Origin of the sequence: uncultured Mailhella sp. (assembly GCF_944324615.1) — a bacterium.
In the GTDB taxonomy this organism is placed as follows: domain Bacteria; phylum Desulfobacterota; class Desulfovibrionia; order Desulfovibrionales; family Desulfovibrionaceae; genus Mailhella.
On sequence record NZ_CALUWY010000008.1, the window covers coordinates 1 to 54865 of the forward strand.

The 54865-nt window shown below is 61.5% G+C and carries 57 protein-coding genes and 1 other RNA gene; 32 read left to right on the forward strand and 26 right to left on the reverse strand.

Annotated elements, in window-relative coordinates; genetic code table 11:
* Positions 1-77: 77 nt before the first annotated feature.
* From ggt to Q0K07_RS03310, 3 genes are all read right to left on the reverse strand, one after another.
* Positions 78-1817, reverse strand: coding sequence for a gamma-glutamyltransferase (gene ggt / locus Q0K07_RS03300; protein ID WP_294556379.1), 1740 nt, complete (start codon positions 1815-1817; stop codon positions 78-80).
* A 319-nt stretch (positions 1818-2136) separates the two neighbouring features.
* Positions 2137-4449, reverse strand: coding sequence for a type I DNA topoisomerase (topA, locus tag Q0K07_RS03305; protein WP_294556381.1), 2313 nt, complete (start codon positions 4447-4449; stop codon positions 2137-2139).
* Positions 4450-4667: 218 nt separating this feature from the next.
* On the reverse strand, positions 4668-5738 hold the full coding sequence (locus Q0K07_RS03310; RefSeq protein ID WP_294556384.1) for a radical SAM protein: 1071 nt from the start codon (positions 5736-5738) through the stop codon (positions 4668-4670).
* 108 nt (positions 5739-5846) lie between these two features.
* Between Q0K07_RS03310 and Q0K07_RS03315 the strand changes: the two genes are divergently transcribed.
* From Q0K07_RS03315 to Q0K07_RS03330, 4 genes are all read left to right on the forward strand, one after another.
* Positions 5847-6269, forward strand: coding sequence for an HIT family protein (locus Q0K07_RS03315; protein ID WP_294556388.1), 423 nt, complete (start codon positions 5847-5849; stop codon positions 6267-6269).
* A 33-nt stretch (positions 6270-6302) separates the two neighbouring features.
* Complete coding sequence (locus tag Q0K07_RS03320; RefSeq protein WP_294556392.1) at positions 6303-6608, forward strand: integration host factor subunit alpha; 306 nt, start codon at positions 6303-6305, stop codon at positions 6606-6608.
* Positions 6609-6772: 164 nt separating this feature from the next.
* Positions 6773-7723: an aminotransferase class IV gene (locus tag Q0K07_RS03325; RefSeq protein ID WP_294556395.1), complete on the forward strand. Its 951-nt coding sequence runs from the start codon at positions 6773-6775 to the stop codon at positions 7721-7723.
* An 18-nt stretch (positions 7724-7741) separates the two neighbouring features.
* Positions 7742-8164: a hypothetical protein gene (locus Q0K07_RS03330; protein ID WP_294556398.1), complete on the forward strand. Its 423-nt coding sequence runs from the start codon at positions 7742-7744 to the stop codon at positions 8162-8164.
* A gap of 99 nt (positions 8165-8263) precedes the next feature.
* Here Q0K07_RS03330 and priA read toward each other — a convergent pair whose 3' ends face one another.
* From priA to Q0K07_RS03390, 12 genes are all read right to left on the reverse strand, one after another.
* Entirely contained in the window at positions 8264-10711 is a 2448-nt protein-coding gene (priA, locus tag Q0K07_RS03335; RefSeq protein WP_294556401.1) for a primosomal protein N', read from the reverse strand.
* A gap of 78 nt (positions 10712-10789) precedes the next feature.
* A complete protein-coding gene (locus Q0K07_RS03340; RefSeq protein WP_294556404.1) occupies positions 10790-11140 on the reverse strand; it encodes a DMT family protein in 351 nt (116 codons plus the stop codon).
* Positions 11141-11338: 198 nt separating this feature from the next.
* Positions 11339-12544, reverse strand: a complete 1206-nt coding sequence (locus Q0K07_RS03345; protein WP_294556407.1) for an aspartate kinase — start codon at positions 12542-12544, stop codon at positions 11339-11341.
* 32 nt (positions 12545-12576) lie between these two features.
* On the reverse strand, positions 12577-13122 hold the full coding sequence (gene tsaE / locus Q0K07_RS03350; protein WP_294556410.1) for a tRNA (adenosine(37)-N6)-threonylcarbamoyltransferase complex ATPase subunit type 1 TsaE: 546 nt from the start codon (positions 13120-13122) through the stop codon (positions 12577-12579).
* Positions 13107-14765, reverse strand: coding sequence for an NAD(P)H-hydrate dehydratase (locus Q0K07_RS03355; RefSeq protein WP_294556412.1), 1659 nt, complete (start codon positions 14763-14765; stop codon positions 13107-13109). Before Q0K07_RS03355 ends, tsaE begins: the two co-directional genes overlap by 16 nt.
* 127 nt (positions 14766-14892) lie before the next feature.
* Complete coding sequence (locus Q0K07_RS03360) at positions 14893-15273, reverse strand: holo-[acyl-carrier-protein] synthase (RefSeq protein WP_294556414.1); 381 nt, start codon at positions 15271-15273, stop codon at positions 14893-14895.
* A 7-nt stretch (positions 15274-15280) separates the two neighbouring features.
* Positions 15281-16081, reverse strand: a complete 801-nt coding sequence (locus tag Q0K07_RS03365) for a sulfite exporter TauE/SafE family protein (protein WP_294556416.1) — start codon at positions 16079-16081, stop codon at positions 15281-15283.
* 85 nt (positions 16082-16166) lie between these two features.
* Positions 16167-17198: an alpha-hydroxy-acid oxidizing protein gene (locus Q0K07_RS03370; RefSeq protein ID WP_294556418.1), complete on the reverse strand. Its 1032-nt coding sequence runs from the start codon at positions 17196-17198 to the stop codon at positions 16167-16169.
* Positions 17199-17260: 62 nt separating this feature from the next.
* Positions 17261-17755: a 5-(carboxyamino)imidazole ribonucleotide mutase gene (purE, locus tag Q0K07_RS03375; protein WP_294556420.1), complete on the reverse strand. Its 495-nt coding sequence runs from the start codon at positions 17753-17755 to the stop codon at positions 17261-17263.
* A gap of 70 nt (positions 17756-17825) precedes the next feature.
* A complete protein-coding gene (gene purD, locus Q0K07_RS03380) occupies positions 17826-19109 on the reverse strand; it encodes a phosphoribosylamine--glycine ligase (RefSeq protein WP_294556423.1) in 1284 nt (427 codons plus the stop codon).
* 11 nt (positions 19110-19120) lie between these two features.
* Positions 19121-21340 (reverse strand): glutamine synthetase III, encoded by a 2220-nt coding sequence (locus tag Q0K07_RS03385; protein ID WP_294556426.1) that lies wholly within the window; start codon positions 21338-21340, stop codon positions 19121-19123.
* An 81-nt stretch (positions 21341-21421) separates the two neighbouring features.
* On the reverse strand, positions 21422-21844 hold the full coding sequence (locus tag Q0K07_RS03390; protein ID WP_294556429.1) for a peptidylprolyl isomerase: 423 nt from the start codon (positions 21842-21844) through the stop codon (positions 21422-21424).
* Positions 21845-22016: 172 nt separating this feature from the next.
* Here Q0K07_RS03390 and Q0K07_RS03395 point away from each other — a divergent pair, with 172 nt between their 5' ends.
* From Q0K07_RS03395 to hisG, 11 genes are all read left to right on the forward strand, one after another.
* Positions 22017-22550: an AtpZ/AtpI family protein gene (locus tag Q0K07_RS03395; RefSeq protein WP_294556432.1), complete on the forward strand. Its 534-nt coding sequence runs from the start codon at positions 22017-22019 to the stop codon at positions 22548-22550.
* Complete coding sequence (locus tag Q0K07_RS03400; RefSeq protein ID WP_294556435.1) at positions 22537-22971, forward strand: hypothetical protein; 435 nt, start codon at positions 22537-22539, stop codon at positions 22969-22971. Before Q0K07_RS03395 ends, Q0K07_RS03400 begins: the two co-directional genes overlap by 14 nt.
* A 28-nt stretch (positions 22972-22999) precedes the next feature.
* Complete coding sequence (gene atpB, locus Q0K07_RS03405) at positions 23000-23725, forward strand: F0F1 ATP synthase subunit A (RefSeq protein WP_294556437.1); 726 nt, start codon at positions 23000-23002, stop codon at positions 23723-23725.
* Positions 23726-23790: 65 nt separating this feature from the next.
* Positions 23791-24108: an ATP synthase F0 subunit C gene (gene atpE, locus Q0K07_RS03410; protein WP_294556439.1), complete on the forward strand. Its 318-nt coding sequence runs from the start codon at positions 23791-23793 to the stop codon at positions 24106-24108.
* A 65-nt stretch (positions 24109-24173) separates the two neighbouring features.
* Entirely contained in the window at positions 24174-24818 is a 645-nt protein-coding gene (locus tag Q0K07_RS03415) for a redox-sensing transcriptional repressor Rex (RefSeq protein WP_077074016.1), read from the forward strand.
* Between the two features lie 797 nt (positions 24819-25615).
* Positions 25616-25879, forward strand: a complete 264-nt coding sequence (locus Q0K07_RS03420) for a hypothetical protein (protein WP_077074015.1) — start codon at positions 25616-25618, stop codon at positions 25877-25879.
* A gap of 15 nt (positions 25880-25894) precedes the next feature.
* A complete protein-coding gene (locus Q0K07_RS03425; RefSeq protein WP_294556442.1) occupies positions 25895-26215 on the forward strand; it encodes a cell division protein ZapA in 321 nt (106 codons plus the stop codon).
* A gap of 4 nt (positions 26216-26219) precedes the next feature.
* Positions 26220-26401, forward strand: a non-coding RNA gene (gene ssrS / locus Q0K07_RS03430) — 6S RNA.
* A 147-nt stretch (positions 26402-26548) separates the two neighbouring features.
* Positions 26549-28111, forward strand: coding sequence for a ribonuclease Y (gene rny, locus Q0K07_RS03435; protein ID WP_294556444.1), 1563 nt, complete (start codon positions 26549-26551; stop codon positions 28109-28111).
* 65 nt (positions 28112-28176) lie between these two features.
* Positions 28177-28578, forward strand: coding sequence for a phosphoribosyl-AMP cyclohydrolase (gene hisI / locus Q0K07_RS03440; protein WP_294556446.1), 402 nt, complete (start codon positions 28177-28179; stop codon positions 28576-28578).
* An 11-nt stretch (positions 28579-28589) separates the two neighbouring features.
* Positions 28590-29495 (forward strand): ATP phosphoribosyltransferase, encoded by a 906-nt coding sequence (hisG, locus tag Q0K07_RS03445; RefSeq protein WP_294556448.1) that lies wholly within the window; start codon positions 28590-28592, stop codon positions 29493-29495.
* A gap of 200 nt (positions 29496-29695) precedes the next feature.
* Here the strand turns inward: hisG and Q0K07_RS03450 are convergent, their stop codons facing one another.
* Complete coding sequence (locus tag Q0K07_RS03450; protein ID WP_294556450.1) at positions 29696-30736, reverse strand: aspartate-semialdehyde dehydrogenase; 1041 nt, start codon at positions 30734-30736, stop codon at positions 29696-29698.
* 238 nt (positions 30737-30974) lie between these two features.
* Here Q0K07_RS03450 and Q0K07_RS03455 point away from each other — a divergent pair, with 238 nt between their 5' ends.
* From Q0K07_RS03455 to panF, 16 genes are all read left to right on the forward strand, one after another.
* Positions 30975-31154 (forward strand): hypothetical protein, encoded by a 180-nt coding sequence (locus Q0K07_RS03455; RefSeq protein ID WP_294556453.1) that lies wholly within the window; start codon positions 30975-30977, stop codon positions 31152-31154.
* A 32-nt stretch (positions 31155-31186) separates the two neighbouring features.
* On the forward strand, positions 31187-31822 hold the full coding sequence (hisH, locus tag Q0K07_RS03460; protein WP_294556456.1) for an imidazole glycerol phosphate synthase subunit HisH: 636 nt from the start codon (positions 31187-31189) through the stop codon (positions 31820-31822).
* Complete coding sequence (gene hisF / locus Q0K07_RS03465) at positions 31815-32606, forward strand: imidazole glycerol phosphate synthase subunit HisF (RefSeq protein ID WP_294556458.1); 792 nt, start codon at positions 31815-31817, stop codon at positions 32604-32606. The genes hisH and hisF overlap by 8 nt, the downstream gene beginning before the upstream one ends.
* Before the next feature lie 94 nt (positions 32607-32700).
* A complete protein-coding gene (gene thrC / locus Q0K07_RS03470; RefSeq protein WP_294556463.1) occupies positions 32701-34140 on the forward strand; it encodes a threonine synthase in 1440 nt (479 codons plus the stop codon).
* A 171-nt stretch (positions 34141-34311) separates the two neighbouring features.
* Entirely contained in the window at positions 34312-34500 is a 189-nt protein-coding gene (locus tag Q0K07_RS03475; RefSeq protein WP_294556466.1) for a 4Fe-4S binding protein, read from the forward strand.
* A 191-nt stretch (positions 34501-34691) separates the two neighbouring features.
* Positions 34692-35357: a YkgJ family cysteine cluster protein gene (locus Q0K07_RS03480; RefSeq protein ID WP_294556578.1), complete on the forward strand. Its 666-nt coding sequence runs from the start codon at positions 34692-34694 to the stop codon at positions 35355-35357.
* 3 nt (positions 35358-35360) lie between these two features.
* Complete coding sequence (locus tag Q0K07_RS03485) at positions 35361-35759, forward strand: hypothetical protein (protein ID WP_294556469.1); 399 nt, start codon at positions 35361-35363, stop codon at positions 35757-35759.
* Positions 35759-36391 (forward strand): tetratricopeptide repeat protein, encoded by a 633-nt coding sequence (locus Q0K07_RS03490; protein WP_294556472.1) that lies wholly within the window; start codon positions 35759-35761, stop codon positions 36389-36391. The genes Q0K07_RS03485 and Q0K07_RS03490 overlap by 1 nt, the downstream gene beginning before the upstream one ends.
* Positions 36392-36661: 270 nt before the next feature.
* On the forward strand, positions 36662-38368 hold the full coding sequence (locus Q0K07_RS03495) for a putative sulfate exporter family transporter (protein ID WP_294556475.1): 1707 nt from the start codon (positions 36662-36664) through the stop codon (positions 38366-38368).
* Between the two features lie 62 nt (positions 38369-38430).
* Positions 38431-38697: a hypothetical protein gene (locus tag Q0K07_RS03500; protein WP_294556478.1), complete on the forward strand. Its 267-nt coding sequence runs from the start codon at positions 38431-38433 to the stop codon at positions 38695-38697.
* A 170-nt stretch (positions 38698-38867) separates the two neighbouring features.
* On the forward strand, positions 38868-39740 hold the full coding sequence (locus Q0K07_RS03505; protein WP_294556481.1) for a hypothetical protein: 873 nt from the start codon (positions 38868-38870) through the stop codon (positions 39738-39740).
* A gap of 1 nt (position 39741) precedes the next feature.
* Positions 39742-40272, forward strand: coding sequence for an anaerobic ribonucleoside-triphosphate reductase activating protein (gene nrdG / locus Q0K07_RS03510; RefSeq protein WP_294556485.1), 531 nt, complete (start codon positions 39742-39744; stop codon positions 40270-40272).
* A gap of 339 nt (positions 40273-40611) precedes the next feature.
* Positions 40612-41457, forward strand: a complete 846-nt coding sequence (panC, locus tag Q0K07_RS03515) for a pantoate--beta-alanine ligase (protein ID WP_294556488.1) — start codon at positions 40612-40614, stop codon at positions 41455-41457.
* Between the two features lie 4 nt (positions 41458-41461).
* Complete coding sequence (gene panD / locus Q0K07_RS03520) at positions 41462-41869, forward strand: aspartate 1-decarboxylase (protein WP_294556491.1); 408 nt, start codon at positions 41462-41464, stop codon at positions 41867-41869.
* Positions 41870-42463: 594 nt separating this feature from the next.
* Positions 42464-42739, forward strand: coding sequence for a YhdT family protein (locus Q0K07_RS03525; RefSeq protein WP_294556494.1), 276 nt, complete (start codon positions 42464-42466; stop codon positions 42737-42739).
* The gene (gene panF, locus Q0K07_RS03530) at positions 42736-44217 is read left to right on the forward strand and encodes a sodium/pantothenate symporter (protein ID WP_294556497.1); all 1482 of its coding nucleotides are present in this window, start codon (positions 42736-42738) and stop codon (positions 44215-44217) included. Before Q0K07_RS03525 ends, panF begins: the two co-directional genes overlap by 4 nt.
* A gap of 64 nt (positions 44218-44281) precedes the next feature.
* On the opposite strand, the gene Q0K07_RS03535 is transcribed toward panF, so the two are convergent.
* The 4 genes from Q0K07_RS03535 to Q0K07_RS03550 all read right to left on the reverse strand — a co-directional run bounded on the left by Q0K07_RS03535 (position 44282) and on the right by Q0K07_RS03550 (position 47777).
* The gene (locus Q0K07_RS03535) at positions 44282-45610 is read right to left on the reverse strand and encodes an SLC13 family permease (protein ID WP_294556500.1); all 1329 of its coding nucleotides are present in this window, start codon (positions 45608-45610) and stop codon (positions 44282-44284) included.
* The gene (locus Q0K07_RS03540) at positions 45611-45766 is read right to left on the reverse strand and encodes a hypothetical protein (protein WP_294556504.1); all 156 of its coding nucleotides are present in this window, start codon (positions 45764-45766) and stop codon (positions 45611-45613) included.
* A gap of 74 nt (positions 45767-45840) precedes the next feature.
* Entirely contained in the window at positions 45841-47532 is a 1692-nt protein-coding gene (locus Q0K07_RS03545; protein ID WP_294556507.1) for an FAD-binding protein, read from the reverse strand.
* Positions 47529-47777 carry a ferredoxin family protein gene (locus Q0K07_RS03550; protein ID WP_294556510.1) on the reverse strand — a complete coding sequence of 83 codons (249 nt, stop codon included), beginning with the start codon at positions 47775-47777 and terminating at the stop codon, positions 47529-47531. Before Q0K07_RS03550 ends, Q0K07_RS03545 begins: the two co-directional genes overlap by 4 nt.
* Positions 47778-47973: 196 nt before the next feature.
* Here Q0K07_RS03550 and Q0K07_RS03555 point away from each other — a divergent pair, with 196 nt between their 5' ends.
* On the forward strand, positions 47974-49518 hold the full coding sequence (locus Q0K07_RS03555; protein ID WP_294556513.1) for a sigma-54-dependent Fis family transcriptional regulator: 1545 nt from the start codon (positions 47974-47976) through the stop codon (positions 49516-49518).
* A gap of 77 nt (positions 49519-49595) precedes the next feature.
* Here Q0K07_RS03555 and Q0K07_RS03560 read toward each other — a convergent pair whose 3' ends face one another.
* The 6 genes from Q0K07_RS03560 to Q0K07_RS03585 form a co-directional block, all read right to left on the reverse strand.
* Positions 49596-50630, reverse strand: coding sequence for a low specificity L-threonine aldolase (locus tag Q0K07_RS03560; RefSeq protein ID WP_294556516.1), 1035 nt, complete (start codon positions 50628-50630; stop codon positions 49596-49598).
* A 3-nt stretch (positions 50631-50633) separates the two neighbouring features.
* A complete protein-coding gene (locus Q0K07_RS03565) occupies positions 50634-51395 on the reverse strand; it encodes an ABC transporter permease (protein WP_367178864.1) in 762 nt (253 codons plus the stop codon).
* Positions 51392-52153, reverse strand: coding sequence for an ABC transporter ATP-binding protein (locus tag Q0K07_RS03570; protein WP_294556519.1), 762 nt, complete (start codon positions 52151-52153; stop codon positions 51392-51394). Before Q0K07_RS03570 ends, Q0K07_RS03565 begins: the two co-directional genes overlap by 4 nt.
* Complete coding sequence (locus Q0K07_RS03575; protein ID WP_294556523.1) at positions 52150-53100, reverse strand: ABC transporter substrate-binding protein; 951 nt, start codon at positions 53098-53100, stop codon at positions 52150-52152. Before Q0K07_RS03575 ends, Q0K07_RS03570 begins: the two co-directional genes overlap by 4 nt.
* 32 nt (positions 53101-53132) lie before the next feature.
* Entirely contained in the window at positions 53133-53558 is a 426-nt protein-coding gene (locus Q0K07_RS03580; protein WP_294556525.1) for a C-GCAxxG-C-C family protein, read from the reverse strand.
* A gap of 100 nt (positions 53559-53658) precedes the next feature.
* On the reverse strand, positions 53659-54744 hold the full coding sequence (locus Q0K07_RS03585; protein WP_294556528.1) for a LacI family DNA-binding transcriptional regulator: 1086 nt from the start codon (positions 54742-54744) through the stop codon (positions 53659-53661).
* Between the last annotated feature and the right edge of the window lie 121 nt (positions 54745-54865).

Below are 54865 nucleotides of genomic sequence, written 5' to 3' on the forward strand. Positions count from 1 at the left end.
AAAAGTTCCTTCATGGCATCCTCCCTATGCCGACAATAAGAACTTTTTACCCTTTTGGCAATTAATGAGTCCTGAGCTTAATACCCTGCGGCGAATCCGTCGCTTCTGGGATCGGTGGCTCCCTGGAGCACCCCTGTATTCTCGTCGATGAGAATGGCCCCGGCATGCCCCATGGTGTCGGTGAAATCCTCCACCACGCTGACGGGGTGGCCGCGCCGCGCCAGTTCCTCCACAACGCCGGACGGAATGCGGCCTTCCAGCTTCACGTCGTTGGAAGCCGCGCCCCAGGTGCGGCCGTAGAGCCAGCGCGGAGCCGTGACGGCTTCCTGCGGCGTCATGCCGAAATCCACCACCCGCGTCACAATGGCGGCCTGTGTCTGGGGCTGTCCTTCGCCGCCCATGGTGCCGTACACAAGGAAGGGGCGTCCGTCCTTGAGCAGCATGGCGGGGTTCAGGGTGTGCATGGTGCGCTTTTGGGGCATGAGGCAGTTGACGTGGGCGGGATCGAGGGAGAAGAAGCTTCCCCTGTTCTGGAGCAGCACGCCGGTGCCTTCGGCCACGATGCCGGAACCGAAATCGTGATAGATGCTCTGGATGAGGGAGACGGCGTTGCCGTCCTTGTCCACCACGCCCAGCCAGACGGTGTCGCCCTTGGGGTCGAGGGGCGCCTGCGGCCCTGCGGCCCTGTCCATGCGTATGCGCGCGGCCTGTTTTTGGCCGTGTGCTCCGGAAAGCAGCTCATCCACCGGGATGGAGACGAAATCGGGGTCGGAGAGGTAAAGGTCGCGGTCGAGGAAGGCCTCCTTGGTGGCCTCGATGAGCACATGGTAGTAGTCCGCGCTGCCTTCTCCCATGCCTTTGATATCGAAGTTGTTGAGGATATTAAGAATTTCCAGCGATGCCATGCCCTGCGTGTTGGGTGGCAGGTTGCAGGCGGTGAGGCCGCGGTAATCGACGCGGAGAGGCGTCACCCAGTCTGCCCTGTGCGCGGCGAAATCCTCCATGCCGAGCAGTCCGCCGTGCTTTTCCAGGTCGGCCGTGATTTTTCTGGCGATATCGCCCTCGTAGAACTCCTTCGCCCCTTTTTCGGCAATGGCTTCAAGGGTTTTTGCAAGGTCGGGCTGCCGCAGGATGTCGCCCACGGCAAGGGGTGCGCCGTCATGCAGGAACACGCGGGAAAATTCCGGGAAGCGCTGAAGGTTGCGGAAGGTGGTATCTTTCGTGTCGGCGTTGACGGCGCTCCAGCGGGCAAGGGAGGTCGAGACGGGAAAGCCGTCCCTTGCATAGTCGATGGCAGAGGCGAAAAGCTCCTTCCATGCCATGGGCGTGTGCAGGGCACGGCGGCTGAAGCGGTAGGCCTCATCCCAGCCGGATACCGCGCCGGGCACGGTATTCACCGCAAGGTACCCCCGGGAGGGAATGCTTTTGAGTCCTCTGGAGGCATAGAAGTCGATGGTGGCCTTTTTTCCCGCGCGGCCGCTGGCATTCAGGCCCAGAAGTTCGCCCGTCTTTGCGTTGTAGATGAGCCAGAAGTTGTCGCCGCCGGGCGTGCACATCTGCGGGTAGACCACGGCCAGGGTGACGGCGGTTGCAATGGCTGCATCCACGGCGTTGCCGCCGCGGCGGAGGATGTCCAGCCCGGCCTGTGTGGCCAGGTGGTTGGGAGATGTCACCATGCCGCGGGTGGACAGCGGATTGGTGCTCTGGGAAACGGTGGCGCAGTAGGAAGGGGACACGGCAAAGGCTCCTTCGGCGGGGAGAATGAGCGCGGCGCCGAGCGCCGCCTGCAGAAAGGCCCGCTTGAAAAATGGTGGCATGACAGCTCCTTCAAGGTAAGGGTTTATGGAACTTTGTCCATGGATGTTTTTTCTTCTGCAAGGAGCGTGCCGAAAAATTTTTTATGATATACCCATAAGATACATTTTTCCGGAACAGAGGCGCGGCACGTTTTTGCCCCGCGCGGCGCAGGAAAAGGCGCGTGTGATGACTCCGGGCCTCTGCGGCGCGGGTCTTTTGCCGTGCAGGCGGCCCGGTTCAGAAAAGAACTTCCGGTACGCGGATGTGCCCGCCCGGAAGTTCTTTCGCGGTAAAAAAAAGGATGCCCGGAGGCATCCTGAAAAAAAGAAGGGAAGGCGGTCAGGCCTGATCTTCGCTGAGGTCCCGCGTGTAGCGGCACTTGGGGTTGGGGCAGGCTATGTGTCTGCCGCGTGCCCGGGTGGTTTTGATGACGAGAACGGGCGAACCGCATTCGGGGCAGGTTTCGGCCACGGGCCAGTCCCACACGGCGTAGTCGCACTGGGGGTACTGGTCGCAGGAATAGAAGAGCTTGCCCTTGCGGGAGCTTTTTTCCACCAGCATGCCCTTGCCGCACTTGGGGCAGGCCACACCCGTGGAGAAGGGCGCGGCATAGTCGCACCTGGGATAGTTGGCGCAGCTTAAAAAGCGGCTGCCCGTGCGCGCCTGCTTGAGGATGACGTCGCCCCCGCACTTGGGGCAGGTGCCCACCTTCTGGTGTTCTTCCTTCTGCCGTTCCTGGGGAATGATGTGCCCCTTTTCGTCACGGGTGAAGTTGGTGGTGTAGCGGCATTCCGGGTAGCCGGTGCAGGCCAGGAATTCTCCGCTTTTTCCGAATTTCACCACCAGGGGCTTGCCGCATTCCGGGCAGGGCACGTCGGTGGTGAGTCCGCCCTTGACGGGAGCCATGTTTTTGGCCGCCGCTTCCAGGGTGGGATTGAACTCCTTGGAGAAGCCCTTCATGAGCTCCACCCAGCCGAGCTCGCCGTCGGCCACCTTGTCGAGATTGTTTTCCATTTCCGCGGTGAAGCCCACGTCCATGAGCCGCTTGAAATGGTCGCGCAGCTGGGAGCAGACCACCTTGCCGAGATCCGTGGGGATGAAGTGCTTGTCCTCCAGGCGCACATATTCGCGCTCCTGAATGGTGGAAATGATGGTGGCGTAGGTGGAGGGGCGGCCTATGCCCTTTTCTTCCAGTTCGCGCACCAGAGAAGCTTCGGTGTAGCGCGGTGCGGGCTGGGTGAACTTCTGTTCCTTTTCCAGCTTCTGCAGCGTGACGACTTCGCCTTCGCGCAGGGGCGGAAGGGCGCTTTCCTCTTCTTCACTGGTGCGGGGCATGACGGCGAGAAAGCCCGGGAAGAGCAGCCTTTCCCCTTTGGCCTTCCACTGGCCGGGGCCGCAGGTCAGGGTGACGGAGGTGTCGTGATAGGTGGCGGCAGCCATCTGCGAAGCGACGAAGCGGCACCAGATGAGGTTGTAGAGGCGGTACTGATCGGAAGAGAGAAATTCCTTCACGTCCTGGGGGGTAAGGGTGACATCCACGGGGCGGATGGCTTCATGGGCATCCTGCGCGGTGGTCTTGCCCTTGAAGGAGCGGCCCTTGCCGCCGGGAGCCATGTAATCCTTGCCGAAGCGCGCTTCCACATATTCCGCCGCGCTTTTCTTCGCTTCGTCGGCAATGCGCACGGAGTCGGTACGCATGTAGGTGATGAGCGCGGTGGTGCCCCTTTCGCCGAGTTCTATGCCTTCATAAAGGCGCTGGGCCGTGGTCATGGTGCGCTTGGAGGTGAAGCCGATGCGCTGGTTGGCCGTCTGCTGAAGGGTCGAGGTGGTGAAGGGCGGCAGGGGCGTGCGCGAACGCTCCTTTTCCTCCACCTGGGAAACCACGAAGGGCTGACCGGCCATGGCCTGTTCCATGGCGTCGGCTGCGGCCTTGCTGGCGATGAGAATCTTGCGCGCGCTTCTGGCTTCGGCATCTTCGCCGGAAAGCTGCTTCAGCGTTTTTGCAAAGCCGGTTTCCACCTTGACCAGTTCCGCCTTGAAGGGCGGGGGCGTCGCTCCGGCGAGAAGGGCGCGGAAGGTCCAGAATTCTTCGGGCACGAAGGCGAGGCGCTCTTCCTCTCTTTCCACGATGAGGCGCAGCGCCACCGACTGCACGCGGCCTGCGGAAATGCCCCGCTTCACGGTTTTCCACAGCAGGGGAGAGATCTTGTAGCCCACGAGCCTGTCGAGCACACGGCGGGCCTGCTGGGCGTTGAACAGGTCGGGATTGATGTCGTGCGGGTTCTCAAGCGCGTTCTTCACGGCGCGGGCCGTGATTTCGTTGAACTGTATGCGTTTGATGTTCTTCGCCTTGTTTCTGATGACTTCGGCGATGTGCCAGGCAATGGCCTCTCCCTCGCGGTCGGGGTCGGGGGCGAGGTAGACGGTGTCGGCCTTGGCGGCGGCTTCCTGCAGGTCGCGCACGACCTTTTCCTTGCCCTTGATGATCTCATAACGGGGGGCGAAGTCGTGGGATTCATCCACGCCTATTTCCTTGGTGGGCAGGTCGCGGATATGGCCCACGCTGGCCTGCACCATGTATTTGCCGCCCAGAAATTTTTTGATGGTCTTCACCTTTGCCGGTGATTCCACAATAATGAGATCTTTGCCCATAAAACGCTCGCAGATAGGAATTTGATGGGAAGCTTTTCCCGCCTCAAGGAACATACGACAAAAGGGGGGGGCGTCAAGCCCCGGAGGGGAAAAAGGACCCGCTTTGCCCGATTCTCCCGCGGAAACGGATACAAAGCATGCCCTGCGGCCGAAGAAGCCTCCGCCGCTTTGTCCCCGGGGCGGAAGAGAAGGCGTTTTCCGGAAGCAGAAGCGGATGGTCAGAAAAGAGTCGCCTCGTGGGCCGTTTCCTCAAAGCGTATGCGTTCCGGTCTCAGGCCGAGCAGGCGCCAGCGCGCCTTCAGCGCTCCCTTGTCGCCGTAGAGAAAACCCTGACAGAAGCGGGGCAGAACCAGCATCTCCGGTTTTTTCCCCAGAGCGTCCGCCGCATCCTGTGCGGCAAGAAGAAGCGCTTCGGCCTGAATGAGCGCGCCGAGAGCCGGATGCCGCGGGCCGGCGAGAAGCGCTTTGTCGAAGGCGGGTTCCGGGGCCACGGCCAGCCGTATGACGGGAACGCGCGCCTGCCAGGCCATGTTCAGCGCCGCTCCCAGGGTGCGGACGGTTTCCTCCACTGTCCATGGGCGGTAGCTTCCCTCCCGGTACCAGCGGGCGAGCACCGTGCCTTCCGGCACGAGGCAGGGATAGAAGCGCAGGCAGGCGGGGGAGAGGGAAAGAGCCTTCCGCACGTCGGCAAGAAAGATGTCGGGGCTGCTCCCCGGCATGCCGGGAAGCAGCTGTATGCCGAGTCTGAGTCCGGCTTCTGTCACGGCAAGGCAGCCTGCTTCCGCGTCCTTTCCCGTGTAGCCCCGCCGGGAAAGGGAAAGCGCCTTGTCGTCGAAGCTCTGTATGCCGAGTTCCACAAGGTCGATGCCGTGCAGGGAAAGTTCCTTCAGAACGGAGGGCGGGAGGGCGTCGGGTCTGGTGGAGCAGCGTGCATGGGTGATGCGCCCGCTCTGGCGCATGTCGTGCAGCAGATCGAGGCAGAGCGCGCGGTCGGCGTCGGGCAGGGCGGTGAAGGTGCCGCCGTAAAAGGCGAGTTCCCGCTCTTCCCCTGTGCCGCAAGGGCGCAGCTGCTCCAGTCCGGGGCGCACGGCGGAGAGAATCGACGCTGTGCCCCGGGCATTTCCCTGCCCGGTCTGCCTGTCCTGCGCACAGTAGACGCACTGGCCGGGACATCCCAGAAAAGGTAGAAAAACCGGAAAGATGCGTCCGGCTCTGTATTGTCTTTCTCCGGCAGGAAAATGAACGCACCGTGCGTTTTCTGCGGGAACAACATGGGAAAAATGCGACATTTTTTTGCCTCGGAAGAAAAGCTCTTGATGTTCTAATCGCTTGCGCTTAGGATGACAAGGTGTCCCCCGTGTTAAAAACACGGGAGGTTTCTGGAGGTCTGTACTGTCATGTCTGAGGAAAAGTGTATTTTCTGCCTCATTGCAAAGGGTGAGATTCCCTGCGCAAAAGTGTATGAGGATGATAGTGTCCTGGCGTTTCTGGATCTTTCTCCTGTTCATCCCGGGCATACGCTGGTCATTCCCAAGGCGCATTACAAGGATATGCTCCATGTGCCCTGTGAACTTGGACCGGCGATATTCTCGGCCCTGAAGAAGGTGGGCGCCGCCGTGATGGGCGCTACCGGCGCTTCGGGGTTCAACGTCATGCAGAATAACGGATTGTCCGCCGGGCAGACCATGTTTCATATCCATTGGCACATCATCCCCCGTTTCGACGGGGACGGTCTCGGCGCCTGGGAGCAGGGGAAGTATCCCGACGCCGCGGCTATGCAGGACATGGCCGCCAGGGTGGCCTCGTACCTGGAAAAATAATCCGTCTTCAGGAAGGAGTGGCAGGAGGAACGTATGAATAAGGCTCTTACCAAGGCAGACATTGTGGAAGCGGTGTACAACGACAAGAATCTTGGCCGCAACCGTGCGGAAGTAAAGAATATTGTTGAAAATCTGCTTTCTTTGATGAAGCAGGCCATCAAAAAGGACGACGCGCTTCTGATCAGTGGTTTCGGCAAGTTTGAAGCCTACGACAAGAACGCCCGCAAGGGGCGCAACCCTCAGACCGACGAATCCATCACCCTGCCGCCGCGCAAGGTCGTTGTGTTCCGCCTGTCCCGCAAGTTCCGCATGGAGCTCAACGGCGGCGAGGAAGTATAAACGCCGCAAGTTTTCTGAAAGGCCCGCTCCGGCGGGCCTTTTTTCTTTGCCCGGAAAAGAGGGGCGTGCTGTACTCCCTGATTCTTTTGCGTTATATCCTGTGGGCAACTTCCGGTTTTTCCGGGGGAAAATCCTGGCCGTTCGGTCAGATAGGAGAGGATATCATGTCTGTTCCCGTTCTTGATGCCGCCGCCTGGTCGGCAAGGCTTATGGAACTGCCGCGCCACGGAGCGGCGAAGGTTACGGCGTTCTATGAGCATCGCATGGGGGCCGTGTGCAGGGATGCAAGGTTTCTTCTTGTGCCGCTGGACGACCATATGGTGCACCGCGGCGACGCCATTTTTGAAAGCCTTTCCTTCCTGGAAGGACGCATCGTGCAGCTCGATGCGCACCTTGCCCGCATGAGGCATTCCGCCGAAAGGCTGAAGCTCACGCCTCCCTGCTCCTGGGACGAGGTGCGGAGCATCATGATCGACGTGGCGAAGGCGGGCGGCGAACCCTGCGGCGGGCTGAAGGTACTGCTCGGGCGCGGCTGCGGGGGGCTCGGCGTGGATCCCGGCGAATGCCCGGAAACCAGCCTGTACATGGTGGCCACAAAGGGCAGTCCGCTGCAGGAATCCTTCTGGCAGAAGGGGCTCACCGCGGCGAAAAGCGACATTCCCGCCAAGCAGGAATGGCTTGCCCAGATAAAATCCACCAACTACCTCGCCAACGCGCTCATGGCCATGGAGGCCCGGGAAAAGGGCGTGGATCTCACCTTCTCCTTCGACGAGCAGGGCTATCTTGCGGAGGCCGCCATTGCCAACGTGGCCATGGTGGACAGAGAGGGCAGGCTCCTTCTGCCGAACTTCCGCAACGCGCTGCCCGGCACCACGGCGATTCTGGCCATGGACCTGGCAAAGGCGTTCATGAACGTAGTTCTCACTGATATCACGGAAGAAATACTGGAACAGGCTTCCGAGGTTCTGGTACTTGGTACTACATGCGAGTGCGTGGCGGTCACGCACTACAACGGCAAGCCTGTAGGCGACGGCCGTCCCGGTCCCATGGCGGACAGGCTGCGCCATCTGCTGCATGACGCTCTTGTGACCGGAGGCGTGCCGTTCCTCGAATGATCAACAAGTGAGGAACTTATGCGCATCAAAACTCTGTTCACCGGTTTGTGCTGTGGTATCATTCTGGCCCCCGCGCTGGCCTTTGCGGCCGACACCGCTCCCAAGGCGAAGCAGACCGTGGCCGACACTCCCTTTGTGATCGTGGCCCCCAGCGAGGAAATCGTGGTCACCTTCCCCCTGTTCCTGGTGGAACGCGGCGTGGTGGAGAATGTGGACGCCAAGAAGGGCACCTTCTCCCTCAAGGACAAGGACGGCGATGTTTCCACCATCAAGGTGACGGATAACACGCTTATTGAAAACGTGTACGCCGACATCTTCACCTGGGAAACCAAGAAGGGCATCGCCGACCTGAAGAAGGGCGACAAGGTGCGCGCCCGCGTCTTCCCCGGTGATGAAGGCGAACCTTCCTCGGCCATTTCCCTGGATGTGTATAAGTTCTAACTGAAATCAGAAAGCCGCAGAGGCATGTCAGAAGGCCGGGCCGCCCGTCATGGGCGGCCCGGCCTCTGCTGTCTTTACCCCTTCTCGGAGGGGGGATGCCTAAAGCATGTTCACCGGGTCGAGATCCAGGGAAATGCGCATGTCGTGCTGAAGGTTGCCTGTGTCCCTGAGCGCCAGGGCGTAGGCCTGCCTGACGATGTGCCACGCGCCCGCCTTGATGAGGCACTGAAAGCGCGCGCGGCCCTGAATGCGGGAGAGCGGGGCGGGCGCAGGGCCGAGGACGGTGAGCCCGAGTTCCCGGCCGTGCTTTCTCAGCGAGGCGGCAAAGGCGTTCACGCATTTCTGCCCTTCGCTCCAGTCCCAGGGGTAGGAAAGGCGTATGAGCGCCAGTTTGACGAAAGGCGGATAGCGGCGCTGTTTTCTCAGGGCTATCTCGTGCGCGTAAAAGCCCTCATAGTCGCCCGTTTCCACGAATTTCCAGCAGTAGTGATGGATGTCTCTTGTCTGAATGAGCACGCGCCCCGGCTTTTCGCCGCGCCCGGCGCGGCCTGCGGACTGCACCAGAAGCTGAAAGGTGCGTTCCGCCGAACGGTAGTCGGGCATGTTCAGGCCCATGTCGCCGTCGGCCACCACGGCCAGGGTGACGTTGGGAAAATGATGCCCCTTGGAGAGCATCTGCGTGCCCACGAGCACCTGCGCCTCCTGCCGGGCGAAGGCGGAAAGGATTTCCTCCATGCGGCCGGGGCGTGCGGTGCTGTCGCGGTCCAGCCTGAGCACGCGGCCGCCCGGCGGGAGCGCTCCGGCAAGTTCCTCACCCGCCAGAGATTCTTCCAGCTTTTCCGTACCTTCCCCCATGGGCAGGAAGTTCATGCCGCCGCATTTTTCGCAGGGGGAGGGATAGGGGCGCGTATGGCCGCAGTAGTGGCAGACCAGCTGTTCGCGCTTCTTGTGGTAGGTGAGGGCTATGTCGCAATGGGGGCACCGGGCCACGGTGCCGCAGTCCAGGCAGTACATGAGGGGCGAGTAGCCCCTGCGGTTGAGCAGCACCACGGCCTGTTCGCCCTTCTGCACCGTTTCCCGCAGGGCCTCCACGGCACGGGGGGAAAGCAGGCGCGAGGCGGGCTGTTCCTTGATGTCCACCAGTTCTATGGCGGGCAGGTTCCCGCCCCCCGCACGGTGGGTCAGCCGCGCCATGGGGAAGGCGCCCTCCATGGCGGCGTGGAAGGTCTTGATATCCGGCGTGGCCGAACCCAGAATGAGCAGCGCCCTGTGCCTGCGCGCCCTTTCCCAGGCCACTTCCTTGGCCTGATAGGGCAGGCGGTCCTCCTGCTTGAAGGAACCGTCGTGCTCTTCGTCCAGCACAATGGCCCCCAGGGGCGGCATGGGCAGGAAAAGCGCCGAGCGCGTGCCGATGATGAGGCACGGTTCCCTGCGTGCGGCGAGGCGGCGGAAGGTGCGTTCCCGCTGCTGCTGGCTCTGGTAGCCGTGATAGAAGAATATGGGCGTGCCGGGGAAGCGCTCTGCGGCGTCGCGCCTGAGCTTGAGGGCAATGGCCACTTCCGGCGCGAGAATAAGGGCTGAACGTCCTCTGGTGAGGCAGGCATGGGCAAGTTCCAGATAGACGGCCGTCTTGCCGCTGCCCGTGATGCCGAAAAGAAGATGAGGGGAGGGGCGTTCCTCGCCCCGGGCGAGGGCGTCCATTTCCTCGCAGTAGCCGTCAAGCGCAGCCTGCTGCTCTTCGGAGAGCGCAAAGGGAGGCTCCGGCGGAGGGAGCAGTTCTTCCCCGGGTTCCGCCTCTTCGTCGTCCGTGTCGCAGGGGCGCAGTTCCACCAGCTTGTTTCTGACAAGGCCCGTCAGGGCCGTCGCGCTGTCCGGCAGAGCCTCGCGCAGTTTCTTGCGGGGAACGACGCCGTTTCTCAGCAGCCAGTCCAGCACTTCGCGCTGCTTCACCGCATTCGGCCGCACGGGCCAGGGCGGATCGCAGGCCAGGGCGCACAGTTCCCCCTGCGCCGCATCTTCGGCCAGCATGAGCATCTCGGCGCGGCCGTTCATGAAATCCTGCGCCAGAATCCCGCGTTCTTCATGAGACAGGGCGGGAATGTCCCGCAGGGCGAGAAGCCGCGGCCTGCGTCCCCTGCCCTCCAGATCGGGCAGATACTGGCGCAGGCGGATGCGCGCCGTGATCCTCAGCCCCTGGGGCAGAAGGTTGCCGAGAATGCGTCCGGGGGAGGAATACTGCCGGGCCGCAAGCTGCGCCACGGTGTCCATGTAGTCGGCGGGAAGAAGCGGCGTTTTTTCCAGAGGCCAGGTGAGGGGCCGGAGGGTGATACCCTCTTTCTGCGGCATGGCGTGCTGCCCGGAAAAGACCTCTGCGGACTTCTGGCCTTCTCCGCTCACGGCAATGATGACCCCTGCGCGTATGGCGCCGTTTCCCAGGGGAACGGCCACGCGCATGCCCGCCTGCCAGGGAAAGCCCGGAAATTCCTCCGGGCTGAGATAGCTCAGCGTGGCATAGGGAGGGGAGCACAGGGCGACGTGGCAGATCATGCGTTTTTTCCTTGCCGGAAACGGGCGACGCGGCAGAGCGCTCCCTTCAGAAAAGGGCGCGGGGCGCTCTCTTTTCGTCTAGCCCTTGAAGACGAAGAAGGCTCCGGCCACGATGAGGGCAAAGCCTATGGCATGGTTCCAGGTGAGGCTTTCACCGAGGTATACCGTGGAGAAGATGCCGAAGATGGTCAGGGAAATGACTTCCTGTATGGTCTTGAGTTCGGCGGCGGAAAAATAACCGTACCCCACGCGGTTGGCGGGCACCTGAAGGCAGTATTCAAAGAAGGCTATGCCCCAGCTGACGAGAATGGCGCCGAAGAAGGTGAGGGAGTGGTGGCGCAGATGTCCGTACCAGGCATAGGTCATGAAGATGTTGGAGCCTATGAGAAGGACGACGGTGATGAGAGGAATGGGGAGATGAAGCGTCATGGCGGCTCTCCGGTGTTCGCCCTTGGAGCATTTGAGGGATAGGGGTTTCGCCCTGCGCGGCGGCGGGCGTGGCCTGGAAAGTGTCCGGCCCGGAAAGAGGAAGCGGGGACGCCTTTCCCCGTCAGGAGGAAAGGCGGTCCCGAAAAAGAAAGGGGAGCATGCTCCCCTTTGATGATCGGCGTTGCCTTGGCCTGCGGCCTACAGGTCGAATTCCTTGTGCAGGACGTTCACCGCAAGTTCCAGGTCGGCTTCGTCCACAAGGCAGGAAATCTTCACTTCCGAGGTGCTGATCATGATGAGGTTGATGCCCGCCTTGTAGAGGGCATCGAAGGCGCGGCTGGCCGCACCGCTGTGGTTGCGCATGCCCACGCCCACCACGGAGACCTTGGCGATGTTGGAGGAATGTTCAATGCTGCTGCACGAGGGAGCGGCCTTTTCCAGAACATCCAGGGTGCGCTTCAGGTCCTTGCGGGACACGGTGAAGGCCATGTCGGTCACGCCGTCGCGGCTGGCCGTCTGGATGATCATGTCCACCACGATGCCCGCCTTGCCCAGCGGGCTGAAGATGCCGGCCGCGGAGCCCGGGCGGTCATGCACGTCGCGGAGCGTGACCCTGGCCTGATCTTTGTCAAATGCGATGCCCGAAACGAGCACGGACTCCATCATACTGTCCTCCTTGGTGACCAGCGTGCCCGGATCGTTTGAGAAGGTGGAACGCACCCGGACAGGAACATTATATTTTTCGGCGATTTCCACGGAGCGGATCTGCAGGACCTTGGCGCCCATGGAGGCCATTTCCAGCATTTCGTCGTAGCTTATGCGCTCCATCTTGTGGGCATCCTTGCACATGCGCGGATCGGTGGTGTACACGCCGTCCACGTCGGTGTAGATGTCGCAGAGGGTGTCGTCGCCGAGGGCGGCGGCAATGGCCACGGCGGAGGTGTCGGAACCACCGCGTCCCAGAGTGGTGAGACGCATGTCGGGCGTGCGGCCCTGGAAGCCGGCCATGACCACCACGTCATAGGTCTGGAAGGCTTCCCGGATGGTATCGGCGCTGATGGTGTCGATACGGGCGCTGCCGAAGGCGTCGTCGGTGACGATGGGCAGCTGGAATCCCAGGAAGGAACGCGCCTTCACGCCGGAATCGCGCAGGAGCATGGAAAACAGCGCCACCGATTCCTGCTCGCCGGTGGTAAGCAGAACGTCAAGTTCCGCGGGATCAGGTTCATCCGACCACTGGTAGGCCCTTTCCAGCAGGCTGTTGGTCTGGCCGTAACGGGCGGAGAGGACCACCACCACCTTGTTGCCTTCCTCAAGGGCGGCGAGCACCTTGGCGCGCACTTTTTTCATGCACTCCAGGTCGGCGACGGAAGATCCTCCGAATTTCTGCACAAGAATACGCATAGCACATCCTGAAAAAAGGAGATAAGGAACGGTTACGCCTCATCAGCGGGCAAAAAACGCATCCAGAGCGCGGGGCTCAGGTCGCGCAGAAGCGCGCCCGCCTTTTCCCCCCTGGCTTCGATGCTTGCCAGCCGGAAAGCTTTGCATGATTTGTCATCGTTGTCCAGCTGTTTTGCCCCCTCCCCGTCCGCAGGCTGAAGGGACACGTCGATACGTTCTTCCGCCCGGTACCGGGGGGCGAGGTATTCCGGCCATTCCAGCAGCAGAAAGGGGTCGCCGTCATCCAGCATTTCTTCCATTTCCTCCGGCAGGGAGGCGCCTTCCGAAAGGCGGTACAGATCGGCGTGGAGCACTTCCGGCCGCGTGGGGTACACGTTGCACAGCGTAAAGCTCGGGCTGGCCACTTCGGCCGTTTCTCCGCCGGGAAGCGCGGCGACGAATCCCCGGGCAAGGGTGGTCTTGCCGCCGCCGAGATCGGCGAAAAGGTACAGATTGCGCACGGTGGATGCGCTCATGGCCCGGGCCAGCATGGCCCCGAGTTCCATGGTGTCTTCGGGAGATGTCAGAACAAGGCGCATATGTCCTCCTTGCCGGGTTCCCCCACCTGATGCATCACACGGGGCAGGGCGTTAGCGATATCAAGAGGTCCGTTGCCGCGCAGGGGAAATTCCCGGGAAAGGGCCATGCCCGCGAGCGCGTGCAGCCATACGCCGCGCGTGGCGGCCATGCCCGCGCATGCGCCCTTTGCCAGAAGCGCGCCGATGATGCCGGCGAGCACGTCGCCGGATCCGGCCACGGCAAGCTGAGGCACCTGCCACGGAGAAATGACGGAAGGTTCGCCGGGAACGGCGATGAGCGTGCCTTCCCCCTTGAGCACCCATACGGCGCGGCCTCTGCCGGCGAGGGCCTCCAGGGCGGCGAAACGGTTTTCCTGCACTTCGCGTGCGGAGATGCCGAGAAGGGCGGCGGCTTCTCCCGGGTGCGGGGTGAGCACGTCGCAGGGGCGCAGCAGGGAAAGAAGTTCCGGTCTGACGGCCAGAGCAAAGAGCGCGTCGGCATCAATCACCATGGGCGGAAGACCGGGGATGCCGAGAAGCGCCTCCATGCAGGCTGCCGCGCCTTTACTTCTGCCGAGTCCCGGTCCGAAGACCAGCGCGCCGCATGTCTTTGCGGCTCCGGCAAGGGCTGCGGCATGTTCCGCCATCCAGTCGTGCGCGGGAGCGGAGGAAAGGGGCCGGGTAACAACGGCGGGCATGGTGCTTCGCGCAATGTCGAGCACAGGGTCGGGTCCGGTAACGGTCACAAGGCCCGCCCCCGAACGCAGCGCGGCCCATGCGGCAAGGCAGGGCGCTCCCGTGTAGGCGGCGCATCCTCCCGCAATCATGACGCGCCCGGCATCGCCCTTGTGTGCCGGGCCTCTGGGGGAGGCGTCGGCGGCGTGTGCCAGAAGGCCGGCCATGCGGGGGCTGATGCCGTGTTCCAGGGTATAGGGCGCGCCGCCGTCCTGTTCCCGCTGACCGGGGATGAGCCAGGTGCGGAAGGAGAGGGCCTTTTCCGCATCCACGGCGCGGGGTATGCCTATGGGGCGCACGTCCACTTCACCCGTGAAGGTTTCCGCCCACGGCACCACGAGTCCGGGCTTGGCCGCATGAAAGGTGACGGTGGCGTGGGCGCGCACGGCGTCCGGGCAGGGACGGCCCGTTCGGGCGTCGAGTCCGGAGGGCACGTCCACGGCAAGAACGAGGCGGCAGCCGAGGGCGTTCATTCTTTCGACGAGTACCGCTTCCTTTTCCCGCAGCGCGCCGTGGAATCCCGTGCCGAGCAGCGCATCCACAAGAATGTCCGGCCTGAAGGAAAGGGCGCTTTCCCAGTCCGCTGCGGAATATACGGGTATGCCGAGGCGCTGGGCCACGCACAGCCAGTGTCCGGCCGCGCCCTGAGTGTTGCAGAGATCGCGGGTGCTCAGCACCACGGGCTTTGCACCGGCGTCCAGAAGGTGCCGCGCCATGCAGAAGGCGTCGCCCCCGTTGTTGCCCCTGCCGGCCACGAGCAGCACACGGGAAGAGGCGAGGCAGAGCCCTCTTTTCCCGGCCTGCGCACGCAGGCAGTCCATGGCGGCGCGGGCGGCGCTTTCCATGAGCGTTTCCTCCGCAATGCCCGAGGCGACGGCCCCGGCATCCCGGAGCGCCATTTCCTCCGGTGTGGGAACAGGAACAAACATGCGTTTTCCTCCGCGCGGCCTTGCCGCGCAAGGGCCTGCGTTTTCGCCACAGCTGACGGGGCAGGCCGGAAAAGGTTGCTCAGGGCGACGGATGTCCCCCGCAGAACGCGGCCGCCGGAGCAGAGCTTCAGGATTCGAGAATCACCACGGCCCCGGCCATGTCGCGTTCATGGGAAAGGGAAAGGTGCAGGGCGCGCACGCCCATGCTTTCGGCTCTGGCAAGGGCTTCTCCGTGCAGGTGCAGTTCCGGCTTTCCCGAGGGCAGGGTGAGTATTTCCACATCCTTCATGCCTATGCCGCGGGAAAAGCCCGTGCCGAGCGCCTTGACCGCGGCTTCCTTGGCGGCGAATCTTCCCGCCACATAGGCGACGCGCGCCGCACGCGGCGCAGGAAGGGCGGCAAGCTCCTTCGGCGTGAGCAGACGGGCAAGGAAACGCTCGCCGTATTTTTCCAGCATGTTCTGGATGCGCGGCAGTGCCGCGAGGTCGAAACCCGTGCCTTGAATCATGGGGTCCTCAGTGCAGGATGTTCCAGAGCATTTCGCCGGCCGTCACATAGAGGAACACGGCGAAGAAACGACGCAGCACGGGCACGGGCAGGCTGTGGGCCAGCTTCGCGCCGAGGGGGGCGAAGAAGACGCTGGAACAGGCTATGCCCAGCGTGGCGGGCAGGCTCACATAACCGAGGCTCCACGCGGGAAGCTGCGGATCCCCCCAGCCCACGATGATGAAGCCCACGGTGCCCGAGATGGCGATGGGCCAGCTTATGGCCGCCGAGGTGCCCACGGCCTGGCGCATCTCCACGCCGCACCAGCGCAGAAAAGGCACGGACATGCTTCCGCCCCCCAGCCCCACGAGACTGGACACGCCGCCGATGGTGAATCCCGCCGCCGCGAGTGCGGCGTGGCCGGGCATGGTCTTGCGCGGATGGGGGTAGAAATCAAGGAGCATCTGCGTGGCGATGCACACGAGAAAAACGACGAAGAAGCCCCGCAGGCCCGCGGTGGACATGCGCGAGGCCAGCCAGGAGGCGCAGAGCGTGCCTATGACGATGGCGGGGGAAAGGCCGAGAACATATTTCCACAGTACGCCGCCCATGCGGGCATGGGAGCGCGTGCTCGATATGGCCGTGAACAGAATGCTGGAGAGCGAGGTGCCCACGGCAAGGTGCATGATGAGCTCCTGCGGGATGTCGCTCTGGAGGCGGAAGATCATGTTCAGAAGCGGTACGACCACAAGCCCGCCGCCGATGCCGATGAGCCCGGACAGAAAGCCTGCGGTGGCTCCGCAGAGAAGATAGAGCAGAAGGATGGTCATAACAGCGCATTCGGCAGGGACGCTGTGCCTTGCCGGAAACAGGTCGTGCAGGGGGCCGGCCCGGGGTACCGGGCCGGCCGTATAGTCAGGCCAGAATGTCGGAAGTGATGGAGGCAATGTCGGCACAGCCGGTGAGGGCCATGGCCGAGGTGAGCTGAGCCTTGATGTCGGCCACATAGGCGGCCACGCCGTCGGTCTGTCCGCCGATGGCGGCCACGGAGAAGGGCCGGCCTATGAGCACGGCCTTCGCGCCGAGGGCGAGGAGCTTGAGCACGTCCGTGCCGGAACGCACGCCGCCGTCGGCCAGGACGGGGATTCTGTCGCCCACGGCCGAGGCAATGCCGGGCAGCACTTCCGCGCCGCCGCGCGTGCCGTCGAGCACGCGGCCGCCGTGATTGGACACCACGATGGCGTCCACACCGGCGTCGATGGCGATGCGGGCGTCGGTCACGGTCATCACGCCCTTGATCATGAACTTCGCGCCGCGTTCATGCACGAAGCGGGCGATTTCCGCCAGTTCTTCGGCGCTCTTGGGAGCCACGGGGCGGCCCTGCAGGCGCAGGGTCACAAGACCGGCGGCATCCACGTCCATGCCCACCACGGGGCAGCCCGTGGCCGTGGCGGATTCGAGTCTGTTCCACAGAAAATCGCCTTCCCAGGGCTTGATGAAGGGGATGCCCCAGCCTTCCGCCTTGCGGATGGCCGCAAAGGCGCAGTCGGGAATGAGGGAACCCACGCCGTCGCCGCCGCAGCCGATGATGCCGGCCTTCTTGGAACCGCAGATGACGGCTTCGGCATAGGCGGCTTCATCCACGGGGTTCTGCGAAGCGTCGCCCATGTTGAAGGCCACGCCGCCGATGGGAGCGGCCATGAGGGGCAGGGCGAGCCTGAGGCCCAGAATTTCCGTGGAGGTGTCGGGCTGGGCGGCGTTGTGCAGGCAGCGCATGGCCAGTTTCACACTGGCCAGAGCTTCCACATTGGCGCGGAAGGAGGAACCGGTGCCGAGGCCCCCCATGCCGGGGACTTCCCCGGCGCAGACGCGGCCGTCGCATTGCGGGCAGACACGGCAATGGCCCTTCATGCGTTCACGGGCCAGCTGTTTGATGGATGCGTCCATGCTGTCTCTCCTGTACGGGTAAAACGGTTCTTACGCGGCGCGCAGAGCGCGCCGCAGCGGTGTCAGTTCTGGTGCCTGGCTTCCAGTTCGGCGGCGGCCTTTTCCACGGAAGCCTTGTACCCTTCGCGTTCGGCGCGGATAAGTTCCGCCACGCGCTCATCGTGCAGGGCGATGATCTGGGCGGCCAGCCAGGCGGCGTTCTTTGCGCCGTTCAGGGCCACCGTGGCCACGGGGAAGCCGGAGGGCATCTGCACGGTGGCATAGAGCGCATCCAGCCCGCCGATGGTGGAACCGGCCACCGGAATGCCGATGACGGGCTTTATGGTGCGGGCCGCCACGGCGCCCGCGAGATGGGCGGCCATGCCGGCGGCGCAGATGTACACTTCGCAGCCGTCCGCTTCCAGCTCCTTCATGAGCTTTTCGGTGCGTTCGGGCGTGCGGTGTGCGGAGGTGACGGTGTAACGGTAGGAAATGCCGAGCTTTTTAAGCACTTCGGCGCATCCGTGCACGACGGGATCGTCGGAGGCGGAACCGATGAAAATGGCAACTTGAGTCATGGGAAAGATCCTTTTTTCCGGAAAAAACCGGCTGTGCGCATCCTCTGAGGCGCGCGGATTCATGCGGACATCAGGCGAGGTGCAGCCTTTTCAGGCCCTTTTTGCCGATATCGGTGCGGAACTGGCTGTGCTCCATGGAAAGAAGCGCCATGCCTTCGTAGGCGCGGGTCTGGGCATCCCTGAGGTCCGCACCCAGAGCGGTGACGCAGAGCACGCGCCCGCCGTTTGCCAGAATACGTCCGTCCTCGGCCCGGGTTCCAGCCTGGAATACGCGCACGTTTTCCAGCGCTTCGGCCTTGTCTATGCCCGAAATGGGCATGCCCTTGGGGTAGGAGCCGGGATAGCCTTTGGCCGTGAGCACCACGCCGAGGGCCGAGCGTTCCTCGAGGTCCAGCTTCACGGTATCGAGCGTGCCGTTGATGCAGTGGAGCATGATGTCCGCAAGGTCGCTTTTGAGGCGCATGAGCAGAGGCTGACATTCGGGGTCGCCGAAGCGCACGTTGTATTCGAGCACCTTGGGGCCGTCCTTCGTCATCATGAGGCCCGCATACAGAATGCCCTTGAAGGGCGTGCCCCGGCGCGCCATTTCTGCAAGAATGGGGCGCGCCACGATGTCGGCCATGGCGGAAAGCTCCTGATCGGGCAGAACAGGGGCGGGGCTGTAGGCTCCCATGCCGCCGGTGTTGGGACCCTTGTCGCCGTCGAACACGGCCTTGTGATCCTGAGCGGAAGGCAGGGGCAGGGCGGTTTTGCCGTCGCAGAAGCTGAGCAGCGAAACTTCCTCGCCTTCCAGGAATTCCTCGATGAGCACGGTGCTTGCGGCGTCGCCGAAGGCGCTGTTTTCAAACATGAGGTCGAGGGCGGCGTGCACTTCCTCCATGGTCATGGCCACGATGACGCCCTTGCCCGCGGCAAGGCCGTCGGCCTTGACCACCAGCGGCGCGCCGTGCTTTTCCACAAAGGCCTCGGCTTCCGCACGGCTGGTGAACACGCCCGCCGCCGCCGTAGGCACGCCGGCCTTCTGCATGACTTCCTTGGCGAAGGATTTGCTGCCTTCAAGCTTCGCGCAGGCGGCCGAAGGACCGAAGCAGGGAATACCCGCCTCCTGCATGGCGTCCACCACGCCGAGAGTCAGGGGAAGCTCGGGCCCGGGCACCACGAGATCCACGGCCTTTTCTCTGGCAAAGGCCACAAGCCCTTTGATGTCGCTGTCTTTGATGGGCACGTTGACGGCCACGGAGGCCGTGCCGCCGTTGCCGGGAGCGACGAAGACTTCCGTCACGTCCTGCCGCTGCTTCAGCTTCCACGCAAGGGCGTGTTCGCGTCCGCCGGAACCTACGATGAGTATGCGCATAGTATCCTTCCTTATTTCATGAACAGCATTTCCTGATAGCTGGGCAGGGGCCAGAGATCGTCGGCCACCATGTTTTCCAGCCTGTCGGCCCAGTGACGCAGCTCTTCCATGGCGGGAAGCACGCTGTGCAGGCACGCTTCGGCGCTCTTGAGCAGTTCTTCCTCGCAGGGCGACCAGTTCAGGGCGAGGGTGCGTTCCTCCATCGTGCGGAGCGCGCCTTCAAACTTGCCGATGACCTCGGCAAGCTCCTTGAGGGAATCCAGGGAGGCGGGCACGCCCAGGGCCGTGCAGGCGGAGGCGGAGGAGGCGAGCTCCTGGCGGTACCGGACGGCCGCGGGGTAGATCTGGGTGCGCGCCATGCGCACGGCGAGGCAGGCCTCGGTGTGCATGGTCTTCAGATACTGCTCAAGCTGTATGTCTTCACGGGCCTTGAGTTCCTGCCGGGAGAAGACCTGATATTTCCCGCACAGTTCCACCACTTCGGGGGAGGAGAACACCGGCACGGCGTCGGGCGTGGCCGGGTAGTTGGGCAGGCCGCGGCGTTCGGCCTCCTTCTGCCAGATTTCGGAATAACCGTTGCCGTTGAAGATGACGGCGCTGTTTTCCTCCATCACGTTCTCGATGAACTTCTGCACGGCCTCGCCCAGGCTGAGGTGGTCCTCATGCAGGGCGTTTTCCAGGAAGGTGGCGGCATAGTCCAGCGATTCGGCCATCATGGTGTTGAGCACCACCAGAGCGTCCGCGGCGGACATGGAGGAGCCCAGGGCGCGGAATTCAAAGCGGTTGCCCACAAAGGCGAAGGGGCTGGTGCGGTTGCGGTCGCCGGGATCGGCGGGGAGCGGGGGCAGGGTGTCCACGCCCACGTTCATCATGCGCTTGCCCGCGGCGCCGATCACCTGTCCCACACGGAACTGCTCAAGCACGTCGGTGAGCTGGTCGCCGAGGAACAGGGACATGATGGCGGGCGGCGCTTCGTTGGCGCCGAGGCGCCTGTCGTTGGAGGCGGAGCTCACCACCGCGCGCAGGAAGCCGGCATGGCGGTGCAGGGCGCGGATGACCGCGCACAGGAACACGAGGAACTGTGCGTTTTCATGGGGGTTGTCGCCGGGCGCGAAGAGGTTGCCCACTTCGGGGCTGCCGATGGAGTAATTGAGGTGCTTGCCCGAGCCGTTGATGCAGTCGAAGGGCTTTTCGTGCAGCAGGCAGGACATGCCGTGGCGGCGGGCGGTCTTTCTGAGCACCGTCATGATGAGCTGGTTGTGGTCGCAGGCGAGGTTGCCCGACTCGAAGGTGGGGGCTATTTCATACTGGCTGGGGGCCACTTCGTTGTGGCGCGTCTTCACCGGAATGCCCAGACGGTAGAGCTGGCGTTCCACGTCGGCCATGAAGCCGAGCACGCGGCTCGGAATGACGCCGTAGTACTGATCCTCAAATTCCTGTCCCTTGGGAGGACGCGCGCCGAAAAGGGCGCGGCCCGCGATGAGCAGGTCGGGCCTTGCGGAAACAAAGGTGCCGTCGATGAGGAAATATTCCTGCTCCAGCCCGCCGTTGGAAATGATGGGCATGGTGGGGTTCACGCCGAACAGGCGCAGCACGCGGGCCGCCTGCTGGTTCAAAGCCTGGTTGGAACGCAGGATGGGCGTTTTCTTGTCGAGGGCGATGCCCGTCCAGGAAAGGAACACCGTGGGAATGCAAAGGACCATGCCCGCGGGGCTTTCCATGAGGTAGGCGGGGCTGGTCACGTCCCAGGCGGTGTAGCCGCGGGCCTCGAAGGTGGAGCGCAGACCGCCCGAGGGGAAGCTGGAGCCGTCGGCCTCGCCCTGCACCAGGGCGCTGCCGCTGAACTGGGCGAGGGCGCCGCCCTTGCCGTCGGGGTCGAGGAAGCTGTCGTGCTTTTCCGCGGTAAGACCGGTCAGGGGATAGAAGACATGGGTGTAATGGTCCGCGCCGCGTTCCATGGCCCAGGATTTCATGGCATTGGCCACAACGTCGGCCACGGCCGGGTCGAGACGCCTGCCGAGGTCGATGGTGGTGCGCAGGGACTTGTACACGGCCTTGGGCAGGTAACGGCGCATGGCCTTGTCGTCGAAGACGTTGCAGCCGTAATATTCCGTGGGATCGGTGTGGCTTTCGGCTGCGGCGGGGCGGCCCCCCGCTATGTATTCCGCGTCGTGCCGCCTTGTGGCGACGGAAAGAACGGCATGACTGCGGCTGGCGTTGGCGGAACTCATGCGAACTCCTTCAAAAAAATGATGACAGGCCCGGATGTCCGGGCCTTTCGGCTGTGAGTGGGAGGGCTTTCCGCCCCGGGATCAGTCTATGGAAACCACTTCCAGGGCGAAGGTGAGATCCTTGCCTGCCATGGGGTGGTTGGCGTCGAGGACGATATGCTTGTCGTTCACTTCGCAGATGGTCACTTCCAGTTCCCCCTGATCGGTGGAGACATGGAGCATCATGCCGACCTGCGGCTTGATGGTCGGCGGCACCTGCTCCAGGGGCACGGGGAAAAGAAGCTGCTCCTGCCTGGCGCCATAGGCTTCCGCCGCGGGAATGGTCACGGAGAACTTGTCGCCGACTTCATGGCCCGTCACGGCCTTGTCGAAGCCGGGGATGACCTGGCCGGAGCCGACCTTGAAGCGCAGGGGGCTGCCCTCGCGGGAACGGTCGAACTCGGAACCGTCGTTCAGGGTGCCAACATAATGGACAGAAACAGTGTCGCCGGGTTTAATGGGCATGGGAACCTCTGGGGAAGAGTGTTGAAAGGGAACGCGCGCGTGCCGCTGCCCGGAACGGGCGGAGACGGTGCACCGGAAAAGGAGCTTTCGGATTGACGGCATCGGCACAGGACGATACCTAACACAGAGATCGTCCAACTCCAAGCGCATTTAATGGATGGAGGCCTGCGGTATGACACCGGAAAAGAAAGACGGCGCACAGCCGGGGCAGTTCAGCCTTCTCGGCACGGCAAGCACCATGGGGCTGCACATGGTTTCCGGCCCCGTGGTGGGGGGCGGCCTGGGCTGGCTTGTGGATGAGTGGCTCGGTTCCTGGCCCGTGGCGTCGGGCGTGGGGCTTCTGCTCGGTCTGGCCGCAGGCTTCCGCAACGTGTGGCTGGATGCCCGGTATCTTGAGAAAAAGAACGCCGAGAGAGACGCGGAGGAAAAGGCCCGTCGGGAAAGGGAACGCGCGGAACGGGAAAAGGCCCGTCCCGCCGATGCGGGAAAGAGCGCCCGCAGGGCCTTTTACGCCGATGCCGCGCCGCAGGGAGAGGAAGCGGACAAAAAGGAGGATGCCGTAGCCTCCATCCTCGCCGGAACGGCCGTCCCCGGAGACGGGGAACCGGATGATCCCGAAGAATCCTTCGAGGCCATACGCCGGGCACTTGAGGAGGCCGCAGACGGGAAGCATTCCGGCGCAGGAAAGCAGCATGAACATAATTGAACAAGCGGATCGCCGGCTCTGGCGCAGGGGCTTCGTACATGCTCCTCTGCGCGGTGCCGTGAGAAATCTTTTTTTCTTTTCCCTGGGCCTTCTTATTGCCGGAATCGCCGCCCTTCCGTGGGGTACGCACCTTTTCTGGGCCGGGGTGATGGCAATGCTATCCTTCTGGAATTTTTATACTCTTGCCCTTTTTATCCAGAGGGCTCTGCCCGCGGTCATCCCCGAGGAGGATAAAAGGGGGGAGGCGAGCAGCCGCATTGTGAAAAAAGGTCTGCTCATCAGAACGCAATTGAGGCTTTTCATTACAGGAATTTTCGTGTATATAGCATTAGTCGTTTTTCAGGCGAGTCCGGCCGCGCTTGCGGCGGGTCTTTCCTCGGCGATCATCGTCATACCGGCATCTCTGATATTCCGGTACTGAATAGCCTGGGCACATACAGGAGGTTTCCATGGCTGCATCTGGACTGGCGCACCCTCTTCTGCTTTCGACCGTTTTCCACATGGATGAAATCACGGTCGCGGGCATGACCATCGAGACCAAGTATGTGTTCTTCACCTGGCTCGGCATGGCCATTCTGCTTGTCACCGGGCTTGTGCTCCGCAGAAACATCAGCACTGTTCCCGGCCGTCTTCAGCTCTTTTTCGAGGTTCTCGTGGACGGACTGGAGAAGTTCATCCTTTCCAACCTCGGCGAGGAGAAGGGCCGCCGCTATGTGCCCCTGCTGGCCTCCATCTTCATCTATGTGCTGACCATGAACCTGCTGGGTCTCGTGCCCGGCTGCGACGCCCCCACCGCCAATCTGAACACCACCATCTCCATCGCGCTGTGCGTGTTCATCTATTACAACTATGTGGGCATCCGTACCTGGGGATTCGGGTATATCCACCACTTCACGGGTTCCAGCAAGCCGCTGATTCCCCTGATGTTCCCCATTGAGATCATTTCCCATCTGGCCCGTCCGCTTTCCATGTCTCTGCGTCTTTTCGGCAACATCTTCGCCGAAGAAATGACGCTCATCATCTTCTTCGGCTTCGGTGCGAGCATCTACATCGGCGTGCTTCTCGGCACGGTGCCCATGTACTTCCTGTTCCTGCTCGGCAAGGTGCTGCAGGCCTTCATCCTGTTCATCCTTTCCATGATCTACATTCAGGGCTCTCTGGAACACGCCCACTAAGCCGCCGCAATCCTGGGGGAATGGCCTTACGGCCTCAACATTCATAATTGTAATGGAGTTTTACCATGCGCAAGATTTTCCTCACCACGCTGACCACCCTCATGCTCCTCGCTGTCGCCGCCGTTGCCTTCGCCGCCGACGGTGAAGCCTCCAGCAGCTTCGGCCTCGCCGCCGCCGGCATCGCTCTCGGCATCGGCCTCGCCGCTACCGGCGGCGCTCTCGGTCAGGGTTCCGCCATCAAGGCCGCCTGCGAAGGCATCGCCCGCAACCCCGATGCTTCCGGCAAGATCTCCCAGTCCCTCATCCTGGGCCTCGCCTTCATCGAATCCCTGGTCATCTATGCCCTTCTCGTGGCGCTTATCCTGCTCTTCGTGAAGATGTAGTTGCATTTATCGGGCGGGGAGGATATATTCCTTTCCGCCCCTTATTCTTTTAACCGGCAAAAAACATGAACCAGACTCCCAAATACGAACATATCCCCCGCGCTACCATTCAGCGGCTCGCCACCTATCTTCAGGTTCTTGAAGCCATGGACAAGGATGGCGTCCAGGTCATTTCTTCCGAACCCCTGTCCCGGGCGTGCGACGTCAACGCCTCTCAGGTTCGTAAGGATCTTGCCTACTTCGGCGAATTCGGCGTTCGCGGCGTAGGCTATTATGTGTCTTATTTGCTGGAAGTCATCAAAGCCTGCCTCAACGCCAACCGCGAATGGCGCGCCGCCCTCGTGGGCGTGGGCAACATGGGCAGGGCTCTGCTCAATTACCAGGAATTTCGCCGCCACGGCTTCACCATCGTGGGCGCCTTCGACTGCGACCCCTTCAAGATCGGTGAAAAGCTCTACGGCCTGGAAGTTTACTGCACCAAGACGCTTATGGAGAAGGTGCCCGAACTCGGCATTGAAATCGGCATCATCACCGTGCCGCCGGAACGCGCCCAGCGCGCGGCCACGCAGCTTGTGGACGCCGGCATCAAGGGTATTCTGAACTATTCCGCCGCGCGCATCACCGTGCCGGATCATGTGTTCGTGGAATACGTCAACTTCTTCCATCAGATCTATTCTCTGACGTTCAATATCTCCACCAAGCAGCGCTAGGCGCCGGTGCAGAAGACAGCCTGTCAGGGCCGCCCGTCGAAAGACGGACGGCCTTTTCTGTTCTGTGCGTTTTTTCTCGGGGGCGCATCGCAGAAGCGCAGAAGATGGCCCTGCTGGGGCGGAAAGGGCCTGTGAAAAGGCCGGAAAAACGGTTTCACGGCGTGAAGCGGGCGGGCAGGCCGTCTTCCTCCCGTTTTTCCGGCATGCCTTCCCTGTGTGCCGTCCGGCCAGGCCTCTCCGTCCCCACGGGGACGGGCCCGGGAAAAAGCGGCAGATCCTGCGGGGAAAAGGCGTTTTCCCCCGGCGCTTTTGCAGGAGCCTTCCGCCATATTCCGGGAGGGGCATGGAAGGGACGCGGCGGCTCCGGCCGGGCCGTGCGCGACCCGTTCAGCGGCAGAGAGGCGCGTTTTTGTTCCCTTTTTCCTGCCGGAGCATGAGATTTTCCGGCTCTCATGATGATTTTTGCCGTTACGGGCTTTTCCGCTCCTTTTTCAGGGCAGTGAAGGCCCTTTTCCGCCTCCCTCCGGCAGGGAGGGACCCGCGGCCCCCTACACGCTGAAGCGAGCCGATTCTTTTTTGTTTTTTCTGCGAAGTTTGTCGATAATGGGCGTTCTAGCTACTTGCTCATCCGGCCTCCATAGCTTATCAATAAGGAAAGGGCACAAGAGGAAACATAGCCGTCATATTCATGTTTCCCGCGCCCCTGAGAAGAAAGGCCGGAGAAGTCCGGCATGTACAAAAATGCTCTGAACCGGCGTGCCGTTTCCGCCCCGGTTCTTCAAGGAGATAGAAGAATTATGGAAAAGTTGGATCTGCTGGCTCAGCGTATAGATGGCCTCATTCAGGAACTGGATCGCCTCCGCGAGGAAAATCATCAGCTCCGTGAGGAAGGCAAGCGTCTCCGTGAAGATCTGGAACTGGGGCAGATGGCCTCCGAAGAGCTTCAGGAGCAGCTCAACCGTGAACGCAGCGTGCGCGACGAAGCCTGCAACCGAGTCGACGAACTTATCAGCCGTATCCAGAGCACGCTTCCTGCCGCGGAACAGCAGCAGAACGGCTAATGGCAGGCGGCCGCCATGCACAGTTACCATCTTGACCTTTGCGAAACGCACGTCGCCTTTCGTACCGAGGCCGATCCCGACAGGGTGGAAAAGGCCAGAGAGTATGTGGAGGAACGATACGGCAAGGTAAAGGCGCAGGGCGGCCAGTACGGCAGAGACAGGTTGATGGCCATGCTTCTTCTCAGCATGGCGGACGACCTGCTGGAACTGCGGGAGCGTACCAGTCGGGCGGATTCCCGGCTGGATGAGCTTCTGCAGAGTTTGAAGGAAAACACGCCGGGCGAAGGCGGGACGGAGCAACCCGCCGAAAAGGGGACAGAACCTCTTTCCCGGTAGCCCATATTCCCTGGGATGTGCGTGGGGAGCTAGCTTGCGCCGGCCTCACTAGCGTTAGCAGGGAGCCAGTCTCCGAAATGGTGTGCATACCCGCTGTGTGCGGGCAGCCTGAAGTTTCGGACAGGCGCCCACTTGGAGACCACAAGGTCTCGTGCCAGCAGCTTTTCACGGCATCCCGGGTTCTTTTTTCCTTCTTCCGTATCTTGCCCGCCTCTACGGCGGGCTTCCGACAATCCAATGCTGGAGCGCGGCGTGAGCCGCGCAGAATCCGTCGTGCCCTGCGCCGTGCGGACAGTATCGGGCGTTGCCCGTCAACATATCACAGGAACTACCATGGATGACATCATTTATTACGCCTTCGCGCTGGTCAGCCTTGTGGCCGGTGCGCTCCTCGGCGTCTTCATACAGCGGCATGTGACCACCAAACGCATCGGCGAAGCCAACGAACTGGCTCAGCGCATTGTGGAAGAAGCGCGCAAGGAAGCGCAGGCGCAGAAGAAGGAGATTCTGCTCCAGGGGCAGAACGAGATCTTCAGCCAGAAGCACGCCTTCGAGGTGGAATGCAAGGATCAGGAACGCGCCCTCAAGAACCGTGAGAAGAAGCTCCAGGACATCAGCGACCGCATGGAAGAGAAGATGGAGCGCATCACGCAGAAGGAGCACGACATTCTCGCCCAGGAAAAGGAGCAGACGCAGCGTGAGCGCGTGCTGGCCGAAAAGGAACAGCAGGTGGAAGCCACCCTCGACGAGCAGGAACGCCGTCTGCAGGAAGTTTCCGGCCTGACGGCGGAGGAAGCCAAGTCCCGCCTGTTCGAGGAAATAGAATCCCGCACGCGCCATGAAGCCGCGAAGATGATGCGCGTCATTGAAACGGAAGCCCGGGAAACGGCGGACCGCAAGGCCAAGGAAATTCTGGCCTGCGCCATACAGCGCTATGCCGGCGACTATGTGGGCGAACAGACGGTGACGGCCGTCACCCTGCCCAGCGAGGACATGAAGGGCCGCATCATCGGCCGCGAGGGCCGCAACATCCGTGCTCTGGAAGCGGCCACGGGCGTGGATCTCATCATTGACGACACGCCGGAAACCGTCATTCTTTCCGCCTACAGCCCCATACGCCGTCAGGTGGCCCGCATGGCGCTGGAGCGCCTCATTCAGGACGGCCGCATCCACCCCGCCCGCATCGAGGACATCGTGCACAAGTGCGAGCAGGAACTGGAAGTGCAGATCCGCGAGGTGGGCGAACAGGCCACCTTCGACGCGGGCGTGCACGGCATCAACCCCGACATCATCCGTCTGCTCGGCCAGCTCAAGTACCGCACGAGCTTCACGCAGAACGTGCTTCAGCATTCGCTGGAAGTTTCCGCCCTCTGCGGCATGATGGCCGCTGAACTCGGCATGGACATCAAGCGCGCCAAGCGCGCGGGCCTGCTGCACGACATCGGCAAGGCCGTGGACCATGAGGTGGAAGGTTCCCATGCCCTCATCGGCGCCGACATCGCCAAGAAATACGGCGAAGGCAAGGATATCGTCCATGCCATCGCCGCCCACCATGAGGACGTGCATCCCGAAACGGCACTTGCCGTGCTCGTGCAGGCTGCCGACTCCCTCTCCGGCGCACGTCCCGGCGCGCGCAAGGAACTGCTGGAAAACTACGTCAAGCGCCTTGAGGATCTGGAGAACATTGCCGATTCCTTTGAAGGCGTGGCCAAGTCCTACGCCATTCAGGCAGGGCGCGAGCTTCGCGTCATCGTCAATTCCGACAATGTGGACGACGACAGCACCTACCTGCTCTGCAAGGACATTTCCGCCAAGATCGAGGAAAATCTCACCTACCCCGGCCAGATCCGCGTCACGGTCATCCGCGAACGCCGCGCCGTGGGTTTTGCCAAGTAGCGTCATATCGCCGTCATGAACGGGAGGCATACTGTTCCCGTTCTCAGCTCCATAAGGATACCTTCATGTTCTACACCCCTTCCGATTTTACGCCCGATTTTTCCAAATCCGGAGGCCTTGTGGCCGCCGTCGCCCAGGATGCCGCCACCGGCGAAGTGCTGATGCTGGCCTGGATGAACCGCGAGGCATGGGAAGCCACCCTCGCCACCGGTGAGGCGCATTACTGGAGCCGCAGCCGTCAGAAGCTGTGGCACAAGGGGGAAAGCTCCGGCAACGTGCAGAAGGTTTCGGCCATACGTCTGGACTGCGATTCCGACGCCGTGGTGCTGGAAATAGAGCAGGTGGGCGGTTCCGCCTGCCACACCGGCAGAAGAAGCTGTTTTTACCGGCGGATCACTCCCGGCAGCGGGGAAGTGTCCATCTGTTCCCCTCAGGTTTTCGATCCCGCAGAAGTGTACAAGAAGTAGAGGCTCACAGCATGAAATCTCAGCTCAAGCTCGGTATCCCCAAAGGTTCCCTGGAAGAAGCCACCATCGCCCTTTTCGACAGGGCCGGATGGAAAATCCATAAGCATGTCCGCAACTATTTTCCCGACATCAACGACCCGGAACTGACGGCCAGACTGTGCCGCGTTCAGGAAATCCCCGAATACATCCAGAACGGCATTCTCGACGTGGCGCTCACCGGCAAGGACTGGCTGGAGGAACGCGGCGTTTCCTACGGCGGCAAGGAAGACAGCGACGCGCCCGTGGTGGTGATTTCCGACCTGGTGTACTCCAAGGTTTCCAACCGCAAGGCCCGCTGGGTGCTGGCCGTGGCCGGCGATTCCCCCTACCAGTGCGCGGCCGATCTTGAGGGCAGGCGCATCTCCACGGAACTTGTGGGCGTGAGCCGTCGTTATTTTGAGGAAAAGGGCGTGCCCGTCCAGATCAACTATTCCTGGGGCGCCACCGAAGCCAAGGTCGTGGAAGGGCTGGCCGACGCCATTGTGGAAGTGACGGAAACGGAAACCACCATACGCGCCCACGGTCTGCGCGTCATCGACGAGGTCATGGCCAGCAATACCGTGCTCATTGCCAACCGCGCGGTGTGGAACGACCCGGAAAGCCGTCACAAGATCGAGCAGATCGACCTGCTTCTGCAGGGCGCGCTCAGGGCGGAAAGCTTTGTCTGCCTCAAGATGAACGCTCCCACCGCCAGACTGGATGCCATTCTCGGCCTGCTGCCCGCCCTGAATTCCCCCACCGTGGCCGCCCTGCGCGATCCGGCCTGGGTTTCCCTGGAAACCGTGGTGGATACGCATGTGGTGCGCGATCTTATTCCTCAGCTGCATGAGATGGGTGCCGAAGGCATCCTGGAATACAGCCTCAACAAGGTCATCTAGTTTTTTTCATCGGCAACAGGAGCCGGGGCATGGCGTTTTTCGCCGTGCTCCGGCTTTTTTCGTTCCGGGGCGCTCTCAGGCAGAGCTGCGTGCTGTGAAAGGCGCGAAGTGCGGAAGGCTCCCGGTTTTTTCAGAACAATATGAAAAAGGCCGCCGCTTCGGGGGAAGCGGCGGCCTTTTTTGCATGATGCGGGGAAGAATTACAGGAACATGCCGGGGTTGGCCACGGAGACAAGATCGCGCTTCATGAGTTCCTCGGCGATCTGCACGGCGTTGAGGGCCGCGCCCTTGCGCACGTTGTCGGCCACGATCCACAGGTTCAGGGCGTTTTCGCAGCTTTCATCCTCGCGGATGCGGCCGACGAACACGTCGTCCTCACCGGCGGCGTCCACGGCCAGGGGGTAGAGGTTGGCGCGGGGGTTGTCGACGACCTGCACGCCGGGAGCCTGAGAAAGAATGACGCGGGCCTGAGCGGCGGTGAGCTTCTTTTCCGTTTCGATGTTCACGGATTCGGAATGGCCGTAGAACACGGGCACGCGCACGCAGGTGGCCGTCACGCGGATGTTCGGATCGAGCATCTTGTGCGTTTCGTTCACCATCTTCATTTCTTCCTTGGTGTATTCGTTTTCCTGGAAGACGTCGATGTGGGGCAGGCAGTTGAAGGCGATCTGATGAGGATAGGCCTTGGGTTCGATGTCCTGCATGTTGAAGAGGCGGCGCACCTGGGTTTCCAGCTCGTCGATGCCCTTCTTGCCCGTGCCGCTCACGGCCTGCATGGTGGTCACGACAATGCGCTTGATGACGGCGGCGTCATGCAGGGGCTTCAGGGCCACCAGCATCTGAATGGTGGAGCAGTTGGGGTTGGCGATGATGCCGTTGTGCTTTTCCAGGTCTTCGGGGTTCACTTCGGGAATCACCAGAGGGCAGCGCTCATCCATGCGCCAGGCGCTGGAGTTGTCCACCACCACGCAGCCGGCGGCCACGGCGTGGGGAGCGAACTCGGTGGAAACACTGCCGCCGGCGGAGAAGATGGCAAGATCAATGCCCTTGAAAGAGTCCTTCGTCAGTTCCTTGACCGTGATTTCATCGTCTCCGAAGGGAACTCTGGTTCCGGCGGAACGGGCGGACGCGAGGGCGGTAATGGAGGCGCAGGGGAAACGGCGTTCGGCGAGGGTTTTCAGCATCTCACGGCCGACGGCGCCTGTTGCGCCGCACACTGCAACATTAAGGGACTTTTTCATGGCGGGAATCTCTCCTGTTCCAAACTTGCGCAAAATCGCAAGTTTTGCATTATTGTAAAACGGATCTTTGCACCCGCCGCGCACACATGTCAAGCCATGCGTTCTTTTTCTTTAAGTTTTGAAAGGGAGTATAAGTAAAATCAGTAAGTTGGTGTGATAAGCCGTTTTTTTCGTCCCCGGGAAAGAAGGGCTTGCGCTGTTTTACGTCTTGGTTATGATGTCCGCAGGAGGACGCGACATGAGAATATTCCTTTTCCCGTTGGCGGTTACGCTCCTGTTCGCATGTTGTCTTACCGGATGCCTGAGTGAAGACCGCCTCGACGATGTGAAGATCGACGGCAGCATGACCACCGTGCTCGGCACGGGGAGCGGCTATTCCGGCGGCGGCAGTCAGATGCGGACCGGCATAAGTTTTTAGCCTCTTGGACATTTTCAACCAAGGTCATCCCGATGCTTGCCATTCTCGACTACAAGGCGGGAAACCAGACCAGCGTTCTTCGTGCGCTGCGCGCTCTGGGCGTTCCGGCCGAGATCACGGCCGACCCGTCGACCATACTTTCCGCCGAGGGCGTGATCTTCCCCGGCGTGGGCGCGGCCGGACAGGCCATGGCCCAGCTCACCTCCACCGGCATGGACAAGGTCCTCAGAGAGGCCGTGGCCATGGAAAAACCCCTGCTCGGCATATGTCTCGGCTGTCAGATTCTTCTGGAACACAGCGAGGAGAACGATACCGACGCTCTCGGCATTCTGCCCGGCGTCTGCCGCCGCTTCCAGCCGGAATGGAAGGACGGCGGGGAACCCATACGCATTCCGCACATGGGCTGGAATACCCTTGAGGTGAAGCGCCCCTCGGTGCTTCTGGAAGGCGTGGAAAAGGACGCGCGCTTTTACTTCGTGCACAGCTACTACACCGAACCGGCCCCGGAACTGGTCATTGCCACCAGCAGTTACGGGTGCGAGTTCACGGCGGTGTACGGCCGTCCCGGACTCTGGGCCGTGCAGTTTCACCCCGAAAAGAGCGGCAGGCCCGGCCTGCGTCTGCTGACGAATTTCTATCATTACTGCAGGGAGGGGGCCCGTGTCTGAGAAAAGCCATCTGAGCAGAAGGCTCATCCCCTGTCTCGACGTTCGCAACGGCCGCCTGACCAAGGGCATCAAGTTCAAGGGCAACGTGGACATAGGCGACCCTGTGGAAACGGCCCGCCGCTATTATGAGGAAGGCGCGGACGAAATCGTCTTCTACGACATCACGGCCTCCTGCGAGGCCCGGGGCATTTTCCTCGACGTGGTGGAGCGCGTGGCGAGCAACATTTTCATTCCCTTTTCCGTGGGCGGGGGCATTTCCTCCGTGGAAGACATGCGCGCCGTGCTGCTGGCCGGGGCGGAAAAGGTTTCCGTGAATTCGGCGGCGGTGAAGGACCCCTTCCTCATCAGCCGCGGTGCGGACGCCTTCGGTTCTCAGGCCGTGGTGGTGGGCATGGACGTCAGGCGCGTGAGCGTGAGCGAGGCATGCCCTTCCGGGTATGAAATCGTCATACACGGCGGCCGCATGCCCATGGGCATCGACGCCGTGGCCTGGGCCCGCCGCTGCGAGGAACTCGGAGCCGGGGAGCTGTGCGTCAACTCCATCGACGCCGACGGCACCAAGGACGGCTACGAGCTCACCCTCACCCGCATGATCTGCGATGCGGTGACCATTCCCGTCATTGCGTCGGGCGGCGCGGGAGCCCCTGAGCATCTGGTGGATGCGGTAACGAAGGGCGGCGCCTCCGCCGCGCTCGTGGCCTCCATCGTGCATTACGGTCAGTATACCATTGCGGAATTGAAGGATTACATGGAAAAGGCCGGCGTTCCGGTGCGGAAGGTGTAGAGCCGCCCGCCATCCGGCGCAGAACGGTTGCGGCCGGAGGACAAAGCGTCTATGCTTGCCGCTTCCTATACGCCCATCATCCGAGGAGTACGACATGTCTCACGATTTCCCCACGCGCCGCGCGCGCATGGAATATGTCTGCATGAACTGCGGCCGACGCCATCCGGTGGACGCCCTTCTTTATACCTGCCCCGACTGCGGCGGCGTTCTTCTGCTGGAAGATCTTGATTTCGACGAGATGAAGGAAAAGGGCGCGCAGTACTGGCGCGATACCTTCGACGCGCGCCGCGCCACCCGCACGTCGGCCCTGCGCGGCGTGTTCCGCTTCTATGAGCTCATGGCTCCCGTGCTGGAGGAAGAGGACATCGTGTACCTCGGGGAAGGCGACACGCCCATCATCGAGGCTTCCGCCGAGCTTGAGAAGCATGTCGGCCGCCGCTTCGCCTACAAGAACGACGGCATGAACCCGAGCGCCTCGTTCAAGGACAGGGGCATGGCCGGGGCCTACAGCTATCTGAAGTCCCTGGTGCGCAGGAACGGCTGGAAGGAAGTGCTCACCATCTGCGCTTCCACGGGCGATACCTCGGCCGCGGCGGCCATGTACGGGGCCTATGTGGGCGCGCCCATACGCACCGTGGTGCTTCTGCCTCACGGCAAGGTCACGCCCGCGCAGCTTTCCCAGCCCCTCGGTTCCGGCGCGCAGGTGCTGGAAGTGCCCGGCGTGTTCGACGACTGCATGAAGGTGGTGGAATACCTGGCCGATCATTACCGCGTGGCCCTGCTCAATTCCAAGAACAGCTGGCGTGTGCTCGGGCAGGAATCCTATGCCTACGAAGCGGCCCAGTGGTACGGCTGGGACATGGCGGGCAAGGCCCTGTTCATGCCCATCGGCAACGCGGGCAACATCACTTCCATGATTTCCGCCTGCCTGAAGATGCGCCGCCTCGGCATCATTGAGGAACTGCCCCACATCGTGGGCGTGCAGTCCGAACATGCCGACCCGGTGTGGAGATACTACAGCACCCCGAAGGAGCAGCGTGCATATCACCCCGTGACCGTGCAGCCCAGCGTGGCGCAGGCCGCCATGATCGGCAACCCCGTCTCCTTCCCCCGCGTGAAGAATCTTGTGGAGCGCTTCGAGGCCATGGGCGGCCGTTTCGACGTGGTGCAGGTGACGGAGCAGGCCATCATGGATTCCATGATTCTTGCCAACCGTCACGGTCACATCGCCTGCACGCAGGGCGGGGAAAGCTTTGCGGGCATGCTGAAGGCCGACGAACTCGGCCTGCTCGGCAGGGAGGAATTCTGCATCCTCGATTCCACGGCCCACGCCCTGAAGTTCGCGGGCTTCCAGAACATGTACTTCGAGGATTCCTTCCCCGCCGAATACGGCGTGAAGGCCCGTCCGGAACTTGTGAATCACCCCAAGCTGCTGCTCACCGCCGAGGAGCGGGCCGCCATGCCTGCGGAGGAATTCACGAAGGCCGCCGCCCTTGCCGTGGCCGAAGCTGCGGGGCTGAACGCGAGAGCGTAGGGCGGCTTTCTCCAAAAGCCCGGATACGGGCCGTTTCCGGAGAAGCCGCTTGACAGCGTGTGGTTCACAGGCTATCCCTCATTCATCGGATACTCCAGACAAGTATCCCGACTCAACTCGGAATTATTAACTAGTGCCGGACTTTGTTTCGGCCGAACATTGGAGGCTGTTATGGGCTACAAGATTACTTTTGACGCTGACAAGTGCGTCGGCTGCGGCCAGTGCGTGGATATCTGCCCCGTGTCCGTGTGGGAACTTCACGACGGCAAGAGCGATCCCGTGAACGCTGAAGAATGCCTTGGCTGCGAATCCTGCACCGGCGTTTGCGAACACGACGCCATCGTGATCGAAGAAGACTAACTGCAGGTTTCAAGGGCGGCGCAGCCCGCCCGGCCTTGCGCGCCTTGCCGCGAAAGGCCGTGAAAGGCCTGAAGTCGCCCTGAACGCTGACGGTTCCGCCGTTTTCCGGCGGCCCGTGTGAGCCTGTTACCGCCGGATGGGCTTTGCTCATCCGGCGGTTTTTTAACCGTTTTCTGGTGGAATGTATGAAGATCAACCCGGAATTGGACGCTATCTTTCAGGAGTATGACCAGCTTGCAGCGCAGGCCGATCAGCTTTTCGACCGTGTGAAACAACAGTTCCCCGAAGAGGTGGCCTGCACCGAAGGGTGCAGCAGCTGCTGTCACGCGGCCTTTGACCTTTCTCTTGTGGAAGCCATGGCGCTGAACCGTGCGTTCAACCGGGAGTTCGACTTCGGTATCCGCCGTTCCGCCGTGCTTCAGGCCGCAAGCGACGCCGACCGTCAGCTCACCCGCCTGAAGAGGCATTATTTCCAGCAGGCCCGCCAGGGTATGTCCGATGAGGAAATCATGGTGGAGGCCGCGAAGGAGCGCGTGCGCTGCCCGCTGCTCGGGCTCGACAACACCTGCCTTCTTTATGAGCACCGCCCCATCACCTGCCGTATTTACGGCGTGCCCACGTCCATTCACGGCAAGGCCCATGTCTGCGGGGAATGCCGTTTCAAGAAGGGACAGCCCTATCCCACCGTGGCGCTCGACCGCATACAGGACCGCCTGGCGGACATGAGCCGCCGCATCGGCGCCGCCGTCGGTTCCCGTTTCCGTGAGCTGCACCGGGTGTATGTGCCTGTTTCCATGGCCCTCATCACCAAGTACGACGATGCCTATCTCGGCATAGGGCCGGCCCCCAAGGAGTAGCCCATGTCCATAGCTCCGCTTCTGCGCAACGAGAAGCCGCGCAGCCTCACCCCGGAAGAAGAAAAGCTCAAGCGCGATCTGTACGAGAAGATCCCGCCGCGCCGCCGCAAGTTCATCGACCGCATCGGCTACGACAACTGGGATCCTTTCCCCGAACCCAACGAGCCTGTGGAAATACGCAAGGACGTGACGCAGCGCACGGCCCAGCAGCTCATGCAGGAATTCATCCGTTCCAAGAAGTGCGAGGCGCAGCTTGCCGGGGAATCCGGGCCCAGCGAAGCCTTCATCCAGGGCGCCATGGAAGCCGCCGTGGGTGTGGTGAACAAGCAGGATAAATTTCTCGGCACCTATGAATTTGCCGCCTGGTACCATGAACTCCTAAAAAAGGAAGGCCACATCTGATGAAAGACCGCTATACCGACATCCACGAATATATCCACGATCTTCAGGAAGCCATTGAGAAAGACCCCAAATGCGCCATTCACCACTATAACCTCGGTGTGGCCATGCTTTCTCTCGGCGACTATACCGAGGCTGAGGAATGCTTCCTGAACGCCGTTCGCAACTCCGCTCACATGGCCGAAGCCTTCGTGCAGCTCGGCGGCCTGTGCCTGCGCCGCGGCGATCTCGACGGCTGCATGCAGTACAACAAGGAAGCCGCGGAATGCCGCGCCAAGTTCCCTGTGGCCTGGGGCAACATCGGCTTCGTGCACCTTCAGAGGGGCGAAGTGGATGAGGCCATTGCCGCACTTCACAAGGCCCTCACCTGGGATCCCAAGTACATTCAGGCCCGCGCCACCTTTGCTTCCGCCCTGTATATGAAGGGTGAATATGAAAAGAGCGCGGAAATGAGCAGAATGGTACTTGAACAGGAACCTTCCTTTGCTCCGGCCTGGAATAATCTTTCTCTGGCCTGCTTTGAACTCGGCGAGGTGGAAAAAGCCAAGGAATACGCCGAGAAGGCGTGCGAGTTCGGCTATGACGTTTCCGACGACTACTGGAAGCTGCTTGAGGAATCGGTGAAAAAGGCCTAGTTGGCGCTTGCGGAAAAAAGATTTTTTCTGTAGGAAGAGCGGCAGGTTTCAGGAGCTTTCCACCGGCGCGCAGACCCGCAGGGGTTCTGACGTCGCCGGTTTTGTCTTTCATGACGGCCGTGCTTTACGGCGGGCATATCCTTTCCTCCTGAGAAAAGGGACGATTTGCCGGCGGACAAATACTTGTCAATAAAGCATGAGTTTGTTATTGAAGGTACAAGTGTGCCTGAGGAGAGATTGTTTTTAATTTTTTAAGCAGGGGACTTTTTTATGGCAAATGAAAACATTGTCGTTGACGATGGCCGTTCGAAATGGTCTGACCTTTGGCTGAAGGAAGACTATTGGGCGATCTGGATCGGCTTCTTCATCCTGATCATATCTGGCCTCATCATGATGAATGGTCGTGCCGACATCGAGGCCCAGCTCAGCAAGTATGACGCCGTCATCACCGCTGAAAAGGCCAAGCCCATCAAGACCATCGAGCTGATTCAGGCTCAGGCCGCCAAGAAGGGCGTGGCCGGCAGCAAGCTTCCGGCCGCCAAGTCCATCATTTCCTACCTGAAGACGCCCGCCAAGTGGGGTGGGAATCCTCTTGATTCCTTCATCACCCATGCGGACGAAGCTGCCAAGCCCGCGGCCGAAGCTGCCGCCAAGGCCGCTGCCGAAGCCCTGACCGTCGCCAAGACCGCTCAGGAAGCCGCCGCCACCGCTTCCTTCCAGAACGCCGACCTGAACAAGGCTGCTGAAACCGCCATCGCCGACTGGCAGAAGGCCGACAGCGCCGCTGCCAAGGCCAAGGCCAAGGTGGGTTCCGACACCAACCTGATTCCCGGCCTCATCGCTCTCGGCATCGTCCTCGGCGTGATCACCGCCGTCGGTATGGGCGTCATGGGCGCCAACGTGGTGCAGTACTTCATCGGCTTCCTCGGTGTGTACGTCCTGTGCCTGCTCGCCAACTTCCTCGGCGGCTACAAGCCCACGGCCACCTACGGCCTGAACGCTGAAATCTGGTCCATCATCGTCGGTATGGTCGTTGCCAACACCATCGGTACGCCCAAGTGGATCAAGCCCGCCGTGCAGGTGGAATACTTCATCAAGTCCGGCCTCGTGCTGCTCGGCGCTGAAGTGCTCTTCAACAAGATCCTCGCCATCGGTATCCCCGGTATCTTCGTGGCCTGGGTGGTCACCCCCATCGTGCTGGTGTCCACCTACATCTTCGGCCAGAAGGTGCTGAAGATGCCCTCCAAGACCCTGAACATCACCATCTCCGCCGACATGTCCGTGTGCGGTACCTCCGCCGCCATCGCCGTGGCCGCGGCCTGCCGCGCCAAGAAGGAAGAACTGACCCTGTCCGTCGGTCTTTCCATGGTGTTCACCGCCATCATGATGATCGCCATGCCTGCCTTCATCAAGGCTGTGGGTATGCCTGAAGTGCTCGGCGGCGCCTGGATCGGCGGCACCATCGACGCGACGGGCTCCGTGGCCGCCGCCGGTGCCTTCATCGGCCCCAAGGCTCTGCAGGTTGCTGCTACCATCAAGATGATCCAGAACGTCCTCATCGGCGTGAGCGCCTTCTGCGTGGCCATTTACTTCGCCACCAAGGTTGAAGCCCATGAAGAAGGCACGAAGGTCGGTCCCATGGAAATCTGGAACCGCTTCCCCAAGTTCGTCATCGGCTTCCTCGCTGCCTCCATCGTGCTGTCCACCATCGCCGGCAACCTCGGCGCTGACCTCGGCAACGCTCTGATCTCCAACGGCACCAACAAGATCACCGTGCCTCTGCGCGGCTGGTTCTTCGCCCTGGCCTTCGTGTCCATCGGTCTTGCCACCAACTTCAAGGAACTCGCCGGTTACTTCAAGGGCGGCAAGCCCATCATCCTGTACGTCTGCGGTCAGTCCTTCAACCTGGCTCTGACCCTCCTGATGGCCTGGATCATGTTCTACAATGTGTTCCCGGAAATCACCGCGAGCATCTAACTCTGAACCTTTGAAACATTGCGCCCGCACCGCCGAAAGGCGGTGCGGGTTCTGGATGTGAAATGACAACTCTCTCCTCTTCCAGCAGAAAGGCCGCGTGGCTGAAGCTTGTTGTTCTCAGCCTCGCAGCATGGCTTTTTCTGGGTGAATTTCTGCCGTGGGTGTACGACGTGGTTCCGCCGCTTCGTCATTCCCGCGATCAGCAGGCAAAATACGACATTTCCGCCGGAGCCATTTACTATACGGATGTGCCGGTCTCTCTCGATAGTGAGATGGCCTCCCGCGAGGCTGTGCAGAAGGCCATAGAACTCCGGGCCTCCTCCATGTAGTTTTTCCCTTTCGGGAGACTCGCAAAATGCCGAAGGCGTCCGCCTGCGGCATTTTTTTTGGGCAGAAAGGGCTATTGTTCTCGCGGCGCTCCCTGTGGTATGTAGGGTGAAGACGCCGGGCCTTTTTCTACAGAAGGGCCGGCGCGAAATCTTTATTCATGGAAGAACATATGCAGCATCTCGAAAGCATGGGGGACAAGTGGTTTGTCCTCGGCGTCACTTCTGACGATATTCTCGGCGTCATTTCCACCACGCTGGACCTTGGCGGAAGCCGCCCCGCGTGGGGCATGAAGGACGAACAGGTGGAGCGCATCCTCATGGCCTGGCCCAGCGAATCGCTGCTCCGCACGTCCGTGCTCATGGCGGGCAAGCCGGGGGGCAAACTTTCCGTGGCGGCCGTAACTCCTTTTATGGAAGGCTTTCCCAATCAGCTTACCGTCAGGGACACGTTTGCCTGGAAGGGCGGTCATGCGGGAGAGATTCTGGCTCAGCCGGAAGACTTCCCCGGCCTGTGGTTCTATGATCCGCTGTTCTTCCGCGATGCGGAAGGCGACGTGAAGGAAAAGACCTGCACCTTCGTGCTCTCCGGCCTCTGCTTCGGCATCCGCCGTGCCCTTCTGGACGAGCTGACCGTGACGGAAGGCCCTGCCTATGAACAGCATGCGCTGGAATGGATGAAGGCCAACCCCACGAAGACCCGTCTGGACGTTCCTCCGCTCAAGATTCCGCTCAAGGGCAGAACCCTCATGGATCTCGGGGAGCATTACAGCGAATATCAGTGCCATGCCTCCATCTTCGATGTCGACAGCTTCATGTTCGGGTCTGAAAAGGGCCAGTTCAAGGTGTACCGCTTCGGCATTGCCTTCGGAAATCCTGAAAAGCCCGTCTATGCCATCATCTACGCGCCGGAAAAGGTCTGCCACAAGGGCTATGTGCCTGCGGAAGGCGATGATGTGGACATGGTGTTCTGGATGCAGGGCCGCATCGACGACACGGCGGAAGGCCGTGCTCCCGAAGAGACTTCCGGTCAGGACAATCAGTAGCATGGACGCTCTGAAGGATTCCGTGCTGCGCGTTGCGGGCGTTATCGAAGAGTCCATCGTCGATGGGCCGGGGCTCCGTTTCGTGCTTTTTCTTCAGGGCTGCCGTGCGCACTGCAAGGGCTGCCAGAATCCCCAGACCTGGGATTTTGAGGGCGGAACCCTGGTTCCCGCCGGGGATATTCTTTCCCGCATCCAGGGCGATCCGCTGGTGCACGGCATCACCTTCAGCGGCGGAGAACCGTTCGAGCAGGCCGTGGAGCTGCTTCCTCTGGCCGCAGAACTGAAAAGGCGCGGCTATCACCTCATGGCCTTCAGCGGCTATACTCTGGAGCAGCTTCTGCAGAAGGAAGGCTGCCGGGAGCTTCTGTCTCTGCTGGATCTTCTGGTGGACGGGCCTTTTGTGGAAGAACAGAAGTCGCTGGAACTGCGTTTCCGCGGTTCGCGCAATCAGCGTATCCTGAACATGGCCGCCACGCGGGAAAACGGGTGGAAGCCGGTGCTGGATGAGCTGCACGGCCCTATGGAACGCTAGCGTCGTATTTTTTTTGGTATGCACGGCCCGTCGCCTGAAAAGGCGGCGGGCTTTTCTCATATCCGGCGGCTTATGGAGCATACAGCGACTTTCTGAGCGTGCTGTGCAGACATGAAAAGCGGGGCAGGGGAGATATGGACCTTTCTTTGCCTTCTTTTCAGCTCTGAGACAGAGAAAGCATGCATCCTGTTGCACTCTTTTTGTTTTTTTACTACAGTTCCCGGCCGCAGGTATGTTTTTCTGCAGAAAACATACCTGTTGTTTTGAAGTGTATGGTTCAGGTGAGGCCCGTGTGCTGCAGAAAAGCATGCCGGGCCTGTTTTAAGGAGCAGAACAGCCATGAATATTGTTTCTTCCGTGGATGAGGTGCGCGCCCGGGTGAAGGCCTGGCGCAGACAAGGGCTGAGCGTGGGCCTTGTGCCGACCATGGGATATCTGCACGAAGGGCACAGGAGCCTTATCGTGCGCGCCGTTCAGGAAAACGACCGCGTGGTGGTCAGCGATTTTGTGAATCCCACCCAGTTCGGCCCCGGCGAGGATCTGGCGAGCTATCCGCGTGATATCGAGGCCGACGCGCGCCTCTGCGAGGCGGCCGGAGCGCATCTTGTCTTCCACCCCGCTCCTGAAGACATGTATGCGCCGGATTTCTGCACCTGGGTGGACATGCGTTCGCTCAGCGAAACCCTCTGCGGCAGAACGCGACCCATCCATTTCCGCGGGGTGTGCACGGTAGTGAGCAAGCTTTTCCATATCGTGGCTCCGGACAGGGCGTATTTCGGACAGAAGGACGCCCAGCAGCTTGCCATCATCCGCCGCATGGTGCGCGACCTCAACTTCGACATCGAAATCGTGGGCTGCCCCATCGTGCGCGAGGCGGACGGCCTGGCAAAGAGCTCCCGCAACACCTATCTGAACCCCGAAGAGCGCAGGGCCGCTCTGGTTTTGAGCCGCGCCGTGTTTCTCGGCCGCGACATGATGGAAAAAGGCGAAAGGGAAGCCTCGGTGGTGCTTTCGGCCATGAAGGCGTGCATAGAAAAGGAGCCTCTGGCCCGCATCGACTATGTGGACATGGTGGATGCCTCCTCCATGCAGCCCGTGGCGCGTGCGGAAGGCCCCGTGCTCTGCGCCATGGCCGTGTACATCGGCAGCACGCGCCTCATCGACAACTTTTCCTTTGAAGGCTAGGCCCATGCTTCTCAACATGCTGAAGGGCAGGATACACCGCGCCGTGGTCACGCAGGCGGAACTCGACCATGTGGGCAGCATCACCATCGATGAACGCCTCATGGAAGAATCCGGCATTCACGAGTACGAGCAGGTGCAGGTGGTGGACGTGGATAACGGGCTTAGCCTGGAAGCCTATGCCATTACGGGGACAAGAGACAGCGGCATTGTCTGCCTGAACGGAGCCGCCGCGCACATGGTGCAGCCCGGGGACAAGGTCATCATCATGGCCTATGCCCTGATGACCCCGGAAGAGGCGGATGTGTCCCTGCCGAAGGTCGTGTTTGTGGATGAGAAAAACAGGATCTCCCGGGTTACCCGTTACGAGAGACACGGCAGACGGGAGGACAGGGATCCTCTTGAAGGCGTGTAGGGGCGTCGTAAGGGCAGGAGGCCGTTTTCCGGCGTCTGCTCTCTGCAACGCGCATGGCCGTGGGCCGGAGCGCCGCGCCGTGTCCCGTGTTTTTGGTGCGGGCATCGGCTCATGGCAAGCGGCATCATTGCCGTGCATGCGGAAGAACATGGCGGGAAGCGGTGCACCTGCGCTCTTTCTGGTCTTTCTGCACAAGGGCGGCTTCCCGGGTTCGGAACGGCGGGATTTTTCCGCATGGACTGCGCGCAAGGGACCTTTTTCCCGGAAGCGGGCATGCCGGCGGCTTTGCCATGAATCCTCTGCCCCCTGCCGGGCGTGCTCTTCAGCACACGGCAGAACATTACAGGTTCCCTCTTCGCCTCCCGGCGACGGAAGGGGCGGCAGAAAGAGGTTGAGGCCGCGGGCTCTTGAGGGTTATACTTGGACTGGAACGAGAATGTCAGGCTGCTTCGCCATACGGGGCGGCCGTTTTTCGTCGTTACGGCGTGTTTCTGCAGCCCCGCCGGTGGGCGGTGCTCCGGGCAGGATGCCGGAGGCCCGCATGTTCCTCCGGAGGGGCAGGGAAACGTCGCGTCGAAAAATCAAGGGGGATATATGCGAAAGGCTTTCAGACAGGCCGACCGTGAGGCACTCATCACGCTCGGCCTCTATGCGTTTTTCTTTGTGTGGTGGACGGTGTTCGCCTTCGGACTCGGGTCCGGCGATGTGGAGGAATACGACTATGTGCTGGGGCTTCCGGCCTGGTTCTTCTACAGCTGCGTGCTGGGCTATCCCGTCATGACCCTGGTGCTCTGGGTCGTGGTACGCCGCTTTTTTGCCGATATTCCTCTGGATGAGGCGGAAGACGACGAAAAAGGGGAAAGGCAATGAACGTCGCGCTCATTCCTCTCATCGGCTACCTTGCCCTGACGCTTCTGCTGGCGCTGTGGGCGCAGAAGCAGGCGAAAAAGGGCGTCGGCCGGGGCTTTATTGAAGAATATTTCATCGGCGGGCGGACCATGGGCGGCTTTGTCCTCGCCATGACCATCATTGCAAGCTACACGAGTGCGAGCAGCTTTGTGGGCGGCCCGGGTGTGGCCTACAAACTGGGCCTCGGCTGGGTGCTGCTTGCCATGATTCAGGTCCCCACCACGTTCCTCACTCTGGGCGTTCTCGGCAAGCGCTTCGCCATTCTGGGCAGGCGCATCCATGCCGTGACCATTACGGATTTTCTTTACGCAAGATACAGAAGCGACGCCGTGGTCCTGCTCTGTTCCGTGGCCATACTGTTGTTCTTCGCCGCTTCCATGGTGGCGCAGTTCATCGGCGGGGCGCGCGTGTTTCAGGCCGTGACGGGGTATCCCTATGAGGCGGGACTCATTCTCTTCGGCGTGACCGTGGTGCTGTATACGGCGGTGGGCGGCTTCCGGGCCGTGGCCGTCACCGATGCCTTGCAGGGCGTGGTCATGCTCATTGCCTCCGTGGTCATCCTCTTTGCCGTGGTCCGGGCGGGCGGCGGCATGGAACAGTGCATACAGACGCTGAAGGGCATGGACCCCGGCCTTGTTTCCCCTTCAGGCGCAGGGGACTCCATTCCCACGCCCATGCTCTTTTCCTTCTGGATACTGGTGGGCCTCGGCATTCTCGGTCTTCCCCAGACCACGCAGCGCTGCTTCGGCTACAAGAATTCCAAGTCCATGCACGATGCCATGATCATAGGCACGCTCATCATCGGCTTTCTGCTGCTGTTCATGCACCTTGCGGGCGTGCTGGGCCGTGCCGTCATGCCCGGCCTCACCTCGGGCGATCTCATCATTCCTTCCCTTATTCTGGAGCTGCTGCCGCCCTTCTGGGCGGGTGTGTTCGTGGCCGGGCCTCTGGCCGCCATCATGTCCACCGTGGATACCATGCTGCTTCTGGTTTCCGCCTCCATCATCAAGGATCTGTATATCCGCTACCGCCTGAAGAACGACACTTCCGGCATATCGGCAAAGAAGATAGGCCGCATGAGCTTCTGCTGCACCCTTGCGGCCGGGGTGCTGGTGTTCTGCGCCTCCTTCAATCCCCCGGATCTTCTGGTGTGGATCAATCTTTTCGCCTTCGGCGGACTGGAGGCGGTGTTCCTCTGGCCCGTGGTGCTCGGCATGTACTGGAGAAGAGCCAATGCCACGGGGGCCGTCTGGTCCATGGCCGCAGGTGTGGCGGTATTCATGATTCTTTCCGTGTGCAAGGTGCCTCTGGGCGGGGTGCACGCCATCGTGCCCACCTGCGTCGTATCGCTTCTTGCCTTCTGGCTGGGGAGCCTTCGCGGCGACCCCGTGCCGCCGGAGGTGACAAGGATGTTCTGGGGCGAGGAAGAGGAAGCCTGACGCGTCCGCAGAGAAAAGGCCCGGCATTGCCGGGCCTTTTTTCATGCCGTGCGGTTATGGAGGATCATGAGGAAAAGACCACGGGGCCGAACCACATGCCGATGATCCAGGCCAGAAGCACGCAGACGATCACCATGGGGAAGGAGAAGCGGAAGAAGTCCTTCGGCGAGGCATAGCCGTCCGAACCGAGAATGCTGGCCGCGATGGGCGGGGAGGAGAAGGGAAACATGATGGCGAGATTGGCCACCATGCCCACGGTGAAGCAGGCCACGATGGGGTTTATGCCCTTCTGGGCGGCAATGAGGGCCGTGGTGGGAACCAGCAGGGAAATGACGGTGGCGGGGTTGGCCCACTGACAGAGCACGCCGCTGATGGCCAGCAGCACCAGCCAGGTGAGCGAGGGGGAGAGATCTTCGAGCAGGGGCGAGACAAGCCCGGCCAGCCATGTGTCGATGCCGCCGTCGATGCATACCTGTCCGAAGGCAAGAACGCCGGAAACGAAGATGAGGATTTCCCAGTTGATGGAGGCAAGAGCCGTTTTCCAGTCCAGCACGAAGATGATTCTGCCGTTATCGTCGTGACCGGTGGGGATGAAGAGCAGGCAGACGCCGCACAGAACGGCAATGGTGGACACATCGAGGAGCTTTGCCAGGGCGGGCATGCCGAAACGTTCCGCCATGGGCTGGCCCAGACACCAGAGCAGCAGCGCGACGATGAGCACGGCAAGGGAGGCCTTTTCGCGGAGCGTCACCGGGCCGAGATTCTCCAGCCTCCGGCTGATGACGTCCAGAGTGAAGCAGGAGTCGCTTTCCGAACAGCCGCGCAGGAAGAAGATCTGACAGAAGAGGAGCATGGCTGCCAGCCATGCGATGCAGAGCACCATGCCGAAGGCGGACCATTCCCAGAACTGTACCTGATAGTTCAGGGAAGAGGCGATGATGCCTATGACGAGCAGGTTTGGTACGCCGCCCACCGGGGTGCCCGTGCCGCCCATGGAGGCACCTACGCCGCTCGCGACCACCATGGCCCGGATGAGCGGATGCCCGGGCTGGGCATGCATGCTTTTCCCCAGGGCGACGGCGATGGACGTGAAGAGAATGGCGACGGGGATGTTCGGCATGATGGCGGAAAGGAGTCCGGCGGCCATGCCGAACAGGATCATCAGTCTTGAGGGGCTGTGGGCCACGAAGGAGGAGGTCACCACTTTGTAGGTGTAGCGTTCAATGAGATTGCTGTCCTTCATGGCGCTGAGCAGCAGCATGGAACCGAGCAGCAGCATGCAGGTCGGACTGCTGAGAAAGGCGAAGCCTCTGCTCAGAGGCAGAACGCCCATGAGACCGTAGAGCACGATGCCGAAAAGAGCGGTGAAGGGAAGCGGAAAGGCTTCGGTCATTCACCACAGGATGATCCATGCTATGGCCGCAAGGCTTTTCATACCCTGTTCTCCGAGCGAGGCAGGGGCGGGGCAGGCAAGAAGAACGAAACACAGAAGCGGCCCGGACAGAATGCCGAAGAGATGAGGGCGGATGGAGGAGAGGAGTGCTTTCATGAGCGGGTATTCCTGGTGCGGAGGAATGAGAAAGGCCGTGTCTGCCGGGAAGCGGACACGGCCCGGCCGGGGAACTACTTTCGTACTTCGCGCCACGAGGTCACGACGGTACCGTCGTCACGCCTGGTCACGTCGAGCATTCTGTCGGCAAGAAGCGGGTTGGTGAAGGTGAAGTCGGAGCGTTTGTGACTGCCGCGCGTTTCCTTGCGTTCCAGGGCGGAACGCAGGATGCATTCGGCGCAGTCGAACAGGTCGAGCACTTCGGCCGCCCGCATGAGCGTGTGGGAACAGGAGGCCTTCAGGCTGGCGTTCGTTTCCTTCCTCAGCTGGTTCAGATAGCTGAGTCCGGCATTGAGCAGCGATGCCGAGCGCACCTTGTAGGGCCCCACGTTGGCATAGTCGCTCATGATCTGGGTGAGGGCTATGTTCGCTTCCTGCCAGTCGGCGCCTTCTTTTCTTTCCATGAAGGAGGAGAGAAGTTCCATCTTGGCCCTGATGCCGGGGTTCAGAGCAAGGTCGCCGGTGGTGGTGCCGGCGGCGGAGATCGCCGAGGCTGCGGCGGCATGTCCGGCCCGCCAGCCCATCCATGCGGCAAGGCCGAGGCCGCAGCCTGCGTTGCCTACCATGTCGCCGGCGGCATAGAGCCCGGGAACCGTGGTCTGTCCGTCCTTGTCCACATCCAGGCCCCGGCCGTGCAGGATGGGTTCGTAACGGGTGAATTCAACGGCATGCTTCGCCGGATCGATGCCCTTGGAGTCCATGTAGCCGATGAGGGCGGAGAGACCTTCATCGAACATGGCCCTCCGCATGTAGGCCAGCGTTTCAGGGGTGTTTTCCGAGCAGTCGAGGTAGGCGGGGCCGCGCCCGTTCTGCATGACGTCGATGAAGGCGGAGTTCCAGATGTCGGAGGTCACGTCGCCGTATTCGGGGTCGGGCCGGGTGACGAAGGGGCCGAGCGGACTGCCGTCGGGGTAGCGGTAAACGCCTATCCATGTGGCCTTGCCCGCACGCTGCAGGTATTTGATGCCCGCATGGGTATAGGGAATTTCCATATTCACCATGCTTGCGCCGATGCGCCAGCCGAGGGCCTGTCCGCCGGCATTGTTGGGGCAGTGGGCGGTGTTGAAAAGATAGTTGGGGGTGGAGGCGTTGACGTACAGCCTGTGGGTGAGGCCCGTGGAGAGTATGACGCAGGGCGCCTTCACAAGCACGAAGGAAGGCTCGGGCGTGGAAGCGTTCAGGGCAAGGGCGCCGCATATCCGGCCGTCTTCCTTGGCAAGCTCCACGACGGGGTGATGGTTCAGCACGGTAACGCCGCGTTTTTTCATCTGTTCTGCCAGAACGGCCTTCTGCTTGCGGCCGTCGAACTTCAGAAAGACGCGGGGCTTGCCGGGGAGCGCGTGTCCCTGGAAATTCCAGCGTCCGAGGGGACGCATGTTGATGCCCCATTCCTCCCACATCTTCACGATGTCGAAGCTTTCCTGGAGATGCAGGCGCATGAGCTCCACATCCTTTGCCTGTCCTATGAGGCTGCCCATGAGTTCCCTGAGAATGGGCTCCACGTCGTCGCCGTGCACTTCCGGGCAGTAGCAGCTGAAATGATCGTTGCCGGTAGCCCCGGAACCGGAACGCCTGACATGGCACTTTTCCAGAACGACCACTCTCTTCGCTCCGCCGTCCGCCGCAGCAATGGCCGCCATGGCGCCGCCTATGCCTCCGCCTACGATGACAACATCAGCCTCAATGGTTCTGGAAACGGCGATCATCGGTTAACCTCCCGGCCGAGCGTGTCGGCATTGACGTGCAGAAGTGTGTAGGAAAGCGGCATACGGAGAGTGATGGCCCCCTTCGGGCAGTCGATGACACAGGAATCGCAGTGCCAGCATTCTTCCGGGAACCTGACCTGGGGAATGCTGTCCTTCGCACGGTCGAAGACAAAGATGTTGGAATTGCAGATGTCGGCGCAGGTGCCGCAGCCTACGCACTTGTTTCGGTCTATGACGGGAGGCATGCTGTACTCCTTGAAAAATGTGATCGGTGATTTCCGTTGCTCTGTCCCAGCGGATACCTCCACAGAAGCAAAAAGCGTGCCAGAGGAAATAGTGCTGTATTATCGCAGGGTTGAAGAATGTTTTTCTTTTTGTGATATTGAGCGTTTTTCAAATATATGATAAAAACACTTATTAAAAATCAAAAAAGATGAGGGCATGAAGAACAATTCTCTTTTAAAGCCGGAAACCGTGGCGCTGTCTCTTCGGGTCATGTACCGGATGGGCGGGCTGCGTAATGCTCTGGTGTATCTTCTCGACATCATCAAGCCCATGATGCCGGTAGCCAGGATAAACACGATTTTCGCCTACAGCGACGCCTCCACCGTGATAAGCGTGGCCGACACCAGCACCGTGAGCGTATCGAACAAATACAGCAGCGGCGGGCGTTCCAGGCCGCTGCTTCTGAGCGGCAGAGCGGGGGAAACGCTCATCATAGGAGATCTTTCTCCCTATCAGAACGATCCCGGCGTGCTCAGCGAACCTTCCTGGCGGGACATGCCCTATCTGCATTTCCGCTCGCTGCTGCGACTGCCCCTTTTTTCCAGCCGGGGCAATACGTTCCTCATCAATTTCTGGTCGGATGAGAAGGACGGTTTCAACAGCGGGGACGCCGCGTTTCTCCGGGAACTTCTCGATCCTTTTGTCGATGAACTGCGCGGCAATTTTCTGGACATCGCGCTTGAGGGAGCGCGACCTTCCCCGCAGACGCTTTCCGGCATGGAGAAGCTGGCGCTCTGCCCCGGCATGATGAAGGTACGGCAGCTTGTGGAAAGCGTGGCGAGGTGCGACAGCACGGTGCTCATTCTCGGAGAGACGGGCGTCGGCAAGGAATCCGTTGCCGAGGCCCTGCATCAGTGTTCGTCCCGTCGGGAACGCCCGGTCATCAAGGTCAACTGCGGAGCCATTCCCGGCGATCTCATCGACAGCGAGCTGTTCGGGCATGAAAAAGGAGCGTTCACCGGAGCATCGGCATCCCGCCCGGGATACTTTGAAATGGCGGACGGGGGCACCCTGTTTCTGGATGAAATAGGAGAAATGTCCCCGGAATCTCAGGTCAGGCTGCTGCGCGTACTGGATTCCGGCGTGGTGCGCCGTGTGGGGGGCGTGCGGGAATTCCGCGTGGACGTGCGCATCATTGCGGCCACCCATGAGGATCTGCCGGATAAGGTGATGGACGGGCGTTTCCGCCTCGACCTGTGGTACCGGCTTTCCGTGTTTCCCATACGCATACCGCCGCTCAGGGAGAGAATCGGCGACATTCCCGTGCTGGTCCGGCATTTTGTCCGGTCCAAGGCGCACAAGCTGGGGCTTGCAACGCTGCCGGACATTCCTGAGGAGGAGCTCTTGAAGCTTTTTCACCACAGCTGGCCCGGCAATGTGCGTGAACTGGAACATGTGGTGGAGCGGGCCATGATCACGCGGCATGTGGGGGCGGATGACGGCAGGCTGCACTTTGACGTGATGCCTGTGCCGGGGAGCGCGTCCGTTCCCTTTACGACGGGAGACGGCCTGCCGGCGCTTCACCTGCGGAGGCCGGAAGAGTGGCCGACGCTCAGGGAGGTGGAGGACCGCTATATCCGGGAGGTTCTGAAGCATTGCGGAGGCAAGCTGACGGGGGCCAATTCCGCCACCAGCATTCTGGATATCCATTACTCCACCTTGCGTTCCCGTCTGCGGGCGGAGGAGGAACAGCCCTCGTGAGTTTCTCACAGGCTGCGTGCCTGCATACGAAAAAGGCGGGGTCATGCCCCGCCTTTTTTCATGGATGAGAAGGAAGACTACAGCGCCGCTATGGAGGCGATGAGCGCATCCACGGCTTCTTCCGTGGTGGCCCAGCTCGTGCAGAAGCGCACGGCGCTGCGTTTTTCGTCCACCTTCTGCCAGAAGCTGAAGGAGTAGTCTCTGCCGAGTTTTTCCAGCGCCTCGTCGGGCACGATGGGGAACTGCTGATTGGTGAAGGAATTGAAGAGCAGCGGCCAGCCCTTGTCCGTGAAGGTGCGGCGCAGGCGCATGGCAAGGGTGTCGGCATGTTCCGCCATCTGGAAGTACAGGCCGTCCTGGAAAAGGGCCGTGAACTGCACGCCCAGGAGGCGCCCTTTGGCCAGCATGGCCCCGCGCTGCTTCATGAGGTAGCGGAAGTCCTTTTTCAGCAGGGGCGAGGTGATAACCACGGCTTCGCCGAACAGCGCGCCCACCTTGGTGCCGCCTATGGTGAACACGTCGCAGAGTCTTGCGTAGTCGGCAAGTTCCAGATCGTTGGTTTCGGCCATGATTCCGTAGCCCATGCGCGCCCCGTCCACGAAAAGGGTGAGGGAAAGCTCATGGCAGGCGCGGCTTATGTCCTCAAGTTCCGCTCTGCTGTACAGGGTGCCGAATTCCGTGGGAGCGGAAAGGTACACCATGCCCGGCTGTACCATGTGTTCGTGCGAGGCGTCGGCATAGTGCACGGCGCAGGCCTCCCGTATCTGCGCGGCGGAAATTTTTCCCTCCTTTGCGGGCAGGGCGAGCACCTTGTGCCCCGTGGCTTCCACGGCCCCGGTCTCATGCACGTTGATATGCCCGTTTTCCGCGCAGATCACGCCCTGCCACGGCCTGAGCGCGGATTCTATGACCACGAAGTTTGCCTGCGTGCCGCCCACCAGAAAATGCACGTCGGCCTCCGGTGCGCGGCAGGCTTCGCGGATGAGGGCGCGGGCCGTGTCGCAGTAGTGGTCTTCCCCGTAGCCGGGCGTCTGTTCCAGGTTGCTTTTCACAAGAAGTTCCATCACGCGCGGATGCGCGCCTTCGCCGTAATCGCATTCAAAACGCAGCATGGGTCATCTCCTGATTTCCAGTTTTTTCCAGCGGCAGAAGATCTTTTCGGCGATATGGCAGCTTTCGTATACCGCAAGGCCGAGCAGACTCATGGAAAGGATGCCGCAGAACATTTCCAGCTGATCGCCCCTGCCCCAGGCGTCCATGATGAGAAAGCCGAGTCCCTTCTGCGTGGCGAAGGATTCGGCCATGAACAGCACGGCCACGGCCGTGCCGCTGCTCACCTTGAGGGCCGTCATGGCGCTGGGGAGGGCGGCGGGCACGAGCACATGACGCACCAGCTGGGCGGGGGTGCCGCCCAGAGTGCGGAAAGCCTCGAAGTAGCGCGCGTCGAGCCTGCGGATGCCGTCGCGGGTGACCACGAGTATCTGATAGCCGCACGTCAGGGCGATGAGCAGTATCTTGGGCATGTCGCCCAGACCGAACAGTGTGAGAAACACGGGCAGGAGCACGATTTTGGGCAGAGGATAGGTGAGAAAGACCATGGGCGACAGGTAGCGGTCGATGCGCTTCCGGCAGCCCAGCAGTATGCCCAGGGGAAATGCCGTCACAAAGGCCAGCAGCATGGCCGAGAACACGCGCACGGCGCTGCTTCTGATGTGCCCGGGCATGTCCGGCCCGGCCATGGCCTGCCACCAGGCGTGCAGCACATCCACAGGCTCCGGGAGAAGATAGGGCCCGAGGGCGAGCGCTCCCGCCTCCCAGAGAAGCAGAATGGCCAGAAAGGCCACGACGTAACGCAGAAGAATATCCAGAATCTTCATGAGCGCGCCTCGCGGAGTCGTTCCCTGCTGTTTTCTTCCAGCGCGCCGCGCACCTGACGGATGAGGGAGAAATACTCGTCGCTGTTGCGGCAGGAGGCATTGCCGAAGCAGGGATTTTCCAGCCACAGTCTTTTGCTTGCCGGGCTTTGGCCCATGACCATGATGTAACGGCCGAGAAAGACCGCTTCCGCCACGTTGTGCGTCACCAGGATGAAGCTCATGCGGCGGCGCTGCCAGAGGTCGAGCAGAAGATTCTGCAGGTGTTCGCGGGTGATGGCGTCCAGCGCGGCGAAGGGTTCGTCCATGAGCAGAAGATCGGGCCGGGAAATGAGGGCGCGGCCTATGGCCACGCGCTGGCGCTGGCCGCCGGAAAGCTGCATGGGAAAGCGCATTTCCAGCCCTTCCAGCCCCAGTTCCTTCAGCATGGCGAGGGCCTTCTCATGGCGTGCGGCACGCCCGACGCCCTGAAGCTGAAGGGGCAGGGCCAGATTGTCGCGTATGCTCTTCCACGGAAACAGCCCGTAATCCTGCATGATGAAGGCCGTGCGGCAGTCCCGGGGAAAGGTGATTTCCCCTTCGGAGGGTCGGCTCAGTCCGGCCACCAGAGAGAGCAGGGTGCTTTTGCCGCAGCCCGAGGGACCGATGACGGAGAGGGTGGATGCCGCAGGCAGGGAAAAGGAAACATCCGACAGGACGCAGGTTTCCCCGAAGCTCTTGCCGAGCCGGGAAACGCGCAGAACAGGCGTTTCTTCGTTCATTGTTCTTCCTGAAAGACGATGCCGGCAAGGGGAGGCAGGTCTTTTTTCAGAATGCGGTTCTGTTTCATCCAGTCGGCATAACGGCGTACATCCTCTTCCGAGGGCAGGCCCAGCGGCGTGAGGGGCTCTTCAAAGCGCAGCATGCGGTAATGGGCTGCGGCCTGCGGGGAAAGCAGCTTGAACTTCTGCATCATGGCCTTGTAGGTCTCGGGATCGGCGTTGATGCGCGCGGCTTCTTCCGCAAGGGCCGCACGGAAACGCTTCACGCGGTCGGCAAAGGCCGCCTCATCCCCCTGAGCGGGCTTTTTCAGCGCAATGACGGCAAGGGGCAGGTTGAGCTTTCTGTCGTCGAGCAGCACGCGGGCGCCCTGTCCCTCCACCAGGGAAAGCAGCGGTTCGGGCAGCAGGGCCGATTCCATGCGGCCCGAAAGCAGCATCTGAAGGCGCACGGGGATCTGCCGGATGTCGCTTTTTTCCAGCGTTCCCGCCGCGTTTTCCCGGGCAAGCAGGGTGTCGAGCACGAATTCCACGATGGTGGCACGGCCTATGGCGCAGGGTCTGCCCTTGAGGTCGGCAAGGCTCCGGGCGGACGAGGAGGGGCTTACGGCCAGACCGAAGAAGCGCGCCTCTGGCGTGGAATGGGAGGTGGTGGCCACGATGATCTGCGGCGCACCGCTTTCGTTCTGCATGAGCACGTTGATGATGTCGCCGAAATGGCCGTCCAGAGAGCCTGCACGCATGGCCGCGCCGAGTTCCAGAGCGCTCTGGAAGGGCACCACGTTCACCTGAAGGTCGTGGGCGGCAAATACGCCGTCTTCCTTTGCGGCATAAAGGAGCAGGGAATCGGCGGCGGGCAGGGCGCCTATGTTCAGCGTATCTGCGGCAAGGGCTTGGCCCCGGAAAAGAAAGAGGGCGAGCAGAAGGGCGAGAATGCGGTATTTCAGCATGGAATGAGGACTCCGTGTCGTTTGAGGGAACATCAGGCGCGCCGGGCGCAGGTGGCGGCCTTCAGGTTTTCCAGCGCAAAGGTGACGGCCTGCACGGTGAGCGCTTCACAGGCATGGGGCGGATCGGAAGGCTGAAAGCCTCCGGGGCGCAGGTCGCGGCAGAGCAGCGAACCGAAGCGCTCCGTGAAATTCCCGGCGAAGATGCGGCACAGCTCTGCCGTCTGCTTGTCCGTGAGCCCCTGTTTTGCGCCGAGAATGCCGGTGAACATGAGCGCGCCTTCCACCAGACCGCACTGGGCGCGGAAACGGCCCGCGCCGTGCATGCCCGTGGCCGCGTGCAGCGTCTGCGGCAGAAGGGGGATATGGAAGGCCGTGCTGAGGCACTGGAGCATGGTCTTCGCGCAGTTGTCGTCTTTGTTCCAGTAAAGTTCGTGCACCTGCCGCTCAATGTCGTTCATGCCTGCCGTCCTTGGTTGCAATCGTATGGGGGAACTTTTTGCGCGTGCGCAGAGCGCCCGGGCCGGAGCGCCGGACAACACCGGAAAGGCTCCGTGCGCGTCACTGCTCTTCGTTCTTTTCCTTCCCCTGCTGGTGGAAGGGCGCCGTGGAACGGTTTTCCCTGAGGTGATGGGAGAATTCCACGCGGGTGATGTTGTTCGGGGCGCTTCCCCCGGTCATGCGTTCGTAAAGAATATGAAAGGCGTTGCGCCCTTTTTCCTCGATGTGATGTTCCACGGAAGTGAGGCCCACGGTGCGGAAATGCGAGGCGAAGAGATTGTCGAAGCCGCACACGCTGTAATCTTCCGGCACGCGCAGGCCCTTTTCGGCCAGAGCGTCCAGCACGCCGTAGGCCACGGAATCGTTCACCGCCACGATGCCGGAAATGCGGGAACTGCGCTTCAGGCACTCCATGGTCAGCTCATAGCCCACCCGATGTTCTATACCGATGTCGTTGAGTTCTTCAAGGGGTGTGATGTCGCGGGCAAAGACCTGTACGGAGGTGCCTTCCTCCTGGGCGTACACGGCGCGCACGCCGTCGAGCCTGCGCACACGCATGGCGTTTGCGCTGTTGAGCGTGGTGGAAATGAAGGCGATGTGCCTGTGGCCGAGGCCGAGCATGTGACGGCCCACCAGCATGCCCGCGCTGTAGTTGTCGAGCTCCACCGTGTCCACGTTCAGGCTGGTGTTCCTGTCGCCAATGACCACGATGGGGATGGAGCGGTTGATTTTTTCAAGCAGGGAACTCTGGGGCATCATGGTGAACACGATGCCCGAGACACCCATGTCCACGGCCATGTCGAGCAGCTCGTTTTCCTTGCCGGCATCCCGGTAGGTGGTGAAGATGAGCGTGGAAACGCCGTGTTCCTCGGCGGACTGCTGAATGGCCTGCACCATGCTGGAATAATAGGCATTGCCGATGTTCGGGCTTACGATGAACACGAGCTTTCTGGAGGAAAGGGGCCTTGCCTTGTGCCTGACCGGAGCACGGTAGCCCAGAACGTCCGCCGTGTGCCGCACGTTCCGCACCGTATCCGGGGAAAAGGAAACGTCGGGTCGCCCGTTCAAGATCATGGAGGCCGTGCTCAGCGAGACTCCCGCCGCCCGGCTCACATCTTCCAGTGTGATTCGCTTTTTCGTCGTCATGGCAACACTCCGAAAGCAGGCTAACGGCAAGGCCCGGTTTCGTCAAACCGGGAAAGAGAAGTTTATTAAAATTTTAAAAATGAAAAATCATGTTGCCGAAACTGGTGATTTCAAATACTAA

Excerpts from the sequence above, each read along its gene's own strand:
- ggt (WP_294556379.1), bottom strand. The coding sequence starts at position 1,817 with ATGCCACCATTTTTCAAGCGGGCCTTTCTGCAGGCGGCGCTCGGCGCC.
- topA (WP_294556381.1), bottom strand. The coding sequence starts at position 4,449 with ATGGGCAAAGATCTCATTATTGTGGAATCACCGGCAAAGGTGAAGACC.
- Q0K07_RS03310 (WP_294556384.1), bottom strand. The coding sequence starts at position 5,738 with ATGTCGCATTTTTCCCATGTTGTTCCCGCAGAAAACGCACGGTGCGTT.
- Q0K07_RS03315 (WP_294556388.1), top strand. The coding sequence starts at position 5,847 with ATGTCTGAGGAAAAGTGTATTTTCTGCCTCATTGCAAAGGGTGAGATT.
- Q0K07_RS03320 (WP_294556392.1), top strand. The coding sequence starts at position 6,303 with ATGAATAAGGCTCTTACCAAGGCAGACATTGTGGAAGCGGTGTACAAC.
- Q0K07_RS03325 (WP_294556395.1), top strand. The coding sequence starts at position 6,773 with ATGTCTGTTCCCGTTCTTGATGCCGCCGCCTGGTCGGCAAGGCTTATG.
- Q0K07_RS03330 (WP_294556398.1), top strand. The coding sequence starts at position 7,742 with ATGCGCATCAAAACTCTGTTCACCGGTTTGTGCTGTGGTATCATTCTG.
- priA (WP_294556401.1), bottom strand. The coding sequence starts at position 10,711 with ATGATCTGCCACGTCGCCCTGTGCTCCCCTCCCTATGCCACGCTGAGC.
- Q0K07_RS03340 (WP_294556404.1), bottom strand. The coding sequence starts at position 11,140 with ATGACGCTTCATCTCCCCATTCCTCTCATCACCGTCGTCCTTCTCATA.
- Q0K07_RS03345 (WP_294556407.1), bottom strand. The coding sequence starts at position 12,544 with ATGCGTATTCTTGTGCAGAAATTCGGAGGATCTTCCGTCGCCGACCTG.
- tsaE (WP_294556410.1), bottom strand. The coding sequence starts at position 13,122 with ATGCGCCTTGTTCTGACATCTCCCGAAGACACCATGGAACTCGGGGCC.
- Q0K07_RS03355 (WP_294556412.1), bottom strand. The coding sequence starts at position 14,765 with ATGTTTGTTCCTGTTCCCACACCGGAGGAAATGGCGCTCCGGGATGCC.
- Q0K07_RS03360 (WP_294556414.1), bottom strand. The coding sequence starts at position 15,273 with ATGATTCAAGGCACGGGTTTCGACCTCGCGGCACTGCCGCGCATCCAG.
- Q0K07_RS03365 (WP_294556416.1), bottom strand. The coding sequence starts at position 16,081 with ATGACCATCCTTCTGCTCTATCTTCTCTGCGGAGCCACCGCAGGCTTT.
- Q0K07_RS03370 (WP_294556418.1), bottom strand. The coding sequence starts at position 17,198 with ATGGACGCATCCATCAAACAGCTGGCCCGTGAACGCATGAAGGGCCAT.
- purE (WP_294556420.1), bottom strand. The coding sequence starts at position 17,755 with ATGACTCAAGTTGCCATTTTCATCGGTTCCGCCTCCGACGATCCCGTC.
- purD (WP_294556423.1), bottom strand. The coding sequence starts at position 19,109 with ATGCGCATACTCATCGTAGGTTCCGGCGGACGCGAACACGCCCTTGCG.
- Q0K07_RS03385 (WP_294556426.1), bottom strand. The coding sequence starts at position 21,340 with ATGAGTTCCGCCAACGCCAGCCGCAGTCATGCCGTTCTTTCCGTCGCC.
- Q0K07_RS03390 (WP_294556429.1), bottom strand. The coding sequence starts at position 21,844 with ATGCCCATTAAACCCGGCGACACTGTTTCTGTCCATTATGTTGGCACC.
- Q0K07_RS03395 (WP_294556432.1), top strand. The coding sequence starts at position 22,017 with ATGACACCGGAAAAGAAAGACGGCGCACAGCCGGGGCAGTTCAGCCTT.
- Q0K07_RS03400 (WP_294556435.1), top strand. The coding sequence starts at position 22,537 with ATGAACATAATTGAACAAGCGGATCGCCGGCTCTGGCGCAGGGGCTTC.
- atpB (WP_294556437.1), top strand. The coding sequence starts at position 23,000 with ATGGCTGCATCTGGACTGGCGCACCCTCTTCTGCTTTCGACCGTTTTC.
- atpE (WP_294556439.1), top strand. The coding sequence starts at position 23,791 with ATGCGCAAGATTTTCCTCACCACGCTGACCACCCTCATGCTCCTCGCT.
- Q0K07_RS03415 (WP_077074016.1), top strand. The coding sequence starts at position 24,174 with ATGAACCAGACTCCCAAATACGAACATATCCCCCGCGCTACCATTCAG.
- Q0K07_RS03420 (WP_077074015.1), top strand. The coding sequence starts at position 25,616 with ATGGAAAAGTTGGATCTGCTGGCTCAGCGTATAGATGGCCTCATTCAG.
- Q0K07_RS03425 (WP_294556442.1), top strand. The coding sequence starts at position 25,895 with ATGCACAGTTACCATCTTGACCTTTGCGAAACGCACGTCGCCTTTCGT.
- rny (WP_294556444.1), top strand. The coding sequence starts at position 26,549 with ATGGATGACATCATTTATTACGCCTTCGCGCTGGTCAGCCTTGTGGCC.
- hisI (WP_294556446.1), top strand. The coding sequence starts at position 28,177 with ATGTTCTACACCCCTTCCGATTTTACGCCCGATTTTTCCAAATCCGGA.
- hisG (WP_294556448.1), top strand. The coding sequence starts at position 28,590 with ATGAAATCTCAGCTCAAGCTCGGTATCCCCAAAGGTTCCCTGGAAGAA.
- Q0K07_RS03450 (WP_294556450.1), bottom strand. The coding sequence starts at position 30,736 with ATGAAAAAGTCCCTTAATGTTGCAGTGTGCGGCGCAACAGGCGCCGTC.
- Q0K07_RS03455 (WP_294556453.1), top strand. The coding sequence starts at position 30,975 with ATGAGAATATTCCTTTTCCCGTTGGCGGTTACGCTCCTGTTCGCATGT.
- hisH (WP_294556456.1), top strand. The coding sequence starts at position 31,187 with ATGCTTGCCATTCTCGACTACAAGGCGGGAAACCAGACCAGCGTTCTT.
- thrC (WP_294556463.1), top strand. The coding sequence starts at position 32,701 with ATGTCTCACGATTTCCCCACGCGCCGCGCGCGCATGGAATATGTCTGC.
- Q0K07_RS03475 (WP_294556466.1), top strand. The coding sequence starts at position 34,312 with ATGGGCTACAAGATTACTTTTGACGCTGACAAGTGCGTCGGCTGCGGC.
- Q0K07_RS03485 (WP_294556469.1), top strand. The coding sequence starts at position 35,361 with ATGTCCATAGCTCCGCTTCTGCGCAACGAGAAGCCGCGCAGCCTCACC.
- Q0K07_RS03490 (WP_294556472.1), top strand. The coding sequence starts at position 35,759 with ATGAAAGACCGCTATACCGACATCCACGAATATATCCACGATCTTCAG.
- Q0K07_RS03495 (WP_294556475.1), top strand. The coding sequence starts at position 36,662 with ATGGCAAATGAAAACATTGTCGTTGACGATGGCCGTTCGAAATGGTCT.
- Q0K07_RS03500 (WP_294556478.1), top strand. The coding sequence starts at position 38,431 with ATGACAACTCTCTCCTCTTCCAGCAGAAAGGCCGCGTGGCTGAAGCTT.
- Q0K07_RS03505 (WP_294556481.1), top strand. The coding sequence starts at position 38,868 with ATGCAGCATCTCGAAAGCATGGGGGACAAGTGGTTTGTCCTCGGCGTC.
- nrdG (WP_294556485.1), top strand. The coding sequence starts at position 39,742 with ATGGACGCTCTGAAGGATTCCGTGCTGCGCGTTGCGGGCGTTATCGAA.
- panC (WP_294556488.1), top strand. The coding sequence starts at position 40,612 with ATGAATATTGTTTCTTCCGTGGATGAGGTGCGCGCCCGGGTGAAGGCC.
- panD (WP_294556491.1), top strand. The coding sequence starts at position 41,462 with ATGCTTCTCAACATGCTGAAGGGCAGGATACACCGCGCCGTGGTCACG.
- Q0K07_RS03525 (WP_294556494.1), top strand. The coding sequence starts at position 42,464 with ATGCGAAAGGCTTTCAGACAGGCCGACCGTGAGGCACTCATCACGCTC.
- panF (WP_294556497.1), top strand. The coding sequence starts at position 42,736 with ATGAACGTCGCGCTCATTCCTCTCATCGGCTACCTTGCCCTGACGCTT.
- Q0K07_RS03535 (WP_294556500.1), bottom strand. The coding sequence starts at position 45,610 with ATGACCGAAGCCTTTCCGCTTCCCTTCACCGCTCTTTTCGGCATCGTG.
- Q0K07_RS03540 (WP_294556504.1), bottom strand. The coding sequence starts at position 45,766 with ATGAAAGCACTCCTCTCCTCCATCCGCCCTCATCTCTTCGGCATTCTG.
- Q0K07_RS03545 (WP_294556507.1), bottom strand. The coding sequence starts at position 47,532 with ATGATCGCCGTTTCCAGAACCATTGAGGCTGATGTTGTCATCGTAGGC.
- Q0K07_RS03550 (WP_294556510.1), bottom strand. The coding sequence starts at position 47,777 with ATGCCTCCCGTCATAGACCGAAACAAGTGCGTAGGCTGCGGCACCTGC.
- Q0K07_RS03555 (WP_294556513.1), top strand. The coding sequence starts at position 47,974 with ATGAAGAACAATTCTCTTTTAAAGCCGGAAACCGTGGCGCTGTCTCTT.
- Q0K07_RS03560 (WP_294556516.1), bottom strand. The coding sequence starts at position 50,630 with ATGCTGCGTTTTGAATGCGATTACGGCGAAGGCGCGCATCCGCGCGTG.
- Q0K07_RS03565 (WP_367178864.1), bottom strand. The coding sequence starts at position 51,395 with ATGAAGATTCTGGATATTCTTCTGCGTTACGTCGTGGCCTTTCTGGCC.
- Q0K07_RS03570 (WP_294556519.1), bottom strand. The coding sequence starts at position 52,153 with ATGAACGAAGAAACGCCTGTTCTGCGCGTTTCCCGGCTCGGCAAGAGC.
- Q0K07_RS03575 (WP_294556523.1), bottom strand. The coding sequence starts at position 53,100 with ATGCTGAAATACCGCATTCTCGCCCTTCTGCTCGCCCTCTTTCTTTTC.
- Q0K07_RS03580 (WP_294556525.1), bottom strand. The coding sequence starts at position 53,558 with ATGAACGACATTGAGCGGCAGGTGCACGAACTTTACTGGAACAAAGAC.
- Q0K07_RS03585 (WP_294556528.1), bottom strand. The coding sequence starts at position 54,744 with ATGACGACGAAAAAGCGAATCACACTGGAAGATGTGAGCCGGGCGGCG.